This is a genomic window from Paenibacillus sp. FSL H8-0282, assembly GCF_037963825.1.
GTDB lineage: Bacteria > Bacillota > Bacilli > Paenibacillales > Paenibacillaceae > Paenibacillus_AQ > Paenibacillus_AQ odorifer.
In genome coordinates this window covers 3,056,585-3,114,255 of record NZ_CP150146.1, presented here as the reverse complement: position 1 = coordinate 3,114,255, position 57,671 = coordinate 3,056,585, and the positions used below count along the sequence as shown (strand labels likewise).

Here is a 57,671-nt window from a genome sequence, read left to right as displayed (position 1 = left end):
AGTACAGGCCCATTACTGGGATGATGAATCAAATCTGCACTAACTGCGGCGATCTGCCAATTACTCACATCCGTCAAAACTACACTTGAAGGTCTATTATTCTTTGTTTGCGCAGTCCATAAAGTCTGAGAAACTAACACTGCGGCTTGAATCGGATCTGAAGTGTTAATACGAGTAGTATTCTTCGTAGCTATCCATGGTTGCTCCACCGTTGCAGAACTAGCTTGCGAATTAACCTTGGATGGAGAATTATTGCCTGATTGGCAGCTTGTTAACACTGTACTCAAAAGCAAACTAACGGCAACAAATGGTATGATTTTTTTCATCCTAAACCCTCCTGTGTGATGTTCTCGCTTGATTTAGAGTAGTTTGGTCTACAAATGTGTGGAAAGTATGTAGAATTTAAAATAAATAAAATTTGTATATAATGCAAAAAGAGCATCCCGTAAGCCATGAATGACTCAGGATGCTCTTGGTTTAAAGTTTTTTCAACACTTACCAGTGTTTAGCGATAAAAGTATCCCGACCGGATTGCTCCCGATCTTCTTTGTAGTGCTTGGGATTCTTATGATGATAATCCTGATGATACTCTTCTGCACGATAAAAAGTTGGCGCCGGAAGAATTTCCGTAACGACTGGACCGGAGAATCTGCCACTGACCGCAACCTGTTCCTTCGAGGCAAGAGCTGCTAAACGCTGTTCTTCATTATAATAGAAGATCGCTGTCCGGTACTGAGTTCCTCGATCCTGGAATTGCCCACCATCATCGGTAGGGTCAATCTGAGGCCAATATAATTCAAGCAGCTTCTCGTATGAAAAAAGCGCTGGATCAAACGTAATCTGCACAACCTCGTAATGCCCCGTTGTTCCGGTTTTGACTTCTTCGTAGGTTGGATTCTCAGTTAACCCTCCCGCATATCCCGATACAATTCCATGAATGCCTGGTAATTCCTCAAACGGTGTCACCATGCACCAAAAACATCCGCCTGCAAACATCGCTTGTTCCATATGATCCAATCTCTCCCTATCTATCTTCATCTAATAAATAATATATGCTATGACGATAAAGCCAAAAGATCATAAAGTCAATGGAAGTCCGAAGCACCATTAGAATTCAATTCTCCAAAACGTTATAATATAACAACAACAGAAGTAGAAAGGAATGCGCTATGAGAAAAAATCGTTTAGGACAATCCGATTTGTATGTAAGTGAAATAGGACTTGGCTGTATGTCTTTGGGTACGGATGAGGCGAAAGCCATTTCCATTGTTCATGAAGCACTCGATCAAGGAATCAATTTTGTTGATACAGCAGATCTTTATGATGAGGGCCGTAATGAAGAGATTATTGGCCAAGCCATTCGTCAACATCGACAGGATGTAATCCTGACCACAAAAGTTGGCAACCGCAGAATTCCCGGCCAAGATGGCTGGAGCTGGGATCCTTCAAAAGCCTATATTAAAAATGCAGTCAAAGATAGTCTCAAACGGCTGCAAACCGATTACATCGATCTATACCAGCTGCATGGCGGCACTATTGAAGATCCAATTGAAGAAACGATTGAAGCTTTTGAAGAACTTAAGCAAGAGGGTCTTATCCGCTATTATGGGATCTCTTCTATTCGTCCTAATGTAATTAGAGAATATGTGAAAAAATCAAATATCGTAAGTGTTATGAGCCAATATAGCATTTTAGATCGACGTCCTGAGGAAGAAATCCTTCCTCTGCTAGCTAAGCATGGAATTAGCATGATCGCACGCGGGCCTTTAGCAGGGGGCATACTGTCAGAGCGTGGTCGCAGCAAAGCCGAGAAGAATTACTTAGATTACAGTAGTGAGGAACTTCTGAATTTGCATGATCAGCTTTCGCAGGAAACTAGTGACTCTCGCAATCTTGCACAAACAGCGCTTCATTATCCACTAGCTAATCCATCTGTAGCCGTTATTATTCCTGGGGCAAGCAGTCTGGAGCAATTAAAAAGCAATGTAATGGCTGCTGATGTAGCTCCACTCACTTCGGAGGAACTTGCAGACATTCAGCGGATAAGCAAAGCAAATCGTTACAAGCTTCATGTATAGATTAGTCACTTTCGTTAAAAACAATGGGGTGTCCATAGCCATACAATGGCTGTTGGGCACCCCCTACTTTTTGGAGCTACCTGATCGCTGAACTAATCCTTAAACTTGGTTTAATTAAGTACTAATCACACTTATGAATCGCACTATAGGACATAGTTGACCTTATACGCTACTTTTTCCTATATTAAGGGTGCTCGCGGACTCCATAGCCGCTATGAGCATGATAATCACCATATATCACCCTCTATTTAAGAAATAGCAGCACTGGAGTCCGAAATCATGCTCCAACGCCTAAATATATACAAATAACGTCATCTGGGTCCGGGTCCGAAAGTATTCAAGTCACTCCGCGTGACACATCCAGCCTGCCATAATTCCAGTAGAATAAAATCGAGTGATTCTCGTGAAGCCTGATTCTTTCAATAACTCTTCAATTTGTTTTTCAGGAAGGAAAGAGATTTTCGTAATATTGCTACTTACATTATCAAACGCTTCGGGAGATTCATACCCTGCAACCCAAAAGCTTTTCCATACGTTTATTCTGTCGTGGAGTTCAGGATCATCCAAATCTCCATATGCACTTACGAGAACAAATGGAGCACCCGGTTTCAGATTATCCTTTATGGAGCGAAGCAATTTCAATTTTTCTTGAACATCATGGATGAAATGAAGGACCAAAATACAACTTGCCACATCGAACTTTGAGTCCTGCTGAGGAAGATCATCGATTGTCCCAGGAATCAGACTGACACGGCTCTCTAAGCCCAGTTCATCTATCTTTAATTTCGCGATCTTAAGCATATCTTCCGAAGGATCCACTCCAGTAAATGTCCAGTTTGGGTTAGATGGCCCCCATGCCGAAAATTCATTTCCTCCCCCCGCACCGACCACGAGCATAGATACAGGGATGTCACCTAACTCGAAGCGAAAATAAGATTGGATCATCGAAAATAATGAATCATAAGAGGGAATCGAAATATGAGTGGTTTTTTCATAGGTCGCCCTCTTGGCATTTAATTTTTGCTCTTCAGTCATTGTAATCATCCTCCATTGTTTTAAACTTCACATTTCAATATCAAAACCCACATTAAAGTCATTACGGATTTATATTGTCTCTAATAACCCCGAAAAAAGAACGGATCTTTACTCCGTCTTCATCGTTTTTGCCAAATCTGCAATTTTCGTGTTCTCTAAGTACTGCTCCATCTGTCGCTCAGCGTCAATCACAACCTGTTGAATCAGACATTCACTTCCGTGATCTAGACTGCATTCAAAAAAGGAAGCCGTTCCTTCGATTGCATGGATAATATCCAAAAAAGATATTTCTTCCGACTTGCGTCTGAGACGATAACCGCCATTAGCACCAGGTGCAGATTGAATCAATCCAGCCTTCACTAGCTTAGTCATCATTTTGGACAGATAGGTTTGGGAAACACCTAACTTCTCAGCAAGCAATTGAACACCCACCGGCTTATCAGACGCCACCGTCACCATATAGAGCATTGCATGAAGTGCATAATCTGTCGCTTGGGAATATTTCATTCAGCACCTCCATTAACGACTTTAGAAATCTATGATAACTCTAACATTGCTAAAAGGCAAGTATGTTTGCTTTTTAAAAGAGAAGAAGCTCAAGAATCTTTGTCCCAAGCTGCTCATTTTTTGCTTCAAAAGTAACGATAAAAACCGGAGTTTTATATAGATGTTTTTGCTGTTGCAGCGTATTTTTTTTCCAGAGCTTGTTCTGAAAACAATTCAAAATTAGGGTTAGACATTAATAAATACTCAGCCATAATATTCTTAACTGTGATCATCCGAATGAACTCCCCTCAACTAATTGGAGTATACTCACCATTAAACTCAAATTCATAGTCATTAGCGATACGGATATAGCCATATACGCAATGCCAGCGATCTCTGTAGAAAACACTGGAATAATTCTGATTATCCCTATTTCCTTCAGCAACTAAGATCTCCTTGTCATCGCATGCTAAAACAATACCTGTATGATCGTGAGGGTCATTAGTTAGCAATTTTTCATAAATCACAATATCACCACGTTGAGGAGTAAACCCCTCTTGCCCGTCAAAATAAAAAAATGCGGTCTCAGGTAGTTGCGCCCACTCTAACCATGCCCCTACGCCAGCTAATCGAAAATCAGCATTCGGATATCGAATCGGCAGCAGAAATCCAGCTTGCATACAGCAGTAATATACAAATGCTGCGCACCAATTGTTTTGTAATACTTTATAAATCGCTTGGTCAGGCCAATATTTACAGATTTCTCGATATCGTTCGTTTCCTGGTATTCCAACAATGTTTTCTTTTCCAAATGCTTCAGCAATATTAGCTAACTTGCCTCGTTTATCCGTAGGCTGGAGAACTTCAGCCCCGCTACTGTAATCTATCTCTTCCAAAAAATCCTCTGGAATCGTCATTTCACGAAGTACATTCCGAAGTCTAGTATTGTCCTGAGGCATTAAGATACAATTCCTATTCTGAAAATATGATTGTAGAACTTGAGCATCCTTTAGAATCTCTTCATAGGGACCCTGAACTTTATTCCTGTCCCCTTGATGGAAGATTGCCTTTAGAATTTGAGTCAGCTCTTCTTTGGTAAACATATTCAAGTCTCTTAATAAAGGCCTTACGGTATCAGCACTGTTGGGACCTGGAAATTCCTTGACTCCGGTTTTGAAGAAATAATAATTATGAAGCAGTCCTATAATGGCTGCCAATTCCTGATTTTGTTCTCTTTTCATGGCAAGCAATGAAGCGAAACTAGACACTCCGTACAGGTGAACACACGCTTCCTGTTTCCATTGTTCGCTACCTATAGACATGATCATTTCTTGAACCAGCACACGCACACTATCGAGGCGCTGGTTCACTTTTGTTATCAGTCGTTGAGTCACTGGAAACCTTCCCTTCCGTTACTACTCAGCTGTAATAATATCAAAACTAATACTGACATGAATCTTTTTATTAATTCAGTCCCTAATGACTTCCTTTTTATGTCCATCCTTGACGAACTCCACACCAAAATAATCGGTATTACCGTTCGCCCCGAATTCAGCAATCCGAGCGTCAGACTTACTCTCAAAGTGAATGTTATGTTTAATATTAGATCTTGGTAACAAGGTAATCTCTTGCGGCTGAACCTCTGCGAATGACCAGATCCCTTGAGGATTACCGTACTCTCGAAAGATTGGACGGATCATAACGGTTTCATTTTGCCCGCCATAGTTGATTAGCCTGATTGTACATTGAACCTGCACAATATCCTCTTGAGTACCGTACATACAGTGCGAATCTTTTTCCAGAAAATCCACAACTTCAATTCCATCATTGTTCATATTCACAAGATAATACAATCGTTCTGTTAGAAATGGATATAATATAATGAAAATGATGATAGCAAGCAAAACGGTTCTGCCTACATATTTTTTATAACACTGTCTAAAGTGCTTTATAGTTAAACTCCCACTGAAAATTAACAAAATGATCCCGAATATTGCTGAATAATGTAAACCATGGTTTGTCGCAGGTTCGCTCCAAGGCGGAATTCCAATGGTTCTGAAGAGGTAATCCCCAAACATAGTACCCTGATGTGTGATTCCCACAAAAACTAAAGAAAAAAGCAAAAATAAAACAGCTATCCAACCTTTACCCTTGGTCATTTCATCCCTCCCAACCAATAACAGTTATGTCTTCTCTATCCTCTAAGGAAAGATTCCTATGCATATGCAGTTCAATTTTTTTACCGCTAAAACTCAAAGTGTAATCAACTACGTAAGGGGTTTCAATGTAATTTACCGTGAGGATTAATTTGGAATCATCATATTGCCAGCTTGCAGATGTACAAACTTCCTGCTCACTAAGGGATAAGTCTTTAATAAATAAACTTTTTGCATGGGTAGGCCTTAAAAAATCGAACGGAAATTCATCTAAATGATCGTCGTAAAGTAAAGAAAAACTAAGGTGCTCATCTTCAAACTTCAGTGTTAATTCTTTGATTTTATGCTTATTATCTTCAAAGATATAAATTCCACTGTACGATCTATAATCTACTTTAACTATCCTGTTTACTAAGGAGGTAAATGTAGGAGGTTTTATAATGTTAGATGCAACCGTTGGCCAATCAAAGTTCAGTAATTTTGCATATATGATATCTAAAAAATCCTGTAACTTCTTCATCTCGGTAAAACTTGAAGTTGCAGCAATCACAATCTCTTGACTCGGATCAATGAAACACAATTGACCAAAAGCTCCATTCCCCATCTTACATCCATTCCTGCACATAAAGAACTGATAACCATATCCGTTTGACCAGTCAGCCTTATTTTGTCCCCAACGATTATCGCTTTGTTCATTTAGCGCCAGCTTTAAATAATCTTTCGAAACAATTCTACGACTATTGTAAACCCCTTGATTGAGGAGCATCTGGCCAAATTTCGCGATTCCATCTGTTGGTATGCTTAGTCCCATTCCACCAGCAACAATTCCTAACGGGCAAGTCTCCCATTCTGGTCTTTCTATGTCCAATGGCGTAAATAATCTTGGCATTAAAAAATCAACAAGATTTTCTCCAGTCGTCTTTTCGATAATAGCCGAAACCATATAAGTGGCGTGTGTATTGTAATTGTAATAACTTCCCGGTTCATCTTCTACGTCCAAAGCTAAAAAGGCACGAACCCAATCATTTTGCTTGGCTATCGCACCATAGATACTATTGTTATGTCCTGTATTCATGGAAAGAAGATGATGTATCGTCATCTTCTCTAAATTAGGTGAAATTGAGCTAGGAAGCTGATCCGGGAAAAAAGAAACCACTTTATCCGTTAATTCAAAATAACCGTTATCCCATGCTATGCCTGCTGCAATAGATGTAAAGCTCTTACTTAGAGAAAATAAAACCTGGGGAACGTTTTTGCGGTACGGTTGACGATAAAACTCGGTAATAACTTCTCCCTTACGTAATAGCATAAAAGTATTAACCGGTAAATCAGATCGTTCAAGTTCTTCATAAAACTTAGACAGCGCTTGGGTCAAATTCTCTGGATTATCCATTTAAACCTCGCTTGTCGTTATATTTTGAGTTTTTAATAATTCTCAGGTAGAGCACTAAGTCTCGTGTCAGGTCTCCTCCATTTGTTCATTTAGACGGCAACCTTGTCATACTTAACCTAAAGACTTGTTATACCAAAAATAATCTTCAACGTTTTACGACTCTTCTTACATATTTTCAAGCCTTGTTTTAAGTCTAGAATGATTACAGTTTTGCCAATCCAAATCCTGAAATATAACGAGCGGAACTTTACCGGTTTCATTATGCCTTTTTCTTCATATTCCGTTCCATCCTCTAACTCCGTTTCAGTTCTAATTAGCCATGTATTGCCGATACCAAATTCGATATACTTCAGAATCTATCTCCCCCCGTACAAGAGCTGCTTTTATTGCTCAATAGTTTTTATTAGATAAAGGCAGAGATCATCGTCCACACAAACATGTGCCCCAGGCTCAACAGGCTTATTATCGTACATGATTCCCCGCCCATCAGGGATAAAACCACGCTTTATATACATCCGTTGTGCGGTTCCATAGTCAGCGTATAATCCAAATCCAATACCAATAGTATTAGATATAGTAAAAGCATCTTTTTCAAGAGCTTCAATTAATACACTTCCTACCCCACGTTTCCTAAATGGCGGGATGACGTCAAAGTTTTGAATTTCAGGTATATTATTCTCTGCAAAATAAGGATATTCCGACCTGTATACCACATGTCCCCATCCAACAAACTCATTTTCACAAAAAGCTAAAAGTGTAACTCGCTTTTCATTTTGATTTTCTTGCCAACAACGTTGGACATAATCAAGAGGTTGGCTTACGTCATGCTCAGATAACCCCGTATGTATAATATCAATATCGTTTTGTGTCATTCGACGGATTTGTAAAGGTAAGGCCATAATATAATTTCCTCCTAACTTATTAAATGAGTCCATTCCTATATTAACATACTAATTAGGATTAATCTGGTAAAAAACAATTATTGTTAAACTACCCTGTCAGATAAAAGAACAGGCTGCCGAATATACCGGCAGCCTGTTCTGATTTTGTTATTTTTTTATTTCTTTAAGGTAAAAGTCATATAATTGATCAATAGATGAACTTGAAAAGATAGACGTGGCTTGTTCAATTTTCTCACGTTTCCAATCGAACCAGCACATTTCCTTTAACTTTTCGATTTCTTGATCTGTAAACCGTTGCTTGATCACTTTAGCAGGATTGCCGCCCACTATCGTATACGGTGGGACATCCTTTACAACAACTGATCCTGCCGCAACAATAGCACCTTCGCCTATTTTCACGCCGGGCATAATCATTGCATTCATCCCAATCCAGGCATCACTAGCAATGTTTGTATCCCCTTTGGATTCGTAAGAGTTTGCAATCTGGTCTACAAAAGGATACACGGTAATCCATTCAGGATGATGATTGTGATTCCCACCCATGAGAATAATTACACCACTAGCAATACAAACATAATTTCCTATAATCAATTTATCTAAATGCCAACCATAATCTTCACTGGGATTAAACAACTTTCTTGATTGTTCATCACCCCAAAGGTATCTGACACACCCATCTTCAAAATCAAGATTATCGTAATAACCAGAGTAGTAAGAGTACTCTCCTACCTCTATCATTGGGTTGGTGACAATATCCTTTAAATACTTAGTTTCAGACCAGTGGCTGAACTGATGTTGTTTCATTTTCTTTCCCTCGCTTCTAAGTAATGTAATTCATTTATACTTAGAAGCTTGATGCAGTAGCGACATTCTTAAACCTTTTCAAACGACGAACCATCGTCCTCATCCTTTTCCTAATTGATGCCGTCATTGTAACAAACGAATGATTTATTCGTCAAATCAACCGTATTGTCCGAACTCAGCTCAATTATGAATTTATCGGATTACGGCTAGCCTTAACATGTTTAAGCTGGGCAACTATAATGACGCTAATGATCACTAGAAGGAACCACGAACTGATCTTACTGAAACTAACCAGTTGCCACGTTTGATATTGATCAGGATATTTCCATGCATTAAAAAATGTAGCGATATTTTCAGCTAACCAGATAAAAAATCCTACAATAAAAAAGGCCAGTGTCAAGGGCATTCGATAGGTAACCGTCCGTACCCTATAAGTGATCCATGTTTTCCAGAAGACAACAACCACAAGCGCTGTCAGCCACCAACGAAAATCAGGAATGAAATGATGTGTGAAAAAATTTAAATAGATGGCTCCTCCCAACAATCCCGCTGAAGCAAGCCCCGGCCAACCGGTCATATCCATTTTCAATCTTCGCCATATCTGGCACATAAAGCTTGCGACACTTGCATACATAAATCCACTATAGAGGGGTACACCAAACACCTTCGTAAACCCTGGCTCAGGGTATGCCCATGAACCCATCTTTACCTTATAGATTTCCAGCAATAAACCAATAACGTGGAACACACAGATTACTTTTATTTCATCCAGTGTCTCTAATCCAGTACGGTACATGAGGTACTGCACTGTAAGCAGTATTAGAAGAATGGCATCATAACGGTAAAGAAAAGGCATTTCTATTATGTTAGAAAGAGCTAAAGTCCCAAAAATCGCAACAGGAAATATACAACTCATCGCCTGATGATATCCGAAATGCAGTAATTGTGTTATTGACTTCATTCTTATGTTTCCTCATCATTTTTGTATTCTAATAGATCTCCAGGCTGACATTCCAAAGCCTTACAAATTGCCTCTAACGTTGATAATCGCACCGCTTTTGCTTTTCCATTTTTCAATATAGAAAGATTAGCCATTGTTATTCCAACTCTCTCCGAAAGCTCAGTAACACTCATTTTTCTTTTAGCCAGCATCACGTCGATATTAATTATAATCGCCATTGTTTTCACCTCAGACAGTTAAGTCATTTTCTGATTTTATATCAATAGCTTCTTTTAAAAGCTTTTGTAGAACTGCAGCAAAAACGGCAATCACCATGGAGGCAAAAATGATAATCAAGCCGATGACTATAATCCCTGGGGCATCATCTTTCTCCGCCATGAGGTAAAAGAGTGGCATACCAACTACATACAAGCAACTGATGATGATTGCACAATATTTTATTTTCTTTAAAACCTGTACAGACATTTCCGAGAAAGCATTGTTCTTGTCAATATAGCCTAACAGTTTAAAAGCTTGATACAGTGCAAAGTAAAAAGGTATCGCCGAGGCATACAAATCAATGGCAATGAGATATTTCAATAAACTATAATCCGGATACAGTTCTGCTGCGAAACTCGCTATTTCCGGCACCACAAATATGCACAAGGCAAGCACCGGGATACCAATAAGAATAACCGCTGCCCTTAAAAAAAGTGTTGATCCTCTTTCCATAATAAACACACCTCACAGATTTATTGTGAATTGAATTTATCATATTATTTATCGTTTTACAATATATTTTAATCGATATACAGTTATTATTGGTTGTTTTATAACTTTCGACTAAAAAGCCGAGCTAATTGACTTTTGAAGTCACTAGCTCGGCTTATTTCACCTTTTCATATCTCTTTATCTCTATTTTTCTATTCTACAAGTAATTCTAATACTGACCGAGATCGATAAAATTCAAATCCATGTTAGCTTCATCTTCAGCCTGATTTGCAGCTTCTGTTGATACTGCTTTTCCTTCGTATTCAAGGTTACCGCTTGTCAAATTGAATACATATAGACGATTACCTTTGAAGTACTTATTATCCATATTCTTATAACCCACAATATAGAGATAGTCTTGTTTAAAATCATAGGTAATGTTTTCACTTAAATCTATATTGGTATTCTTCAGAGTAGTCTCATATTCTTTACTCACGAGATCGTAAGAAATAACAGTAAATCCTATATTCTCCTTACCCGATACAGCTTTTTGCAGGAAATAAATTTTCTGTCCATACGCATTCATAATATTATTCAATAACATTTCATGCCCTTGGAACGCGAGCGGCGAGATTTGTCCTGTTGCAACATCTACTTGATATGCCTTTTTATGATTATCTTTACTAACCGTTAAAATCCATTGATCCGAGTGATCCAGATTTTGATTGGCTAACCTAACGAATTGATTATCCCCATTTGCTGCTTCAGATTTAGCTCCTGGTAATACGAGCGGCTCATTCGTAATCTCCTTTGTTGTTAGATTAACACGGATAATCTGCGGTTCAGTTACATAACCTTTGGCGCCGTGATTCAAAAACACCATTGCAACAAGCTCTTGATCAACAAGCTGTACATTTTGTACATAGATATCTGAAATATCATGATCCACATTGATATCGGATCTGATTTCCTGCGTATTATCCTTTTGCTTATTAAGCACAGAAATACTGAGTCTAGCATTTTTCTTCGCTGATGGATCATTTGATTGCTGCTTATCTACGGTCCAATTCACGTAAGCAAGCATATCCTGATTTTCATAGAACCCAGCTAAGTTCTTCTTCCCACGCATGAACTGACGATGCTGATCCCTCCATTTATCCAATTGTGTGTTCACTGGTCTTCGGTTTAAGCTTTGGCTGATCGTTAACTTTTCATCTGGATAATCTGTACCATTTGTAGTGATATTAGCTCGTTTGATGCCAAAAACACTATCCTTAGTCAGATAATTTCCGTATAAGGCTATACCTTCAACGAGGGAAGCATCCCCTTGAACCATCGTCAGCTTATAATTAGGTAGTGTCTCTTGTGAGGCCTGTACATAATACGTCCCGATTGTAACAACCGAGAACACTACAAGAACGGCGGTAACCATATATTTTCTCATTCCTTAACCTCCATACCCCTTCAATTATACCGATATTTTCTTACGCAATAGATATAAGCTGTACCAAAGCGAACCTCCAGCAATAATCACTATTAATCCGAGACAAGCACCTATGATCTCTCCGGGATAGAAGTAGCTATCATATCTGCTATAACCCATAAGATAGGGTATTGAGGCTAATCCAGCCAGAACCGCTAAGTATAATATGATAAAGCCGATCCCTTTCAGTCTGTAGCTCCGCTCCATTAGAATCGCTGTGAACAAGACGATCAAGACCGTAATGCCCAGTCCATAATATAGAACAAACTCAGAAAAGTAGGGCGGAACCAGAACTTTAAGCACAGTAGGATACTTCAAATAATCAAATACCGAGATGTTCCGATATAGTTCAGCAGGAAGAATCGACTGTGCTATCAAACGCTCCAGTGGCACAAGGACAATTTGCAGGGCAACAAGTCCAAATGCGAATAGCAAGATCGTAACCAGCTTGGCAAAATACAAATTCGCCCGATTGGATGGCAAGGTGAGCAGGCGATATACTATCGTATTTTTACCTCTCCAGTCACGGTACCAGATGAAGCAGCTATATATTAGCAACACTGTTATGCTCAAAAATATGGGTCCGAAATATAGAAGTCCATTATAGCGAGCATACATCATACTGTTTAGCTGAATATATCCAGTCACATTGTGATATTGCTCAAGCGTCCATTGATTCACTCTCATTGCCTCATTCGCAGAATCCAGCCAATGATTAGCACCGATGGTGACTGCTGCAAGCTGCAAGGCAACTGTCAGCACCATGAGTCCAATATATATTTTGGCAAATCGGTTCATTTCAAAATTCAATAGCTTCACAAAAGCTCTCATTTCAAGTACACCTCTCTCATTACGTCCGTAATGGACTTACCTTCCTGCTCGCGAACTACTTCACAGTAGAATTCACGTTCTACCTTCCCGTGCTGTAGCAAGACCGCTTTATCAATTAAATGCTCAATATCGTTAATTTCATGAGTTGTAATAATCACACCACGATCCTCGATCAATTCACTCGTGAACACATCAGTAATTTGCTCGCGGCTGAACATATCAATTCCCGAGAACGGCTCGTCCATTAGGATGTAATCACAATCCAAGGCAAGTCCCAGCAACAAATTCACCTTCGCAGCCATCCCTTTCGACAATGAGGATACGCGATCTGAAGAGCTCAGTCGGAAGAACTTAAGCATTTCCTTTGCACGTTCAGCGTTCCAATTCCGATAAAAGTCAGCCATAAAGCTCAAGCAATCAGCAATTCGCATATTAGAGGGCATCGTTAACGAATCTGGAATGAAAGTGATTTTCTCATACATCGCAGGTGTTAGTGATACATTATCGATTAAGACTTCCCCTTTGAATGGTGTCAGTCCCATGATGGACTTCAGCACTGTTGACTTCCCGGCACCATTGATTCCGATCAGGCAGGTAATCTCTCCCTTGGCAGCAGTGAAGCTAACACCATTTAGTACCTTCTTGAATCCATAATTCTTTACCATCTGATTCACTTGGATCATCTTGTGTCACCACCCTCTGGAGATAACTTGCGCTCGGATGTATATTTTGTCTTTATGATCTCTACCAGTTCTTCAACTGGAATTTGAATATTCTGAATGGAGCTGATGAATATATCCACTGCACTTTCGATTAATTCAGCTCGAATCGAGTTTAGTATTTGCTGATCCTGTGTAATTCGGCTCGGGGAATTCCCTTCTGTTACGATCAAACCCTGTTCCTCCATTTCCTTATATGCCTTCTGCGCCGTGTTCGCATTAATCTTCATTACTGATGCCAGTTCACGCCGTGAAGGAATTTTGTCTCCCGCTCCGATTTGCCCTGTGGCGATCTGTTCCTTGAAATGACGCACAACTTGAATATATACCGGCTCACGAATATTAAAGCTGACGCCTGATTTCTGTTCTTCTGTCATACAACCAACTCCATATACTAAGTGTGTGTACTAAGTGGTTCATACATCTCATTTATGTACTATACGTGTAATACACTTTTGTGTCAATAGTTCAGATTTGAGCAAAAAAAAAAACTGCCTCTCGGCAGCTCCTTTATTACTAAAACACCTTTTGATTAAAAACATGTTCTTTTCCACCTAAACCCAGTGTATCTGCTGTTGTAGTGTGAATTTTCTGCAGAAGCACGGGATTATCCATTAGTGACAAGCCATAAGAAGGAATCATTTCTTTTATTTTGGGTTCCCATTCTTTTATATATTGAGGGAAACATTTGTTAAGCACTTCAAGCATCACGTGAACAGCCGTAGAAGCTCCAGGGGAAGCCCCTAACAATGCTGCGACCGAACCATCAGCGGCACTAATAACCTCCGTACCAAATTGAAGTGTGCCTTTGCCAGCTTCTGTATCTTTGATAACTTGCACACGCTGACCAGCTACAACAAGATCCCAATCTTCAATTTTGGCATTGGGGATAAACTCTTTCAGTTCTTCCAGACGTTTTTCTTTCGATAACAGCACTTGTTCGATCAGGTATTTTGTTAATGACATATTTTTAGCACCTGCCGACAGCATTGTTATGAGGTTATCCGGTTTCACAGAAGTTATTAAATCAAACATTGAGCCCGTTTTTAAGAATTTAGGTGAGAATCCGGCAAATGGTCCAAATAGCAGTGATTTTTTATTGTCGATAAATCTTGTGTCTAAGTGCGGTACGGACATTGGAGGGGCTCCAACTTTAGCTTTGCCGTATACTTTGGCATGATGCTGCGCAATAACTTCCGGATTATTACACACCATAAAAATACCGCTTACTGGGAATCCACCGATATGTTTTCCTTCAGGAATACCGGATTTCTGCAGTAAGTGCAGGCTTCCTCCCCCGCCACCAATGAACACAAATTTCGCTGTATGTTGTTCAATGTTACCGCTGGCATTTCTGATTTTTAGATCCCATAAGCCAGCACTGTTGCGCTTCATACTATTGACACTATGTTTGTAGTGAAGATCGACGTTTTTACTCTTTAAATGCTCAAATAAGATACGCGTTAAAGCACCAAAGTTAACATCCGTTCCAGAGTCAATTTTTGTAGCCGCAATGGATTCATTCGCAGGACGATTTTGTATAATAAGTGGAATCCATTCCATCAGTTTTTTAGAGTCAGCGGAAAATTCCATCCCTTGGAATAATGGATTTTTTGAGAGCGCTTCAAATCTTTTCTTTAAAAAAGCTATATCCTTCTCCCCTTGCACCAAACTCATATGAGGTAACGGCATAATAAAGTCCTGGGGAGTATGTATCAGCTTGCGATTTACAAGATAAGACCAAAACTGCATCGAAAGCTGAAACTGTTCATTAATCTGAATAGCTTTGCTAATATCTATAGATCCGTCTGGCTTTTCAACAGTATAATTAAGCTCACAGAGCGCCGCATGCCCGGTTCCTGCATTATTCCATTCATTAGAGCTTTCTTCCCCTGCTTTTTCAAGCTTTTCAAATACTTTAATTTTCCATTCCGGTACTAATTCCTTCAAAAGTGTTCCTAAAGTCGCACTCATGATTCCGGCACCAATTAAAATGACGTCTGTATCAGTTGCACTTTTGCCCATTATTACCATCCTTATCCCCTGAATTTTGCAGAAAGGATGTGGGCGCTCCTTCTTAGGCGTCACACCTTTTCTGTATCAATTATAACCTTATCATGGTGTATTACAATTATTTATAAATTTAATATCTACTATTATATGAAAAAAATAAAATATTTAAAAGCTTGTAAAAAAGATAGAAATAAGTCCTCAAGATTTATGGAACAAAAAAAGGCTGCATCATGCCCTGTTCTCATTGTAGACAATTCCGTTTTGATAGCCCAACCCCACTATTGTTTTTTGAATTTCCTGATCTACTTTTCTTTTAAAAGTTGCAAACTCTATTGTGGTTAAGCCGATTGGAAGCTCTTGTTCTATAAATGAATCAAAATCGATCGCCGTTTTGAAAATACGAAGCTTGTGCAGAAAAGGTAATTGCTCCATTCCCGTCAAATGAGCCAATGTTTTGCAATTCATAATCGTTAGCTCTTCCAGTGCCTTCATCTGCTGATCAAAGTTAATCTCACGTAGCTGGATTTGATCTTCAATCACAAGCTTTTTTAACGCACGAAAAACCGAAATATTACTCAGGTCATGAAAGCCACGGACTCTACAAATTTCCAGGCTCTCGATTTCATTTTCTTCGATGTCCTGAATATGTTCTCTGCCTCCAAGTAAAATACGTAGGTCTTTCAATTTCTTTAGCCGATTAATAAAATGTAAGGGTTTGTTGCTGATGGAGTGCAGCGCGAGATAGGTAAGATCCTCCAGATCTCCAATAGCATCAAGGTTTTTAACCTTACCTATAACATGCAACTGTTCTAAACGGGAGAATTCTTTTAGGTATTCCAGATTAAGCATCTTTTTCTCCGAGCTAATATTTAAAATACTTAGAGACCGTAACGTATCTATACTCAGAATTTCCGGATTTTCAAGCTCATATATCCCCACGCTCAGACTATACAGGTTATTCAGCTTAGCCAATACGTTCGTGTTATGTGCCTGGTGAAGACAATTCAGCAGCAGCATTTTAACATTTGGAATCTGCAGGAGTGTCTCACAATCAAAGGATACAGAATAGTGGCCATAAAAACGCACTCCAAAATTTTCATCAAAACGCGCGCAAAGCTCATTTACTTCATCCAGAATCGAACCATAGGTCGATGGATCAGAGAACTGGACAATAACTTGGTTGCCGCTGTACAAGTCTTGCTGAATCTGAACTGGATCTAGTGAAATGGGATCATTGATCAGAATCCTTCTTTTCCATGTAACACTCATTTCTAATCCCTCCTACTTGCCGTTAATCATCAGTGTATATTTATTTTAAATCTACGAATTACTTACCCAAGAACATAATTACATAAATCAACCCCATGGACAAGCTACCAAGGAAGGTTACAGGTTATTTAGAGTTTCGTTGATTTAGGAGGATTGAGTACAAGTGTTTTACATTAAAATACAATAAGCTGTATCATTCGTAGATTACTCTACTTTTGATACAGCTTATTTATCATTTATTCAGCCTTCTGCGATGAACTATAAATCCCCGCCACCAACTCCAGCGCTTTTATCCCTTCAGCACCATCCAACCAAAACTTTTGGCCCCTGGCGACATGCTCATAGAAGTCCTCAATCAGTCTCTTATGCCCGGTGCCCCAATAGGATTTACCTTCCGTGGCACTGAAACTAGGCTCGCACAGCAAGGTTTCCTTTCCATCCTTCCAAAGATACAAATGATCTCTGCGGAGGTTGATAGTACCCTTTTCAAAAACTAGCTCCAGCTCCACTGGAGAATTCTCCAGATAGGTATTTGTACCATAAAAAAGCCCTCTGACATTACTAGTGAAATCGATGCAGGCATGGGCGGTATCTTCTACCTCTATGACCCCATTTAGCACATCCGTGGTAATACTCCCTTTCACCGATGCCACCTCTCCACCAAACCACTGAAGTAAATCCAGTGTATGAATGGTTTGGTTAATTAGCAGACCTCCACCTTCCGTAGACCAGCGTCCTCTCCAGTTACTATCGCTATAATAACTTTCGCTACGGTGCCAGGTCACGATTCCTTTCATACAGAGCAACTTCCCATATATTCCTGAGTCAATCACCTGCTTAATATACATCGAGGCATCATTATAACGATTCTGAAACACCACACCAAGCTGACCTGTGCTATGCTGTGCGGCTTCAAGTATTCGTCTGGCTGAAGGAAGATCTGCCGCCATAGGCTTTTCGGTAAGGACATGTTTTCCTGCTTGTAACAACTCCGTAGCCATCTCTACATGTAAATAATGAGGCGTACAGAGATGTACAACATGAATACGGTCATCCTTCAAAATTTCTCTATAATTTTTAGTGGCTTGGCAGTCATATTCATTAGATGTCTGCAATGCTTTGTCAGCATCAATATCTGCAACCGCAAGTAGTCTCACACCATCGATGCCTGTTAATGTTTTTGCATGAAGAGGGAAAATGGCTCCGCATCCAATAATGGCTGCTCCAAGTTCTTTCATCTATATTACCCTCCGTTCATCATTCCATCGTTATCTGAGTATTGCTGGGGTTAGATTGATCGCTTGCTCTTGAGCCTTCAGACATAGCTCGGCAGCTTTGAACACATGGGTCTGTGTCATCGCCAGCTCTGTCCGATTCAGACAGTCAAGGATTAGCTCACCAAAGAAAGGAAAACCAACCTTCCCTGCTACATGCTCATAATGTTCCCCTTCCCCATTGACCCAGTACACATGATCCGGTGTATTTGAACGACTTATATCAGTATATTTACGCAGTTCAATGTATCCTTCAGTCCCCATAATCATCGTGCGCCCGTCTCCCCAAGTGCCCAGCCCATCAGGGGTAAACCAATCCACGCGAAAATATTGTGTTGCCCCATTGTCCCCTACAAGAGTAGCATCACCAAAATCCTCTAATTCGGGATAAGTCGGATGATTGTAATTGGCCACTTTACTATGAATAACCGAAGCATCCTGACAATCTGCATAATATAAAAATTGTTCTATTTGATGACTGCCTATGTCACATAGAATCCCACCATATTTCTCCCTTTGGAAAAACCATTCCGGCCGGTTAGGAGCATTTAGACGATGTGGCCCTAATCCAATGACTTGCAGGACACGGCCAATAGCACCTTGTTGAATCAGCTGCCCCGCATAGATAGCGCTTTCAACGTGAAGACGTTCACTATAGTAGACCATATATTTCTTATTGGTTGCAGCTGCCATTGCTCTAGCGGATTCAAGCTGTTCCAGGGTCGTAAAGGGGGCTTTATCCGTAAAATAGTCCTTACCGTGAGCCATTACTCTATTGCCTAAAGGTCCTCGTTCAGATGGAATTGCGGCCGCTGCAATTAATTGTACTTCGGGATCTTCCAGAACTTCTTCCATTGATCCGGCAGCTTTGACACCGGGATATTTACTAATAAAATTTCTGACCTTTTCCTCGTCCGGATCATATACCCATTTCAGCTCTGCCCCTGCCTCAACCAGTCCGTTACACATCCCGTAAATATGACCGTGATCTAGGGCAATAGCGGCAATGATGAATTCCCCCGCCTTCACTACGGGTTTGGATTCATACGTTGGTGCATAGGTCATCCCATTTTTTCGATTCATAGAAACCCTCCTTCTATTAGTATTACTCCATTCTATAAGGTATTAAGAAGATACCGCAGACTGATCTCCAAGCTTTCAAAAGGATCACGACGGCAAACATCCTGCTCCACTACGAACCATTCAACACCCGTTTCGCGACAGACATTGATAATTTCTTTATAGTCCATATTCCCTTCACCGATTTCAGCAAAGATCTGTTTTCTATTAACAATCGCCATATCTTTTAAATGCACTACCTGCATTCGACCTGCAACTTTGCGTATCCATTCGGCTGGACTCCCTCCGCCCGCTTGAACCCAATATAAATCCAGCTCAAAACCAACGGCAGGATCAGACTCAGTGAGCAGAATTCCCATGCCAGTCAATCCATCAAACCGTTCAAATTCAAAATCGTGATTATGATAAACAAATTGCAGATCATGTTGTTCTTTTAGTGTAACTGCAATGCCCGACATCAGCTTGGCGAATTCACGGTAACCTTCTTGCCCCGTACGGAATTTTTCCGGTAAACTTCCTAGTCCAATATTTTTGCAGTTCCACAGCTTATGTTCAGCGGCTAAAGCATCTAAATCGTTCACTAGCCGATCCCAAGACACATGGGTTGCACATATTGCCAGTCCTGCTTCATCTGCATACTCTTTTACGAGCTTCGGATCGATTGGCCCGATGCCTGAAATCTGAATAGCTTCATAACCCATAGCAGAGACCTTTTGAAAAGTGGATCTTAAATCCTCCGCAGTTTTAGTAAAATCACGTAATGTGTACATTTGAGCAGCAATGGTTGAACGATTCATAGGATCTTTCCTCTCTGATTAAAATTTAATGAGTTCCCTTAACATCAAAGGTTTGGGCGGCTGTGGTTTCTTTGTTGAAGTTAGAATTCTCCACCTTTTCCATGAGCTTCTCATAAAATAAATCTTCATCAATCGGTAACTCCACCCAATCGTCGGTCCAAGCCGATAAATACATCCCATTAGATAGCGTTAGACCGTGAATGCCTTCCTCACCCGGAGCTAACAATTTCTCATCGTGTAGAATGGCATTCGTAAAGTTCCGCAAAATTCCTTTATGCTGTTCCCCGCCACCCTCTTCTACAGGAATCTCACATTTCCAACATTCTGGACTGCCGAATCCTCCCGTAAACTCTGCATTGAATTGCGGCTCCGGCGTGCGTAGACGCCAAAAGGTTAATTTCCCGTCTTCCACTACGATTTTTCCATGATCACCAGTAATTTCGAAACGGTTAGTTCCCGGTGCTTCACCTGTTGTGGTGATAAAAAGCCCTGTCGCACCATTTTCATATTCCACATAAGCGGTTACATCGTCTTCAACCTCAATATTGCGGTATTTACCAAAATGACAAAATGCTCTGATCCGCTTAGGCATCATACCTGTTGTCCACTGCCATAAATCTAGTTGATGAGGATCTTGATTCAGCAACACCCCACCACCTTCGCCTGCCCATGTAGCCCGCCAACCACCGGAGTTATAGTAACTTTGTGATCTGTACCAGTTGGTGATAATCCAATTTGTGCGGCGGATTTCGCCTAGTTCACCAGACTGAATGAGATCCCTAAGCTTTTGATACAAAGGATTCGTCCGCTGGTTATACATGATTCCGAATTTGCGATCAGACTTTGCTGCAGCTTCGTTCATCTGCTTAACAGCTTTGGTATAGACCCCAGCCGGTTTCTCAACCAATACATGATAGCCATATTGAAAAGCCTCGATAGCTAAAGTTGGATGATCATAATGTGGAGTACAGATTAATACTGCATCTATGAGATGAGACTCATATAACTCTTGGGGTGTTGCAAATTTCTGTACACTTTCCGGTAAATGCTCTTCTGCCCATTTCAAACGTTCTTCCCTTACATCACATACAGCTGCAAGCTCAGCATCTTTAATATGATTCAACAGACTTTGTGCATGTGCACTCCCCATATTCCCAATTCCAATAATGCCATACCGTACTTTATTCAATCAGATCACTTCCCTATTTGAGGTTATGTTATGAGAATATACTTAATTAATAGACATGAACATGAGCGAAACTAAGCATTATTTGCACAATAATAAGATGATTTAGTTAAATTAATTCGTTATAATAAGGATAATCAAGTCATAGAGGAGCTAGATGATGAATAATCCAGGTAACCTTACCGGCAGATTCCTCCAGAATCTTACCGTAAAAGTGACCCATGCCCAACTTAGAAGCGGATATAGCGGGTGGAATCGTACGTTGGAAACTCCAACCTTTAATCGGCTGTATTTTATTGACCGCGGTGAGGGAAAAGTTATCATTAACGGTGTTACTTATTATCCGAGAGCAGGTCAGCTAATGATCATGCCCGCAGGAAGCACTCAAACTACAGAGACGTCAATGAATGATCCCTATACACGCTATTTCTGCCATTTTGATGCTGATATTGGGGAGTGGCCCTTATTCCATTCGGCAAACAAACTGTTTATCTGTGATGCGCCCAACCCAGATTCCGTACGGGTAATTTTCACAGAAATGATCGAACAGTTTCAAAAAGATGATGTATTGTCCATTCTGCGTACTCAGGCGAACGTCCTCAATCTAATTGCTACTTGTCTTGAATCGAACGAGAATATCAAAACAGACTTTATGCAAGAATTTATACATACGGGGGATCAAGGAAAGCTCGCCTATGTGCTTCAATATATTGATGAGCGGCTGGATAAACCCATAGAAATAGAAGAGTTAGCAGAAATTGTCCACTTACATCCGAACTATTTCATCCCCTACTTCAAGAAATTTATAGGGGTTCCCCCCATGCATTATGTACAATTGAAAAGAATGGAGCATGCTAAAAGACAGCTTTCTTATAGCAATTTCAGCATTTCAGATATCGCGGAGCAAGTCAGTATGGAATTAGCCCATTTCTCTAAATATTTCAAAAAGACAATAGGAATCTCCCCTTCTGCCTATCGTAACAGCACTAAGTAAATTTATTAGGGAATGTCCTAATCTATGTGTTGAACTATAATAAAAAGGCTCTAACCTACAATTTTGAGGTGGTGAACGATATTCTTATCAGAACAGCATCTATAAGCGACATTCAAGAGATAGCAAGACTCTCAAGCCAGCTTGGATATCCTTTGAATATCGATCAATTAGGAGAAAGACTACAAGAAATCGGAACACACAAAGATCATACTGTATATGTAGCTGAATCAGATCACCAATTGGTAGGATGGATACATGCGACCGTTCGAATCTTACTTGAATCTCCTTCATTTATTGAAATAGGAGGTCTTGTTGTTGATCAGACTTGCCGCGGAGAAGGAATTGGCAGACAGCTTGTAGAAACCTGTGAACGATGGGCAATCCAAACAGGGTTTAGCAAAATTAGAGTACGTACCAATCAAACCAGAGAAGATGCTGTACGGTTCTATAATCATATAGGATTTTCGCCAAAAAAATCACAGCATGTACTTGATAAGGAACTTTAATCACACTCAGGACTTTTAGGGAGGTTCAATGGTTATGATAGAATTAACTTTGCATCCAGCATTAGAAGGAAAAATCGCTGTGATTACCGGAGGAGCCGGTGTATTATGCCGGGTTATGGCGCTAGAGTTAGGTCGGCAAGGAGCTAAAGTCGCGATTCTAAATCGCACCGCAGCTAAGGGAGATTTGGTTGCCGCTGAAATTACAGCCGCAGGCGGTCAAGCGATTTCACTCTCCTGTGATGTTACAGATCAACAGAGTGTTATGAAAGCCGCAGAAGCTATTAAGAATCACTGGGGTCCTTGCGATCTTTTAATTAACGGTGCTGGCGGAAATGATTCCTCAGCAAATACGACCCAAGAGATTTTCAAAAATGATGATCTGGAGAACCCGGACATATTTACTTTTTTTGACCTTAGTGTAGATGGATTTCGCAATGTGATGGACCTTAATCTGATTGGAACATTGATCCCAACCCAAGTTTTTGCCAAGCAGATGCTCGGCAGAACGGGCACATCTGTTATTAATATTTCATCCATGAGTGCACCTTCTCCAATGACCAAAGTACCTGCCTACAGCGCTGCCAAAGCAGGAATTAATAATCTCACCCAGTGGCTCTCCGTTCATTTCGCTGAGTCTGGTATACGTGTGAATGCCATTGCCCCTGGCTTTTTCCTTACTAAACAAAATGAGAAGCTGTTGGTTCGTGAAGATGGCGAGCTTACAGACCGTTCCCAAAAAATCATCTCTCATACTCCAATGCGCCGCTTTGGACAGCCGGAGGATCTGCTTGGCACACTACTCTGGTTAGCAGATGAAGCAATGTCAAGCTTTGTGACCGGAGTTACCGTCCCCGTTGACGGTGGATTCTTGGCTTATTCGGGAGTATAGACTAATCTAATGAGGGATTACAATGATTGTAGATCCATTACGCGTATTCGTTACTGTAGCTGAACTGAGTCATTTTTCCAAAGCAGGAGAAGCGCTGAATTTATCTCAACCCGGTGTCAGTCTGCATATCCGGAATCTTGAGAATGAGCTCGGTGCTAAACTCCTGCATCGTTCTTCTAAACAGGTTAGATTAACAGAAGCCGGCAGTATTCTTTATAAACACGCCAAACAAATATTGGCTCATTTCGATGAAGCAAGTCAGGAAATCCATATGCTTCAGGACGAAGTCACTGGGAGTATACATATCGGCGCTAGTTTTACTATAGGTGAATATATTTTGCCGGCAAGACTTGCTGATTTTGCCAATCAATATCCGCAGGTCAAGCTGCAAGTGACGATAGGCAATACTGAGGAGATTATTGGAGGCGTTAAATCCAACGAACTGGACATAGGGTTTATTGAAGGTGAGGTCCATGAGAATGATCTGAATGTCACTCCTTATATGAAAGACGAGATGATTATGGTCGCTCCTGCTACCCACCCTCTGTCAAAAGCGATTTCTGTGGAGCAGAGCATGTTGCAGGATCAGGTTTGGGTGCTTCGGGAGCACGGCTCGGGTACACGAGCTTTCAGTGATCATTTCCTACAGGAGGAAGATATATCTGTTAAAAGATCCTATGTCTTCAACAGCTCTCAAGGTGTTAAAGAAGCTGTAGCCTCTGGCCTCGGAATCGCCATGCTCTCCAGATGGATTGTACGGAAGGAACTAGAAAGCGGTGAGATCAAAGAGCTGCCAATCAGACAACATCATCTGGAAAGGCAATTCTCAATCATCCGACATCAAGAATGTTCTTCTTCCTTAGCTACCGATGTCTTTATAAAAAAGCTACTTGTCTTTAGAAAAGACAAGTAGCTTTTTTTCTTCCACACTATGAAATTATACTTGATGTTCAACCAAATGCCCGTCTTCCAGATGCAGAACGCGGTCACACCATTCGAGCATCCGTTCATCATGAGTGACCATTACCGCTGCTTTACCTTCACTCTTCACCTCATCAGCGATCATTCGTACAACTTCTCTTCCGCGTTTGAAGTCCAGACTGGCTGTCGGCTCGTCTGCAAAGAGAATCGCTGGTTTATTCATCCACGCTCTAGCGATAGCTACACGCTGCTTCTCCCCACCGGAGAGCTGTTCCGGATAATGATTACGCCGTTTCCAGATATCCAGCCGCTTCATCAAATCAGCAGCCCGTTCCTTCGCTTCCTTAGCACTCATTTTCGCCTGCTTGGCTACAAAAAGGAGTTGCTCCTCCACCTTCAAATAAGGCAACAACTGAGCGCTTTGGAACATAAAACCTATCTTCTCTAAACGGAGCTCCGTCAGCTCACTTTTACTTTTATCTGTAAGTGATTCCCCATCTATAAAAATTTCACCACTAGTAGGTGTTAGAAGTGCACCAGCCGCTGAAAGGAATGTACTTTTCCCTGTTCCCGAAGGTCCAAGGACAGCAACGAATTCCCCTTCATTAACGATCAGATTCAAATTGTTCAGCACAGACACCGTTGTGTCGCCATCACCGTAGTTTTTGGTTACTTGCTTCATGATTAGTTTCGCACTCATGCTCCAGCCCTCCCAATAGCTTCTAATGCATCTACTTTTGCCACTTTAGCGACAGAAATTAGTGATCCTAAAAGAGACATCCCAACGAATAAACAGCTGGTTAAAAGAATGGTGGAAGGCTCCAGTTGGAATGGCATCGAATCAGGCAGAACCTTATTCATCCCAAAGGTAAGCAGTAAGCTAATGCAAAGACTTGAAATAGCTAAAATCATAACCTGCCCTACCACACTCCAAGCCAAGTAAGACATTTTGGTACCCATCGCCTTCAGAATACCAAACTGACTAGTTTTCTGAATCGTAATGACATAGAAGAATACTGCCAGAACAAACGCTGCGATCACAAACAGGAAAACAATCATCATTAGCAGTGAACCCTGCTCTGCCGAGTAGCCCGGAATATTGGAAATAGCTACTTTTTGCGTAATGACCTCTACATCTTTTACATTCGTTGAAATCTTATTTACTTGATCAGCATTCGCATTAAGGGCAATCACATTAAACGGTACCGACGAAGAGGTTTCTTCTCCTTGGTTAACCCCCTGCTTCATAGCTTGCCAATCCTGATTGTTGATATAAACTACTGGGGTATGGCTGTAAGAGCTATCCTCAACAAAACCTGCGACAGTAAATTCCATCCCGGTTGCCTGATCACGAATGATACTGCCAAGTTTGATTCCTGACTGTTCCAGGTCACGATCAACAAGGACTTTACCGTTTGTCTCGTTTGTAATCTTGTCACCTTCAACTACTTTAGGAGCTAATAACCCATTCATATCTACTGCAAAAAAAGTAATATCTGCTTTTACGTCTGCCTCGTTAGCAGTGACAGTGCTCATCTGCATTGCAAGTGAAGATGCATTATTGTCTCCAACTACTGCACGTACATTCTGGAGCTCCGCATCTGTTAACTGAGAACGTCTAAAGGTCTGATCCGCATCCCCTTGCACTACAAAATAATTCGCCGGCATGTTCTCTACTGCAGAGATATTTGCATAAGCTAATCCTCTGGCTAGTCCCGTGACGAAAAGTACAAGAAAGGAAACCAATAACATGATAACCATAATTAATAGGTATCTGGCTTTAGAATGTCGCATTTCCCTTAAGGCTAAAAACATATTACCACTCCTTCTAATCTGTATAGTCACAGTTTAGAAGATGAAAATGAACGGAGTATGAATAATGAATTACAAAAGCGGAAGTGTAACTGTAAAGGTAGTCCCTTCACCCAAAGTACTGGTTACTTCAATGGTTCCGTTATGCGCTTCTACGATTTTTTGAGAAATCGCAAGTCCAAGTCCGCTGCTATGGGTTTCATGCGTTCGTGCTCGATCTACTTTATAGAAACGATCAAAGATTAACGGCAACTCCTCGGCTGAAATGCCTTCACCCGTATCAGACACAGAAACAATACAGTTCTGTTCCATAAGCTTCGCGGAAATCATAATGGAACCTTCAGCAGGTGTGTATTTTATGGCGTTGGAGAGCAGGTTCATCCATACCTGGAACAATAGATTTGGATCACCTAGAACGCTGATGTCTGCAAGATTCAAACGCACGGCCAGTTGTTTCTCTGTTAATCTCCATTCCATGATTTGTACGACCTGTCTTAGTTGTGCACGTAAGTCTGTCGACTTTTTCTGTATGGAATTAGGATCATAATCAAGCGAAGACAAGGTAAGCAGCTGTTTGCTTAGCAATGAAAGACGATGGCTTTCTTGGTCAATGATATTGAGATACTGTAACCGTTCATCCTCAGGTAAGGTTGAATCTTGTAACGCTTGGGCAAATCCCTGAATTGATGTTAATGGCGACTCAATTTCATGTGATACATTAGCGACAAATTCCTGACGTGCCCGATTTGTTCGTTCCAGCTCCCGGCTCATAATCATAAAATGGGAAGCTAACTGACCAATCTCATCACGCCGCCACGTATTCAATTTGATATCGTATCTGCCTTTTGAGATCCGTTTAGTGGCCGTCGTCAAACGTGTAATAGGTCTAACTACATGCAGTACGCTAATCATTACAAAGCCTAAGCTAAACAACACGGTGAACCCAATGATCACAGCAAAAAAGACGCGTAGCTCACCGAATTGTACTTCAGCATCCGGACGCATAAACAAAGCATACGTCTCATTGTTTACTTTTACAGGAACACCAATTGAATTACGCAGTTGATTATCAAAAAATCCGGTAATAAATGCACTGTCCGGGAAATCCGCAACCCCATGATAAATTTGCCCATTCAGAACCTTCTCTAGTTGCTGCTCATCCAAATCTTCTTTTCTAAAGGGCTTACCGTAGAATCTTGATTCCCCTTCAGCATCTGTTAAATAGATTTTATAACCCAGCTTGGCTATACTCCGCAAATAATCCTCCATTGTCTCCGGATGTGATTCTGCGAATTGTTGAACCTCGATAGCCATTCCGGTAAGTTTGGCATCGTTCTGAGATTTAATCTGGGCTTGATAGTAAATATTAGACACCAAAAATCCAAGAAGGCTACTCACCACAATTACTGAACAGAAGACAATACACATCCGGACATACAAGGATCTCATACGTTAACCATCTCCAATTTATAGCCAATGCCTCGAACGGTTCGGATCACAAAATCTTCCTGATAATCTACGAAGCGCTGACGCAAACGTTTGATATGTACATCGACTGTTCGCTCATCCCCTTCATAATCCATGCCCCATACCAGTTCAATTAACTCACTACGTGTATATAACCTGCCTGGATATTGTGCCAATTGAGCCAGAAGCTCAAACTCTTTTACCGGTAGCAGCAAAACCTCATCACCATCGGTTATTTCATAATTTTTGCGGTCAATAACTAGAGAATTTAATCGAATCCGATCATCTGAAGCAATGGAATAGCGGCGAAATAACGCTTTGATCCGAAATAGCAACTCTTCAGGCTCAAAAGGTTTCGTTAGATAATCATCCGTCCCCCGCAAATAACCTTGCTCTTTATCACTCAGCTGCTGACGTGCTGTCAATAAAATGATCGGAATATCATACGTTTCTCTAATATGCTGACATAGCTCTAACCCATCTACATGTGGCATCATTACATCTACGACCGCTAAATCCGCAATACTGTCCTGCAATTTATGTATCGCATCTCGGCCATCACTGGCCTCCATCACCTGATATCCTTCCCTTGTTAGTACATGTTTTAATAATGTTCGAATATTCACATCGTCATCTGCTACTAAAATCTTCTTCATCATTTACACTCCCTGAATAATGGATGAACTCATAGTAACAACTTTATAACGATAGAACAACTAAAGTCAGATCAAACAAAAGGCTTGATACTCTCTCTTAGTGTGGTAACCGGCCGCTCCATCAGTCTCTCCAGATCTTTTGATGTAGAAGCAGTATCTATCTTCGCTAAAAACGAATAAATCCAATGCTGAATACTTGAATCCTGGCGAAACGTAATTTTTTTCCCTGATAACTCTGATAATACATCAACTAATTCGTTGAAGTCCCAAACGTTGGGTGCAGCTAGTTCGTAGACTTGTTTCATATGTCCATTCGTTGTAAGAACCTTTGCCGTAGCTAAAGCGAGGTCCTCACGAGTGACTGAATTAAACTGCCAGTTCCCTGGATAAGTGGGTAGCTCACCGCTTTCCATCGCTTCCTTCAACCCAAGCACACCCACAAAATCTATATACAAAGCGTTACGTAGAAACGTATAATCTATCCCTGATTCAAGAATCATCTGCTCAGTTAGTAAATGGACATGATAAGAAGGAGTCGGACCTTTGGGTGGAAAGGCAAATCCAGTATAAAGCAGATGCTTCACATTGGCCTTTTTTGCTGCATGAATGACCTGAGCATGCTGATGTAATCTGATCTTATCATCGGTATGAGAGCTGGAGATTAAAAGTAACGTTGTGACCCCAGTAAAAGCTTCAATCAGCGTATCTAACTGGTCATAATCGCCAAAACGGACTTCGAACCCTTTTTCTAAATAATTAACAGCTTTCTCTGGCTGACGAACACAAGCAATAACTTGACTAGCCGGAACGTACTTCTCAAGCTTCTCCATAATTAAGCTGCCTAATTGACCTGTGGCTCCTGTAACCATAATCGACATACATAACACCCTTTCTGTTATTCCAATGTACTCAGTTTTTGTAATAAAAAGATAAGTTGATGAAGCTCCTGATCATTCAGATTCTTCATTCTCTCTGCGACAGCCTTACGATTCTCTGGAAGATGCTCCAGAAGTAATTGCTGGCCTTCAGTCGTAATCGAAATGACGCTTTTTCTGCCATCCTTGGTATCATTCGAACGGGTTATTAATCCGTCTCGCTCCAATGGTGTTAACAGCATGCTTATATTAGCTTTGGTAACTCCAATAATGTGAGCCAATGTAGAAGGCAGAATCGCACCTCCCTGTTTAGAGATCTCCACCAAGATACGAATTCTTGCTCCGTTCAATCCTTTCGACTGCCAATATTTCTCAGAAACAGAAACTAAATTTGCAGTAGCTTCAACTAATGTAAAAAATGCTTTGGTATGCAATGGCTGATTCAGCACAAACTGTTGTAAATGATCCATATTCTATAATTCAGCTCCAATATAGTTAAGTCCTTAACTAATTTTAAACATACTACACTCCCCATGAGTTGTCAAAAAAAGAAGCTGCCTCACCTGGCAGAATAAATCTGCTGATGAAACAGCCTCTACAAATAAACTCACCCTAGATTAACACTGTTTTTGTGGAAACAGGCTCTTCACTGTATTTTTTAGAACCCTCCAGCATAACCTCCAGCTTAATGATCTCCGACCGGCTTGCTAAACGAATTGGGGGTCCCCATGTTCCATAACCTGACGACACGACTACATGCAAATTGTCCTTACGAAGATATCCCCAGTCCAGCTCGAACAGACGTTTAGTGATCCAGTGATTAGGAGCAATCTGTCCTCGGTGTGTATGACCCGAGAGTAGAACGTCTACCCCAGCTTGAGCGGCTACGTCGAAGCCGGTAGGCTGATGATCCATCATAATCACAGGACGTGTAAGATCAAGTCCTTCGAGCAAGGAGCTTACACTTTGTCTGCCACCGGCTTCCATCGCCTCGGCTGTCTTATCTTTTCGGCCTACAATATACGTTCCTGCGACTTCTTCAACCTCATCTTGCAGGACCTTGATCCCAATACTACTCATCAAATCGGTATATTCCTTAATTGATCCACCATAATATTCGTGATTGCCCAGTACTGCGTAGACACCATAACGAGCTTTTAACTGTTTAATCTGTTCACTCATACTATTGCGGATAAAAGGTTCAATGCTGTCATCCAAGACATCTCCAGCCAGCAAAATCACATCGGGTTGCATCGCGTTCATTTGTGCCACCATTTTTTTGAGATGACGATTGCCCACGATATTCCCTAAGTGCAGGTCTGAAGCAACCGCGATCGTTAATGGCGTGCTGGTGCCAATAGATTTATCAATAGGAATGGAATGTGTGCGGATCACGGTACTCCAGGCGTTGATTGAACCCCAGACCAGAAAGACTGCCAGTAATATCAGAATTGTCCCGCCCGCTTCTGCGATGTAATAGGTACGATCGATTCCCGACCATCCCAGTATCACATATAATAGGTCTGCCAAAGGTAACGTAATGATAGCAAATTCCATACACGCTAAATAATACGATCCAATCACTTTAAAGAATCTGGCGATCGGTTTAACCGATTTTGGCCATGGAATCATTCCAATGACATACGCAAAAGCGATGAGCATAAATAATGTCCAGAATACTGCTGACGAAACACCAGAAAACCATTCATGAATAAGTAACCAGCCGTGATAGCCAATGTAGAAATTAACAAGACCCAGAATGAGCAGCATAGCAAATCCTGAAGCTAACATTCGTAATGTTTTCATCGTTTCTCTCCCCTTTACCTAACTACTTCTCTACTTCTTATCTCAAATCATAACACAAACCGTTAACCCAGTATAAACTGCAATGCGGTGTTCGGAAAACATCGGAACTAAAAAAAGAAAATGCCCATAGGCATCTTCTTTGGAGGTTTATCTTATATCGCTTTATCACGTGTGGCCATACATTGACCAATCAGCTTATCGCATTTATTGATGTGATTTATCAGCCAGTCTGTTAACGTTCGATTAAGCTTGATGGTTGAGAGTACGGATACTCCCTTTGTTTTGACCGTTTCTTCCAATTCGAGAACTGCCTTCACGAAATCAGCATGCGTCTGACGATGTTCAGCTAGTTCAGGGAAGTTGATCTCCTCCATCAGCTGCTCTTCATTACTGAAATGTTCAATCGTGTATTCTTTTAAGAATTTCAGTGTTTCCTCAATCTTTTCTTTCCCTTGCTGATTACTGCATGCTTCAAAGAATTCGTTCAATTTCGCTAACAACTGTCTGTGCTGGCAGTCAATTTTTTCTACACCGATATCATATGAATCTTTCCAAGCGATCATGAAATCACCATTCCGTTTCTTGAAAATTACATTTTAATTTTATTTTCCACCTTTCTCCACAAAAGAACTATTAACAACATCACAGGTGCTTATATTCAACCATTAGCTGTACATATGGCACCTACTGATAAATCTCTACTTCATCACGGGTTCGATATGTACAAGTACATTGGAAACTTGGTGCCGGTCTTTTAACTGTTCTTCAATTTCTTCCGTAATATCATGACTCTGCACTACACTTAGCTGAGAATCCACTAGCACAGTTGTGTCTACTAATACGTTATTCCCATGGATACGGGCTTTGATATCTTTTATGGATTGTACACCATCAATTTCTGCCACAGTTTCTTTCATATGTTCAAGCTCTTCCGCATCAAATCCGTCCGTCAGATCATGCGTAGCTTTGCTAAAGATATCCCATGCCGTCTTACAGATGATTAGTCCGACAATGATAGCTGTAAGCGGGTCAAGCCAAGGAACGCCCAAGGAGGAAGCCACAATTCCGATAAAAGCGCCCACGCTAACTATAGCATCTGATCGATTATCCAGTGCTACTGCCCGCATTGCGTTACTGTTAATGGCACGGGCCAGCCTAATATTATACATATAGACAGCCATCATAACTACAGCACAGCCCACTGCCGTCCACGCCGCTATGAGATCAGGACTTTCCAGTGCTGGTTGAATAAATTTGTTCACAGCTTGGTACAAAACTTGAAGCCCTACCGCAATCATAATGAATGAAGCAATTAATGAAGCCACGGTCTCCGCTCTAAAATGCCCGTAGCTGTGGTTCGAATCCGGCGGTCTTCTGGAAATCTTCAGGCCAATTAGTACCGCTATAGAAGCAATAATATCTGTACTGTTATTCAATCCATCTGCAAGCAACGCTTGAGATCCTGAGACCGTACCTATGAACAGCTTGATAGCTGATAAAAAGATATAAGCAACGATGCTTAGCCAAGCTCCTTTTTCGCCTTGTTTAATGTCGTTATAAGTTTCCAAAAAAAGAACCCCCAAAGAATAGTATTGTTCTATACTACACTTTGAGAATCGGGTGGGTCTAGAGAAACAGTGTTGCTACGGGGCGCAATAGTTCCCTCTGTCAAATAGAGTTGCAAGGTCGTAACTGTTTTGCAGGACGCAACATAGTTTGCCCCCGTTCAACTTTGCTTCCATTCTTCTGGAATAGTAACTTTTTGCTATTTTTATTGTCTAATTATAGTAATGACTAATTCAAAGGAGCGTGGAGTGATGATTCAGTCTTTGCCGAAGAAAATTGTTACATGTTTAGCTATAGGGAGTATTTTAATTCCAATAACAAACAGTGGATCAATGTCAGTCATTTCTGCAGAAAAAGCAATTGTAAGCCTAAGTAACACTTATTACAGTGAAGTCACAGCCCCGATCCTAAAACCTGTTTGGTCAGCACAACTCGCCATTTTAAAAAAAGACAGAATCACCGGACAGGACATTACAGCACTCGCGGAAAACGGGAAGATCTTTGCGTTGCAGCGCAATGAAAAATTAACCGCAATGAATGCGGCAACAGGCAAAAAAATATGGGAGTTCGGAAGTGGATTAGCGCCGCTATTCACGTACAGCAATGGATTTATCTACGGTCTAACCCAAAGCGGCTCCCTATATGCCGTTAATGAGGCAGGTAAAAAAGCATGGTCGGCTTCCATAACACTCCCCAAAGCTACAAATATACAGCGTTTAGGATCTACTATTTATGTTACTCAAGAGGAACAATTAGCAGCAGTTGACGCCGTAACCGGAAAGATCAAATGGAAGGCTGTAGAGAAAAGCAATAACTTTACAGGCTTATCAGAGGTCATGGAATCAGATGGGGTCGTTATTCGCAGCTATCTGTCTCAAGGGGCCTTAACAACTGCTGGACTCGCCGCTTATGACAGTCTGACAGGAAAAAAACTATGGGACCAGACCCGGCAGTGGATGCCGTTAGCAGTGAAGGATGGGCTCCTCTACTCTATCACGAATACATTTATGATGGATGATGACCCGGTAAATCGAAAAGTCAAAGTATCCGTGTTCAACATAAAGACAGGTGAATTAAAAGGAGAACGTTTATATAAATGGACAGATACCGAGAATAAAGATGGTGTGTACAGTTATAATGGGATGAATGGAAACGCGTTTTTGGATGGAAAGGACTTTTATATCTTTCAGGGCAGTAAGTTTGTGAAATATGATTTCTGGAATTATTCTGCAGAGGGTAAACCGGTGCAAACCTGGGCCTCGATGGTTAAAGAAAAAGACTCTCCATTGAACCAAGTTTATCAACAAAGAATGTTATTTCAAAATCAAGATAAAGGTACTTTATCCGCACTTAAGCTAGGAACCGGCCAGCTTGTCGAACTCAATATTGGAGAGAATCCAGTGGTACAGACGGATCTGTTCGGAAACGTGGTTTATAGTGGACAATCTGACGGCCTATTTCACGCTTATGACATGTTAACTCTAAAGCCTATTTTCACTGTGAACACAGGCTCTCGTAACTTTGCCCCTTCCCTTAAAACTGGAGGGATGCTGATGATTCGGACGGATAATAAGCTGCTCGCGATTAAACTTCCTACCTCTATAAAATAAAACAGCCTGATTTCTCAGGCTGTTGGGCTTCAATAACTTATTCAGCCGGAGCTGTAAAAGTACGTGCAGCAAACTCGGCATCCAGCATGTAGAAGGCGTTGCTATCTTTTTCAATTCGTTTCAGTTTACTGATGATGTTGCTAAAGAGTGCTTCTTCTTCTACTTGCTCGTCTATAAACCATTTCAAGAAATAAATCGTCGCATGTTCACGCTCATCCAGAGCAAGGTCAGCCAAATGATAGAACCGTTTAGTATTCTGCTGTTCATGCGCGAAGGCATGTTCAAAAGCATCTAACATCGAGTTATATTCGTTCTTCGGCTCTGGCAGTGCTTCTAGCGTAGCACGGTTATCCCGGTCGTTAAGGAATTTATAAATCTTCATGGCATGGAACCGTTCTTCTTCGGCTTGAATTAGAAAAAAGTTTGCAAATCCATCCAGACTTTCGCCGGAACAATAAGCAGCCATCGCTAGATAAACATGAGCGGAATAAAACTCGAAATTCATCTGTTCATTAAGTGCTTGTACTAATCCATCTTTCATTGGACCGTCACCTCATTATTCAAATTTAATATGTAAATATTTAAGTTTATCTTATCACCGTGCTTCTAAGTCAGCAAGGATTCCTCTCCCAATATCTAATTTAGCTAACGAAAGGACGACTATTCAGATGATTAGATTCACCCGTCACAGCCTAAAGCCTAAGATTTCCGGTACACTCTTCATTATTGCAGCTATGGTGTCACTGTTCCTCATTGCTGGCTGTTCTAATAGCAGCAGTAATTCACAGTCCGAAGCTACCGATTCACCGACCTCCCAATCCACACCTGCACCAACCACCAGCTTGGCTCCCACCCCCTCAGCAGTCAGCGATCCAATTGCTCTTCAGGTTGCTGAGATGACTTTGGAAGAAAAAATCGGACAAATGCTCCTAGTTGGAATTGATGGAACTGTCCTTGATGAGCAAGCTAAAAAGATGATTACCGAAGACAAAATAGGTGGAATCATCCTCTATAAGGACAATATTAAAAGCCTGAAAGGGATGATCAGTCTTATCAATTCTATGAAAAAGAGTAACACTGGCAACCCTGCCCCACTATTCATGAGTGTTGATCAGGAGGGTGGAAAAGTCAGCCGGATGCCTAAAGAATATGCTACATTCCCTTCTAACGGAACAGTGGGTGCAAGTAATGACGCTGCTGCTGCCGAGAAAATGGGAAAGCTGCTCGCAAGAGAAGTACGTTCAGCCGGATTTAATATAAACTTTGCTCCCGTTCTCGATATCAATAGCAATCCAGACAATCCAGTCATCGGAGACCGGTCGTTCGGCAATGCTGCTGGCCAAGTCATTCAACTAGGGATTGCCGAAATGAAGGGAATTGAGAGCGAAGGCGTCGTTCCTGTTGTCAAGCATTTCCCAGGACACGGAGATACTTCTGTCGACTCCCATCTGGATCTGCCGATTGTGAACAAAACAGCCGGTCAGCTAGCCGACTTAGAATGGCTCCCCTTCCAAGCAGCCATTAAAGAGGGGACGGACGCCGTAATGGTCGCTCATATTTTGTTTCCAAAATTAGATCCAGACAAACCCGCATCCTTATCGCGTACCATTATTGGTGAACAGCTTCGAGATGAAATGGGCTACCAAGGAATCGTAATTACAGACGATCTAACCATGGGAGCCATTATGAAGAACTACGATCTGACTACAGCAGCAGTAGATACTGTGAATGCAGGTAGTGATATTCTCCTTGTCGCTCACGGCTATGATAATGAAAAACGGGTCATGGACTCCCTCCTGCAAAACGTAAAAAACGGTAAGATTCAAGAAACACGGATTGATGAAAGCGTCTATCGGATCTTAGCCTTAAAAGCCAAATATAACCTTTCCGATGAGCAAATCCCGGTTCCTGATCTTACCGATCTTAATAAAGAGATTAACGTTTGGCGTCAAACGATTGAGAAGTAAATCTAAGCGTTAGTCATTGTTACTGAAGAACAACAACATCTCCAACCTTCAACCCAGAGAGAACCTCTGTTTTGTCCGTAGTTTCCAGACCCACTTCGATGTCTTTTCGTTCATATTGCCCGTCCCCTTTATCCAGCATAACGTAGGAGAGGTCTCCTTCATGCATTACAGCTATGCTGGATACAACGGTGGCATTTTCTTTGCGAACTGTTTCAATTTCTCCGTTTAAGCTTAAGCCACCGATCAAATGCTCGTCAGGCTGCAGCGTGATAACCACTTCGAATTGAGGAACCGAACTGGCAGTAGCATTCTGCCCTGAAGCTGTCTTTGCAAATTTCGCTACCTTCGTAACTTCTCCAGATAACTTCAAATCTTTTATAGCTGTCATTTTTACGTCGACCTTCATGCCTGTCTTTATACGGAAGACGTCTTGTTCACCTACAAGAGCAATGAATTCTAGCTTGTTCATATCTACTATTTTTCCGATATATTGATTATCTGTCACTGTTTGCGGAATTTCGCTTGCACTGTCAAATAAGAAAATGCCGGTTGCCGGAGCATAATAAAGTGCTGTTTTGAGTTTGGCTTTTTTCTCTGTTAATTCGCGTGCTTGTATTTCGGCATTGACCTGATTAAGCTCGTCCCCTAGCCGTGTTGCTTCTTGGGCTGTGAGTGCTTTAATCCGTTCTGCTTCAGTTGCACCAAGGGCTGCATTCTCTTCGTCTTGCTGGCTCACAAATGCATTCAGCTCTGCTTCCAGCTTTGCTTTACGGATGGTCGCCTCTTGTGTAGCAATCTCATTCTTCAAGGCTTCCTGATCGAGAGTAAACAGTAAATCACCTTTTTTGACCTGTCCACCGTTCTCAACCTTCCACTTTGTCACCTTTGAAGCATATGGAGCATAAACAAGCGTTTCTTTCTCATAATTAGAATTACCTTTAACCTGTATGGAATTGGTAATGGTCTCCTGTGTGACCTCAAAAGTTATGGCTTGTGGGGGTTCAACAGGCTCTAACTGCGCTTCAGGCTTATACATCTTACTATATAGAAAATAACCTGCTGCAATTATAATCAGTACCAATACAATCCACTTGATTCTCCTCTTCATCACTTTGGCTTCCTTTCAACTTAAAAATAGCTAATCCCGTTTAATCGCCGTGAGTGCATTCGTTCTGGATGCACTGATCGCCGGATAAATACCCGATAATACCCCTGTCATTACCGCAAATGCGATCCCAACCGGAAGAGTCATCAGAGGAATATAAATCACCAAAGGCTCGCCTCCACCCATTCCTGAAGAGTTACCGATGAGCTTATTAATTCCTAATACAATCAAGTATGAAAAGGCTATGCCGAGCAATCCGCCCAACATCCCGAGCAATGCCGCTTCTGTAATGAACATATTGCGGATCTGGCCCATATTGGCGCCTAACACTTTCATAATACCGATCTGCCGTCGTCGTTGATGAGTGGACATAGTCATCGCAACGATAATGGAGATCGAAGCAATAATCAGAATAAATACACCTATACCGAGAGCTGCTTTCTTGACCATGCTGAAGGTATCAGCGAGTGCCTCTTTTTGATACAAATTCGTGCTTGTTGTTAAGGTAAGTTTCTGAATAAGCTTCTCCAGTTCCACGATATTCTCAGTGCTGTCTACCTTTACAATCGCTGAGTTATAGACACCCTTTTGCCCAGCGGTTCCACTCGATAGCTTCATTTGTTCTACAAGCCGCTCGCCAGTCTCTAGTGACACATAGATCTTCTTGTCGTACATAGCCATATTCTCGTTCGTTCCACTCGGGTTGTCGAGGATTCCCACCACTTGAATCGGTGAGCTAACTAACATCCCTCCGGTTTGAGAGGCGGGATCAAAAGACTGTAATTGAACCTGTTGCTTGTACATATCTGTTGGAAGCATGCTTAAGCTGTTGTACTGTTCCATCAACTTATTGTTATATGGATCTGTACTCAGTTGTTCAAAAAGACGCTGCCGAGTTTCGTTATCAATCAGTCCAACGGTTGCACCATAGTTCAGTACAGCCATTCCTACCAAATCAGAAGCTCCGCCTTGTTTGAATTTCTTATCATATTTCGTTAACAAGCGTAGATCCGTTCCAATAAGCTGTACATCTGTTATTTTATTATCGATAGTCAACATCTGTATGTACCCTAGCTCTTGAAAGGGAGCTGCTGCAGTTACATGCCGCAAGCCTTTAATAATCTCCAGCTTTTGTGCTGTCAGCCTGCCGGGATCAAGCTTTTCATTGGCCGCAGACGATCCGCTGCCACCGTTGCCTCCTCCTTGGGAGGGTATACCTCCGTTGGGAGACACCGTAATTTCATCCATTTTGAAATTGCGGTTGATTTCCCGCTCCGTGTAGCTCTGTGCGGAGTCTCCTATACTTAATGCAACTATGATTGCAGCACATCCAATGGATATGCCAGCCATACAAAGACCTGTGACAACTTTCCGCCGTTTGACCTGTTCCCAAGCCAAGCGGGAAATATCACTAATCCTCAATGAGTATACCCCCTTCGAGTTCAGTATTCGAAGAAGTTTGGTTTTCAGTAATCATATATCCGTCCCGAAGCGTGAATATCCGCTGCATTTGCTCCGCGACTTTTAGCTCGTGAGTTACAACTATGAAGGTAGTCTTCATCTTCTTGTTCAGGTTAAGCAGGATATTGATAATTTCTTCTTCTGTCTTCGAATCTAGGTTTCCGGTTGGTTCATCTGCAAAGATAACAGATGGTTCCGTAATCAAGGAGCGTGCAATACTAACACGCTGCTGCTGTCCGCCAGACAGCTGGGAAGGGAACAAGTCGGCTTTATCAGGAATGCCGACTCCTTCCAACAATTCTAAAGCTTTTTGTTTACGTATAGAGGGTGCAACGGATTGAAAAACCAGCGGCAGCTCTACATTTTCACGGACTGTCATGCTAGTAATCAGCTCATAAGCTTGAAAGATAAACCCGATATTTTTTCTGCGAAATTCCGATAGCTTATTCTCACTCATCTTCACGATATCTTGATCGGCAATATAAATATGGCCTTCCGTAGGTTTCATTAGTCCTGCCATCAGATTGAGCATCGTTGACTTACCGGAACCCGAGCTCCCCAGCAGTGCTACCATCTCCCCCTCTTTCACAGAAAAGTCAATTTGATGAAGCACTGCTGTAGTTTCATTACCGTTTTTATAAGAATGCGTTACATTTTCCACTCGCAACATTGGAGCTGCTCCTCTTCGTACAATAATAGATATGAAATGCTATTTCTCAGTTACAACTGCTCTATCAATCTTGATGTTATAAGCTTGACTAGCCAGCTCGATCCGTTCACCTTGGAATTCATCGTACAGCGTGATCCGGTAGGTTCCTCCTGACAAATTCTTATACATATTATTGCTAAAGCTTGCTGTATACGAGTTGTTGGTCCCTTCAAGAATATCGGTGCCAATGTTCAAGCTTCGTTCCTGAGATAGACCATATGGATCCGTCATTTTGAGGACCAGCTTATGCGTGAAGGTTCCCATATCATAGCTGCTGTCACGAAGAAGATTGTAATTCATAACTATATTTATAGAGTCACTGCCTTGTAGTGAGCGCCCTTCCGAACTTAGAACGGACATGGTATACGGATAAATAGCCACCTTCGTCAAGTTCTTCTCTGGTGGTGTGATGACCGGATTTAATGACAGTGATGCCATATTAATAAATCCAGTGGATTCCTGACCGGGTTCCGTCAGCTTATTCCCAGTAATCCCTGGCCCAAGGAACAGGCTTACATCAGAAGCATTAACAGCCTTCGGAACCTTAGCCCAAAAGGTTATTAATTGCTTACCGCCTGGAGTAGCAGACGTATCCGGCTGATTGGCTGTAGCTTCGAATAGCTGACCATCTCCCGTTTTGTAATAAGCTTGGAGGCGAGCCATTTTGCTTTGTCTTTTCTCTTCACTGCTCAGAAGCAGCTCTGTGTATACGAGATTGGAGTTAAGTCCTTCATAAATAATGGTTTTGTTCTCTTGCACTTTTGCGTTCTTGCCTTTACCAGAGATAACATAACTTCCTCCAGTTTCAATAGAAGCTACAGCGTTCATCATGCTGTTCGTAGTAACTGACAGGAACGAGCTTTTCTCTTCTTTTACCATAGAATAAAGATTTAATTTTAATTTATCGAACTCTTGTGTATAAGGAATTTTGGCAAACACATAGATTTCAGCGTTTTTACCGGGCCCAATCGTTGAAGTTTCCTTATCCATAAACAATTCCGTTGAAGATGACATGTCCTCATTGTCTACCTGAACAGCTCCCTTTAATTCCGGCAGAGACAAGGCAACCGATTGGGTATTCGTAATATTTAATCTGGCAACAACGATATCATCGTCTTTCCATGGAAAACGCTGCAAGGAAACTAAACTATAAGTAAACGTCCCATATTCATTTGTTGCTCTATATTCCATACCTTTCTGTATCTCAGGACGCAAGGTATAGGAGATCGTAAAGTAAGCAACCGGAACCGTTAGTTTAGCTGTGTTGCTCGTAGCGACATTGGTTCCACCAGTGCTTCCAGTTGCTACACCTTCTCCAGTAGTTCCCGTTTCACTATTATCTGGAGCAGAAACAGCCTCAATCATCTGCAATTGCAGTGAATTCTGTTCTACCTCAAGGGGTACCTGTGCGGTAAGCGGGATGATTTTTTCCTCCAGCGGTTTTATGGTTAATCCGCTCAAGCCCTTAGAATTGATCGGAAAGGTTGTCCCCGTTGAGGATTTGACAGCAAGCTCATAAGAAGGTAACGTAACGGCTGTCTTTCCTGTATTCTTCACTCGCAGCTGAAAAGTCCAGAATCCCTTATTGTTCTCTGCGTATACGGTTGCGTTATTTAATTGGGTTTCAACCGTATTGTTATTGATGGTAATTTTCTTGATTACACCTTTGCCAACTACCAGATTTGGTGTAGTAGCCGCAGGCAGCTTGTACGAGGATTTGGCAATCTCCAGCTTCAGCGCCTCATCCTTTTGGGTGAATTGCAGTTTCATATTCTCCGTCTTCATATACGAAGGAATTTCTGTAAGATAATAAATGGTTTTTTTCTCTTGGGGCTGAATTTTATAACTAAGCTGAGAACGGTCAAGGGCTAATTCATACGAGCTTCCCCCTGCCGAGACCAAATATGCTGCGTAACCAGGATCACTTAATACTTTGCTGCCTTTATTGGTCAAGCTTATGCCCACCTTGGCATAAACCTTTCCGCTGTATTTGTAGAGCTCCAAGGATTCACTTTTAGCAATAACCGGAATGTCATTCATTGTAGTGCTTACATTTTTTCCGTTTACAGCGGTTGGCGAATAGTTGGCGGGTATATTAAAAGTTCCTACTTGCTTGAGATACCCCTTGGTTTTGGAATCCCAAACGTACATTGGAATCTTGATACCTTTTAACGAATTTACCTGGCCAACATTAACATAATATGTAACGCGCAAGCTTTCGTTAGAACCCACTTTTTTCTTAGTAGCGTCCGCACTTAGTGGATTCCCTGGAATAACAGAGCCGCCAGAGGTCATAACTCTCGAAAAATAATACAGTAGGCTAGCACTTTTGTTGCTGCCATTCGAATAGTTAATTGTATAAGTTAAAATATTGCCTCCAGGCTGTGACCAAATATTCACATCTTCCAGTGTAGCTTTGATATTAGCTCCTAAAGAAACGGAACCCAGATTACTAGGAGCTGTTACAGTTGCAGCAGCTACCGCCGATTTTGGCTGAACAGAACTAACTGCAGCAGCCGAAGCGGTATGCCCTGTCAACTGGCTTATGACAAAGGTGCTTAAGAGTAAAACAACATATGTACTGCTATGCTTTCTCATTGACTTCCCTCCACGAGTATTTTACTAGAATTATTATAGTGGTTAGCACAGATCCAATTGTATCCATGTTGTAACTCTTACAGGTCTTTTGTAACCTATTTGTTCCAATTTGCATATATTCTGAAAATGATTCTATAATTTCAGTTGATTTTTCAAAGCTGCAATATCAGAAGCGGCAGGCTCGTCTTCTCCGTATCTAACTTTTTCATATATTTCAATCAATTGATCTGCTGCTAAAGAATCATCATCACCCTTACGTTTATGCTTGCTACGATCTCCCCATAGCAAAACATCCCTTTTTGTTTCCTGCGGCGTAAGATAACTTTTCATTTCATAACCGTTATCGCGCTTTATATTAAGCCACCGCCGATAAAGCCAACGGACACGTTCCTGCTCGCCATTCATCTGATCCCAGCGATCCTTACGATGTTTTGAAGGAAGACGAGAGCTCCAGAAATCCTTTAACCCTCGAACGGTTTGTTCCCAAGTAAAGACGCTTTTCTCCTCGTCAAGATATGCTGTATTATTCTTAGGGGTATGTTCCCTACGTAACATCGATAACAATGCATCTATGACTTTCCGCCACTTTTCTCCAGCATTTCTGTACAACCAGCGAAGTGCATAATAGGCTGCAAATCCCAATAATACCGCCGCCAAAATATAAAACCCGTATTCTAGTATAATAGCTAGCCAGCCACGCTTTTGCTCGCCAATTGGTGGTAACATCGGAGTTGCTGGCGGCAATTCTGCTGGCGGAGGCTCTGGTTCTTTTGTGCCAGAAAATAACTGATTAATAAAATTGAAAAATGAGCGTAAGAGTCTCCATACCAATGATCCTATAGCTTTACCGACACCTGCCGCTAGTACAGCTGCAATAACTCCAATCACAATGACATATATACGATTATTCCGTTGTATCCCTTTGGGCAGCGTTTCATTCTCTTCAGTAAGTGCGCTGTATCGTATATAGCTGCTATTAGAAATAAGTAAAGTCAGTATTAAATACAGACTGCCACACCAGGTCAATAACGGCACACTTGGCTCCAATTCAGGAACTCTATGAAACGCTATAGTTGCCACAAAATAGATTATTATACCTATCCAAAACATTCTGAATCTATTATTTCTAGAGTCTACCGTCATCCCTAAGAATGTACATATAATTCCAGCCACACCTAAGGGAAGGCTTTCGATGGATAAACTCCCTGAAGCCACACCTAATAATGCCCCGAGGATTAAGGCGGCAAGTAATTGCTTCCATCTTACATTGCAAAAATTGCGCAAAAGAATGCCTGCTAAAGCTAGTATAGGCAGCGCAATCAACCATATTTGTTCATCTTGTTGGGGCAACAAATAAATCTGAAATAGAACCCAAACCGGTAGAAATAGCAACAATTCAATAATAGACCACAACCAGAGTTTCACTGTTTCCCTTACATAGCCAGACAACGTAAGCTTCATGCGCTCTCTCTCCCTTGTTCCGGAATATCCAGCCATTCCACACCATTGCCTTGCTGCATTAGGAGATCCGTCGCCTTTTGCAATTCTGCTCCCCTATGGCAGCTTATGATTAGAAAGTCTGTGTCACTAATTCCACTCTCAACCTGCAATTCCAATAGTCGACTCATAGGAAGTGTTCTATCCAGCTTCAGCCTTGCCAGGAGCTCTAACATATCTTCGAGCTGAGCCATCGGCTCTGCTTCAATTGGATCTCTTTCGCCAGCATCGTCCAATCTGCCATTACAGATTAATCCGGTCTCAATTCCATGCTGCATTGCGTATTCAGCTATAGTCGCTGCATATCTTATTCCTTGCTCGATTCGTTCCACATCAGTCACCGTTCTCCACATGGAATCACTGTCCTCTATATTCAGACAGATGACGAGCCGGGAATCAGCCGTGTAATCTTTTTTATGAACCTGCATAACACCAGTACGTGCTGTAGCCTTCCAGTTTACCAATCCCATAGAATCTCCTGAGCTATATTCACGAATGCCAGCAGTCAGAAAAGGGTCTTCAACGATCCATCTTTTCACAGGAAGCTCACCCAGCCAGCTATGAATGGGCAATGGAAGCTCGTCTAGATTCAGCAGAACGGGATAGATCAACAACTCTAACTCGAGTGGATATGTTTTGTTTTTTCGAGTCAAACCAAATGGATCTCCCGTTGTCATAGTCACGGATTCTAAACGATATAAACCACGACGCTCACATGTCACTTGATGCCGTCTTTTAATATGACGATAAGATTTTAAATAGAATAAACTAATATGATTCTGAGAGATTTCTCCTGTACTAATCCCAAGATTATCCTGACTTCCAAATTCCAGACCTCTCGCAATACTAGACTCCAATCGGAGCCACGGCAAAGGAAGAAGCTTCGCATTAATGATCTCCTCGATCATCTCAATACGTTCTCCTTCATAAGCAGTCTTACTTGAAAAATAACGAGAATAACTAAGCGCTTTCAGACCATTCCGTTTATAAATGTCAGCAAGAAGTAACACCAACGCCACTGTAATGAAAATGAACCAAGGCAAAGCCATAGGTCATTCCACCTTTCCGCCTCTTAAGGACGTCACGGGTTCAGCAGGCACCTCAACTTCACGAAGCACTTGCAATACAATATCCGCGGCTTGTCCCTCTCTTGAGCCTAATCCCCGATGAAGCAGCAGACGATGTGCAAGCACGGAAACAGCCACGGCTTTGATATCATCCGGTGTTACATAGGATCTGCCTTGAATAAGTGCATATCCCTGAGCTGATCTAAGCAACGCGCCACTGGCACGTGGACTCGCACCCAGTTTTACTGCCGTAGATTTGCGGGTAGCTTCCGTTATCCGTACGATATAACCTAATAAATCATCACTGATACTTACCGATGCGGCTAAACGCTGTGCGGCTTGAATATCTTGTGCCGTTGCTACAGGAAAAGACTCTTCGAGCGGATTATTCTCACGAAAACGCTGCAAAATATGTATCCCTTCATCAAAGGTAGGATAACCCGTAGTAATCCGCATCAAAAATCGATCTAATTGAGCCTCAGGCAGTGGGAAGGTCCCTTGGTTGTCTATCGGATTCTGAGTAGCAATGACAAGAAACGGTGCTTCTAATCCGTGCGTTACCCCATCGATAGTAATTTGCCGTTCCTCCATACACTCCAGTAGGCTGGATTGGGTTCTAGGTGTTGCACGATTAATTTCGTCAGCCAGCAGTATATTAGCAAATACCGGACCCGGTCTGAACTGAAACTCTCCCGTCTTCTGATTGTAATAGTTGATCCCGCTTAAATCGGAAGGCAATAAATCTGGCGTAAATTGTATGCGCTTAAATGAACAATCCAATGATTTGGCAAGAACCTTTGCCAGCAAGGTTTTACCCGTACCAGGTACATCTTCCAGCAAGACATGTCCATTCGCAAGTAATGCGGTCAGCAGCAGGTCTACTCCCTCCTCTTTTCCTACAATGACTTTGGCAAGATTGGCCCTAATAGATTTGATAAGTTCAGTTACTTCTTGAAGATTCATGTGAATACACCATCCAATCTGAGGATAATTATGTAATAAGTGCTTTAATCATAACAGAAAGCGTACCCGATTTATAATTCACAAAAAAAGCACTGTCCATAATTAGACAGTACCCGTCTTCCATTCGATTTTCATTTCGCAGTCTTATGCCGATATCGAAAGAAGGCTACAATTCCATAATAGATGGGTATGCTTTCAACGATTAGCCAAATGATCACAATGGCAAAGCTTTTGTAGTGTTCGTAATATCTGCCGACGTCGCGTGAATATAAGTATGCTATTGTCACTGAAGCCAGTGTTAAAAGGGGAACGTAAAATTTTTTACTATTAGTATTAAACAAACTTGCTACACATTTTGAAGCTACATAGATAAGGAAAGCGCTGTGAATAAACATCGAAGACGACCATATTCCAATCAAAAGCGGGTCAGTATTACCTAATAAATTATCTTCTTTTGAACTACGCACCATCTCAAGAAAAGGATATTGGAGTTGCTGGCCTAAATGTGGACCAAAACTCATCATTGTCAATAACCATCCTATTAAGACCGTAATTGAAACATAGAACTGCGCAAATACTAATCTTTTCATCATTTTCGCTTCAATTTTTAAATCAGGTGCAATGAACAAAAGCACAATCCATTCTCCAAACCATGACATGACCACAATAGAATCTTTCAGGGCGATTCCAGGATCATGATAATGAAAGAAAGCAGGTACCATATTAAAGTCCGCGTTTGGAAGGAATAAATTAAATAATATGATCACGGTAATAAAGAAAATAATAAATAATCCATCGGCCATATATGTAATTGTTGCAAATCCTAGACTTGCCGTGTACATGATTACGAGACCAACGACACACTGGATAAATAGAGGTGGAGTTCCTCTTAAATAATTCGAGCCGAAAAATAGTACGAAATTCTCTATATCGAAAGAAACATAATAAACACACCAGCATAGTAGGAGCAGAATCATAAATTTATGTGGCCATTTGCCAATGATCTCTTTTCCAAAGTGAACCCAAGCTTGATTAGGTCGCAGCTTACCAACATAGATTGTAAACCACAATAATATCAATCCTAATAAGGAGCCAACGATTAATGCAATCCAGCCTTGATAAGAGGAAGTAGCAATAATAGCTGGTATCAAAAAAATGGTGGTTTGTGAGCTAAAAAAAATGGTGATAAACCGGAACAGCTGCCACTTTGTTGTACGCATAACTTCTCCTTCCTCAGTTCTTTATTTTGCTGTCCCAAAATCCACAATCCGAAAGTCCGTCTTCACCTTAATATCTGCCTCATGAGCGTAGTAATTATCCCAACGTTCTCTTAATTGCTTCCAAAGTTTCGGATCATTCCATTCCAGCAACATGCCGAGCTGTAGAACATCCGCACCTGCTTGTTGGGATAAACGTATAGCTTCGGTCAGATTAGCAGTTACTTTATCGCTTAGTTTCTCTGTAATGATATTACTGATCTCCTCTAGATTTCTTTTCTTAGGATCCCTTAAATAAATCACACTAGCTTTTCCCTTTAATTTCACTGTAAAAACTGGACCCTTATCCGTTATTTTTACTTTTTTCGAAGATTTGGTGCTAACAAATACAACACTTGCTGCACTTTCTCCACCATCCCAGGTAACAGAATAAACCGACAGCTTAAGCTTGCCTGCGGCCCATGCCAATGCCCTCCCCTCTTTAAGCTTTAGTATTCCCTTCATTTTCTCATTCTGAAACAACATAGCTCCTTGAATGCCTGCCCAATATTGTGGTTTACCTTCTTTTGTAGTTTCTTCTTTTTTGCCAAATGAAAGATTATTTATAGCAAATCCAACGCCCGAAGCCTCAGCGAATATGCAGTCCTTAATTGTAGTCGAAAACATGTATTTTTCTGTTCCAAAACTCCGTAGTACATCAGAAGGCAATTGTTCATAGATAGGTGTTAATGTATTCATCTCTTTTGCACTGCCGGGACTAGCCATGACATAGGTTCCAAGGGGGAGACTTGGCTCTCTTCTAATCCATAATAGGAGTTCACCAATCCCTTGTTCTGCATAAGCTTTCCCTAAGACAATTATTTTCAATTGGGAAAGACTAAGTTGACGTGTCAGATCTTTCTGAACTAGTAACATGGCGTCTGCGATCGTATCTGCGGTCTTAGAAACTGTAGAATAACTATTCCCATCACCGCCACCACTTGAGGGCTGGCTTCCCGAGTTGAGACGATTGGGCAAAGGAGAGTTAATCGTAATTTCAACGGTGCCTGCTTCTTTGCCTACATCTATAAATAAGCCGTACACAAAGGTTAATTCGTCCAGTTCCACCTTTGAAGACCAACAGCCTGTTAAATTTAGGAGTAGAAGTATAACAACTCCTATCTTTAGAGTTCTCATTTTTGATTCTGTCTCCTTAGATTCCTGTTGCTATAAAGTTTGCTGCGTTTCTTCATATAGTTAGAGGGAAAGCGAGATAATGTGTCCTTCCAATCTTCTAACACCAAAGGGGCAACGGGTTGTAAATATGGTGATCCTAACGGTCTAAGATTAGCTAAATGCCCGTAAATCAAAAAAGCTGTAATATATACCCCGAGCAATCCCATTGTTCCCCCCATAATCAATAAAGGGAAACGAAGTAAGCGAAAAGTCAGACCGAGCTCATAATGGGGAATAATGTAGGTGGCAATTCCGGTAATGGAAACAACAATAACCATTGGAGCGGATACAATTCCCGCTTGTACCGCAGCCTGACCGATGACTATCCCCCCAATAATAGAAACGGTCTGGCCCACAGGCTTTGGTATTCGGGTTCCAGCTTCTCTAAGGGCTTCGAAGGTAAGCTCCATAATCAAAGCCTCAGTCAATGCTGAGAAAGGAATGTTCTCTCTGGCAGATGCTATCGTAATTAACAGGTTTGAGGGAATGATCTGAGGATGAAAGGTTGTAATCGCAACATAAAGCGATGGAAGAATCATCGATAGGATGGAGAACACAAATCGAACCATTCGAATCCAGCTTGCGGCATAGAAGCTTTGATAATAATCCTCAGAGGATTGTAGCATTGTAAAAAAAGAGGTAGGTGCAATCATTGCAGTGGGTGTGCCATCCTGTAATATTCCGATCCGGCCTTCCATTAAAGAAGCTGCCACCGAGTCGGGGCGTTCTGTATATTGAAATACCGGAAATGGTGTCAAGTTCCCCTTCCGTAATTGTTCCGATATATAACTAATGCCCAATATGCCATCAATATCTATTTCATTTAGTTGCTTTTCAATTTCAGCAAGAACTTCTTTTTTATAAAGTCCTTCAATATATACAACATACACATCAGTTTTTGTATATTTACCAATGGTATAATGAATAGTCTTTAGATCCGGATGTTTAATTTTGTGTCGGAGCAGGGACAGATTTGTTTCAATATCTTCAATGAATGCTTCTTGTGGTCCAATCACCACAAGTTCATTTTGTGATTCCGTAACCGATCTTTTCTGATATTGCGTGATCTCAAAATAATAAACATAAGGAAGCTCTTCAAAATAAAGCACTACTTTTCCAGCGACAATCAAATCCACAGCCTTGTTTATGTCAAACTCCTTAAGATACGGGATGGGAAAAACAGCTCCTCGATCCAGTCGTTCTAAAAAATCCGGCCATTTGTGCTCTGAATTTGCTTCATTTTTTAGCGGCAATGCAATATCTTTATGAAGACTCAGGGAATTTACGATGAATGGGATATAGATCAAGTCACAGGAATGCCCATGAAGGCGAATGTTTTGAAAAACTGCATCACTAGATCCTTCCAGTTGTTCTTTTATTGTTTCAATAATTCCAGACATCTGCAGACTACCTCCAAAATTGTGACTTGTTAATCTGGCTTAGTTTGCCAACGTGATGGAAGGTTTATACTTAAAACAAACCAAATAGGCACAAATCCGGTATAGTACCGGACTCATGCCCATCAAAATATCGAATAAAATGACCTATCTAATCCTACAGAGTCAATTAAATAAGGAGCTCAAACCCCTAGCTTTCAAATCAAGGAAAAGTTGCACCAATATTAGTTCCGCTAGGTGTTCCAGTTCCGATTAGATCGCTACCCCCAGTTAATTTGAGGAAACTGCCCAGACTAAAAGAACCATCTGCATTTCGCACCACTGAAGGTGTAAGACTTACAAAATCAGCGGCACTGGCCACCAAACCCTTGGCATTGGTACTTGCATTACTTTTCCACCACACATTAGTACTTAGAATATCGGTTCCACTTGTTTTGTCACTCGATCCTCCAGCAAAAGACAAGTTGTTCGTAAATTGGTGAGTACCGGCATCAAAAGCAAAGTTACTCTGTCCGTTACTCCAAGAAGTATTATTTGTTAACTGAATGGAACCTAGATTACTATTGTAAGTGAATCCGTGTTTTTTATTTTGAAACGCTATGCTATTCAGCACAATGTGGTTTACTGCAATTTTTTCACCACCTAGTTTGAATCCATTCCCATCACTGTTTGCCGTTGAATTTCCATCTGAGGTCTGTCCGTTCTTATAGGAGATACTATTCTTGATCGCCACCACTCCGATGGGGCCTGTTTCTGATTTACTGTAAAGATCCCAGCCGTCATCTGTATTCCATGCAGCTATACATTTATCGAATACGTTACCAGGACCTATGGTCAGCTTAGCAGCAAAACCATCAGCGTCTTCCCCGTTATCCGGATCATAATTATCATGAGAATACACTCCAATGATCTGATTATAGCTCGGCCATTGACTCATGCTGGTCAGTGATGAAGCATAACGGCTGATTTGCAGTCCCGAATCCCGATTATGGTGGGTTTCAACATTCTCAATAATGTTATAGTTCCCGCCAATAAAGATCCCATTGTCTCCTGAGCCTCTTATCTCTAATCCTTTTACCTTCCAGTAGTTACCGTATATCTGCAAACCACGTTGAGCTGGGTCAAATGGCTGAGCGTAAAAATCCAATATAGGCTTCTCAGTCCCATATGCAGTGATGTTCTTTCGTAAGTTAGAGCTTCCGCTATTATCTTGTCCAACAATTATTGTTGAAGAATACGTGTAAACCCCTCCACGCATATAGATGGTTTCCCCGGGGGCTACCTTCGTAATCGCTGAGGCCAGTGTGGTTGGACTACCAATTGTTCCTGCGTTGCTGTCCAAACCATTTGGAGCTACATAAATAGAGCCTGCAACTGGTGTTGCTGTTGGTGTGACGGTTGGAGCTACTGTCGCAGTGGGGGTTGCGCTTGCTGTTGGAGTAGCCGTAGGAGCTACCGTTGGTGCAATTGTTGGAGCTATAGTAGGCGTTGGTGTCGGAGTGCCCGTTGTGATATCGGAGACATTGATATTGTCGAACTTCGCTGCTGTCTTATAAGCTACAAGTCCTATACCTCCTGCTGTCAAAATGTTATCGTGTGCATTTAGCTGTAAAACATCATTCACATACATTTTAAGCGAATCTCCACTAAGCTCTAGCCTAACTGTATAGGCAGTCCCTGTAGTTATAGGAAAATCAGTTTTACTAGCCAGTGTTGAACTTGAACCATTCACTTTTTTTCGTATTTCAAGCGTCCCACCATTACTGTTAGACAGAGATGCAGCATAATAGTTATTTCCGTCAACATAGCGCCCGCACACATAAGTTCGATTAGTCCCATTGAAATCATCAATCTTCACATCAGCTTGAACGCTGTAATCTGTCCACGTGTTGCTACCGGAGAACGAACGTCCTTCGTTTTGACTGGATTGGTAATACACATGATTGCCACCTTCTTCAACTACAGACCAAGTTCCTGTTGTACTCGTCCAATTGTCGGCACTTCCATTCTCAAAATCATTACTGAAGATATTTGCTGCCTGAGCGGTAGGGTTACTCCATGCCAAATTACCTAGAACCAGCGAAGTTGTAAGCGCAACCATAATTCCGAATGAAAATCTTCCTTTTAGTTTCACGTGAACATCTTCCTCCTTGTTTTCTGATGTAAATAAAAAGCGAAGGCATTCCTCCAATCTTGTGTCATCTATAACTCCAGCCTAATCTCAACTATAATTAATATTTCGAAGTTGTACAGCTACTTTATGCCCATATTATTACATTTATTTAAATTAATATAAAAAACACCCTCGATCTTACTCGAGAGTGCCTTTATCTTTACCCTTAGCTTTGAATTAACGGTTTCAAAACCTTCAGTGAAGCCTGCAATTGCTCCGAACATTGTTCATACATTTTTTTAGCTTTTTCGTTATCTGTTGATAAACTGAACATCTCTAAATCAGCTTCACACTTTTTCAGCAAAGCATATAATTGAGGCTTATCCTGCGGCTGTGGGACTTTAAAGTTATCTGCATACAAATCGACAGTCAGCTCACCATAAGAATCAACTTGTCCAAGAAAAACATTCTCAACCGTAAAACCCATTTTCTCAAGGGCTCCATCCAGCCAGCTTCGCGTCAGGTTTAGGGTGTCTAATGGTTTGTCGAGCACTTTACCATCCATAATGACAACTTGCGACTCTTTCTCCGGGGCAACCTTTATACCCAATTGCTTAGGGGTTACCGGCTGATATTCACTCTTGAGTAAAACATTTATGGCTCCATCAGATTCCATAATCGCAAATTCCACTTCCGATATATTGAAAACGTCTTTTTTGCGTAATTCCTCCAGCAGTTCATCTGTGGTTAAACGTTCTTTTTTCATATGATCTTCGAGTATTTTTCCGTCCTTAATTAGTACGGTGGACTTGAAATCAATAAAGTCTCTTGCTTTTTTACTCTTCATCTGAAGGTATTCGATCCCTAAAGAACAAGCCACCCATACAATCAGTGCAATGAGCCCTAAATGCCATAACTTATCCGTATCCAAAGAAATGTAAGCGGCTAAGCTGCCGACGGTTATCCCCGTAATATACTCGAAGAACGAGAGCTGCGATACTTGTCTCTTTCCCAGTAATTTTGTTAAAAAGAAAAGTACAACCACAGCAAAGAGCGTTCGAACTACAACCTCTAACCACTCCGGCATTACAATTACCCTCCTTTTGAATCAAAACTTGTTTACTAACACTCATTATTTGTCAATAAAGGCGCATTCAATCCGGAATTTCACTACTTATTTATGGAAAATCATCTATTACTAGAAGTATGAATTTTTTTCCTGCATAACGCTAGAAGCATTTGAGGACAATAGCATTCGTCATGCTAATAATCCAACACAGAGGAGAGAAACTCAATGACAGTAGCCTCACAAGTTAAAACATGTTTATCTTCTTTAAAAGGTGCTCAAGCCAGTCTTGAACAATTTGCACTAGAAACACAAAACGAGAGTGCAAAAACCTTGTTCACGAACGCAGCCGAGCAAACACAACAAATCGTAACTCAAGTAGAGAACCGGGTAACCGAATTGGAGTCCGAAGAGCCTCAATATAAAGGATTCTAATTAAAATTAAAGGGGTCTTAGGCTAGAAAAACTAGCTTTAAGACCCCTTTTCATCATGTACAACATTCGAACGAATGCCACGCTTGCCCTTATTAGCAGGAATTAGTATCTGAACAGAAGTGCCAATTCCAACACGGCTAAAAATGGTTACGCCGTACTCAGATCCATATTGCAGTTTAATCCGCTGATCCACATTACGGACCCCATAACCTGTATTCGTGTGGCCCTTTGGATCAAAAATTTGATCAATACGTTCCTGTCTCATGCCGATTCCATCATCAATGATGCGGAATAGAATATCATTGCCCTCTTTACGCCCAACAATGCGTAAATGAATGTGATCACCACACCAGGCGTGCTTCAGCACGTTCTCGATAAAGGGTTGTAGAATCAGTTTTATAGTCTCATAAGGCCAGATTTCTGTATCAAAATCAAACATAACTTCCAGACGATCACCGTATTTAATTTTCTGAATTTCTAAATAAGCGTTTGCCTGCTCAATTTCAGTCGGGACCGGAATCATGGTTCGTCCTTCATTAAGCGTCAGGCGATAAAACTTCGCTAATTCCAGCACCATCTGCTGCAGCTTCTCATTTTGACCAAACTTGGCTAATTGAATAATAGATGACAACGTATTATATAGAAAATGAGGATTGATTTGTGATTGCAGAATTTCAAGCTCTGCTTCCTTCTTCTGGAGCTGCGTCAAATATACCTCTTTAATCAACATATCGATATTTTCGCCCATATCATTTAATGCGGTTGCAATCTGAGAGAATTCATCCTTGCCTCGATAGGAAATACGCTTGTGAAGATCACCTTCCCGATAGGCATTCAGCACGTACACGAACTTATTAATCCGAATTGAAAAATATCGGGATATAAATATGCCGACAAAACTAAAAACTACACAACAGATGAGACACATCAAAATAATAAACAGTCGTACCTTCACTGCATCCTGTTCAAGAATCGTAATTGGAACTAGCGCGTTTAATTGCCAAGCTTGGTTAGAAACTGTAACTGTTTCACTAATCGTCAGGTAATCCTTATTAAGTTCGGCTTCGTTGGAATAGTGCTCTGGTAGTTCTCCCGATTGGTACATCGTTCTTCCGAACTCGTTTTTTAAAATTAGAATACTTCCTTTTCCTATCTTCGTATAATTCACACTATTGAACAGATCTGGAATGCCTACATTAATCCGCAGGAAGCCAATCTCCTTAGGTACGAGAGGGTCATATGTATCTATTAATCTACGTAGCAACGAGATACGATTATTTTCTACATCGCGCTCAATCTGCCACCATTTCATAGTCTCCGCATATTTCTCGGTTGGAAAATCATAATACCAGGATTTCCCTTCAATCCGGTTCATATGGTAAAGATGATAGAAGCTACTATTATCCAGATAGCCCTCTAGTGAATTCGAATAGATCTCAGGAATGGATTCATTCTTTAAAAATAGCGACATCCCAATCCTCATACCCGTTGATTGAATAGCTACGTCCAGCTTTGGAAGTACCTTCATAGACATCCGGTCATAATTCTCCCAGCCTTCTTCATAGCTTCGCAGATTCCGATAGAAATCATAATCACTATATAATTGCGTTGATATCCGGGTAACTTCCCCCATTTTATAATCAATATTATCGCGAATTTGCAACAACGTACCTTTAATATTCGAGCTTGTATGCTCGCGTAATGAATCATTGTACATAGAGTGAGAGACAAAACCGATCACAGATACTGGGATAATAATGAAAAAAATATACGTCAGCATTAATTTATACCCTATCGGCACATACTTATGTTTACTTCTTGGTTGTTTCATGCAAAATCATCCCCCATCACTTCTCCCGCTTACGATACTCCATAGGTGTCATACCATAGGCTTCTTTGAATTGTCTGCTGAAGTAAGGAAGATAACGGTAACCTACCTGGCTCGCGATTTCATAGATTTTACACTTCGGATCTTTCAAAAGCTTGCCGGCTTGTTCCATTCGCAGCTGAATGAGTACTTCGCTGAACGTTTTCCCAGTCTCCTCTTTAAATAGATATCCCAAATAGTTGGGTGAGAAAGAGAACTGCTGTGCAATATCCTTTAACGTAAAATTCTCGCTCATCTTATCCTTCATCATCTGCATAATTTCTCTAATCAGTTTATTGTTCACTGACTCTGTTTTGCTGCGTAGGTACTCGGATATTTCAAACGTCTTGAGTACAAGCCAAGAGCGTATATCACTGATCGTATCGAATTGAAGCAAAATATCTAAACTATGTAACTCCATACCTAAGATTTCAAATAAATCCTCACTAACCTCCTTCAACTGCTGATCCAGCTTCCATATAATATACATGGCTAGATTATGAATCGTGAATTTAGATCTTAAACTACTCACGGATCTGAACAGCTTATCGATCTCGTCATAAATAAGGACTAACTCATATTCTTTCATCGCTTTAAAAAGTGTATCCATACGGGCATCCAACGTACGGGCATCAATCATTCCAGGTTCGCTGCTAACCGTTTCATACATAATTAGTTTGCCCTTGCCGAGAAACATCTTTCCGTCAACGGCTTCCATAGCTTGCCGATAGGAGGTGTGGACCTGGTCCATAGCAAATGTAGGCTTCCCTACCCCTACGGTCATAGTGACAGGAAATTTTGTGCGAATTGACTCATAAATTTCTTCAATAAACTTCTCCATCTCCTGTTCGTTAATCAACAACGCGATTCGATAAGACGATACCTTATAGCAATGTGGCATACCGTGCTTCTGAGCAATTGTATTCACTTCATACAGAAAGTCCTTGGACATTAGATGTTTAGTTAGATTATCCTGTTCTTGAAACCAATTGAAATAATCCAGCTCCAAAACCGCCACACGTATAGGCCACTCCAGCTTATCCAGACCGTAAGACTTCATAAGCTTAAACATTCCAGCTTGAGTGTCCCCCTCCCATTCCCCTTCAAATAAGCGGATCAACAAATCATTCTTGGCCATAGGAATCATATGCTGATAAGCTTCTTCAACGTCACGCCGTTTACTTTCATCATCTAAATCCTGCTTTACTTTCTGTAGTGCAGCAATAAGTTCCTTGTCATCCATTGGCTTAAGGACATAGCTATATGCTTTTAGTGAAAGCGCCTGTTTCACATAGCTGAAATCCTGGTAACCGCTTACAAAAATCACACGTATATCGTTTTTTTTCTCTATGGCAATCCGAGCCAGCTCTAGACCCGACATATTCGGCATATTCACATCACTAACAATAATATCAATAACATGCTGTTCTAAAATATCGCATGCCGTAAACGCGTTATTCGCTGCCTCCACGACCTGCATACCCAGTTCATTCCAAGGAATGAATTGTCTCATGCCTTCAAGATCAAGCATCTCATCGTCTACTAATAATACGTTGTACATCAACACAATCCCCCTTTGAAATGTTTTAATCCAACCAGCTGAATTCTACTAACCAATCTTTTTCAGTATACCATTCATTCTCTTCCCTAACAGCTGATAAAACAATGAGTACAAGAAATGGGACGTAAAAACGAAGGCTTGCTAAATAGCAAACCTTCGTATTACAAATTATTATTTACCTAAAGCTTTCTTATTTTCTGTCCATACTTTTGTTACATAATCAAGAAATTTCTCATAGCCAACCTTGATAGAATCTTCATGTGCTTTATCAAGAATTGCTAATGCTTCTGCATCAGTCTTCGCATACATCGATTTTGCTCTTGCTGTTAACCAGATATCTCTGACACTTTGTCTGATAATCCCTTCTTCACTGTCTGGAGCCGGATCCCAATTCAGGAACTCCGTAAAGTCACCTTGCGAAGCCCAAGTTACTTCCATCTGCCAACGGTTACTAAAGTCAATCTTGTCAGCTGGAAGGGTTTGCAACATCATTTTCTTTGTATTATCCAAGAAAACAGTATTACCTACCCATACCAAGTCACCGGCTTTTCCGTTAATTTCGGACAGAGCTTCTGGCTCATTCAGATATTTATCTTTATTAAATTTAGGAGTAAGTCCATCTGCTTCAAATCCATCCCAATACCCTTCTGGTCCTGGAGGACCCCAGTTAAGAACCATAGAACCTTCTGGTCCTGTCATCCAGTCAAGCATAGCGAATACAGCCTCTGGATTTTTAGCGTTTTTAGTGATTGTAGCAACGTTCCAACCTAACTGATTATACGTTCCTGGAGTAATCTTACTTTGATCCAAACCAGCTTTGTAAATCGGTTTAATAAACATATATCCAGCTTCCGGATCCGTCTTCTTCATCTCTTCATCAGCAGTGGCGAGCAATTTCATTGGATCAAAAGTCGCAATAACAGCAAACTTGCCATTCATCGCTTTCTCTCTAATTTGATCTTCTGTTTGAGTATTCGCATCCTGCGTCATTAGCTTCTCACGCATTAATTTAGCAGCAAATACAACTGACTCACGGAATCCTTCATCCTTGTATATCGAACCCATTTTATCGCCATCAGGTACGGCGTATATTCTAGTATACGACAGATTACTCTCTTTAAAAGAGGAGAATAACTGGTCAATTCCGTTACCATCTCTCGCTAAACCCGTCTCG

Annotated in this window: 56 protein-coding genes (2 of these 56 running past the window's edge); 8 read left to right on the top strand and 48 right to left on the bottom strand. The window is 41.1% G+C overall.

Features of this window, described 5'->3' with window-relative positions; translation table 11 throughout:
* Both NST94_RS13730 and msrA read right to left on the bottom strand, forming a co-directional pair.
* Positions 1-326, bottom strand: the 5' portion of a protein-coding gene (locus NST94_RS13730; RefSeq protein ID WP_339282082.1) for a cell wall-binding repeat-containing protein. Its footprint begins 865 nt before the window's first position; the window shows 326 of its 1,191 coding nt (coding positions 1-326); it begins with the start codon at positions 324-326; its stop codon lies beyond the left edge, outside the window.
* A gap of 169 nt (positions 327-495) precedes the next feature.
* Positions 496-1,008: a peptide-methionine (S)-S-oxide reductase MsrA gene (msrA, locus tag NST94_RS13725; protein WP_076185882.1), complete on the bottom strand. Its 513-nt coding sequence runs from the start codon at positions 1,006-1,008 to the stop codon at positions 496-498.
* 161 nt (positions 1,009-1,169) lie between these two features.
* On the opposite strand from msrA, the gene NST94_RS13720 reads away from it, so the two are divergent.
* A complete protein-coding gene (locus NST94_RS13720) occupies positions 1,170-2,078 on the top strand; it encodes an aldo/keto reductase (protein ID WP_339174058.1) in 909 nt (302 codons plus the stop codon).
* 342 nt (positions 2,079-2,420) lie between these two features.
* On the opposite strand, the gene NST94_RS13715 is transcribed toward NST94_RS13720, so the two are convergent.
* From NST94_RS13715 to NST94_RS13615, 21 genes are all read right to left on the bottom strand, one after another.
* Complete coding sequence (locus tag NST94_RS13715) at positions 2,421-3,113, bottom strand: class I SAM-dependent methyltransferase (protein ID WP_076275684.1); 693 nt, start codon at positions 3,111-3,113, stop codon at positions 2,421-2,423.
* A 108-nt stretch (positions 3,114-3,221) separates the two neighbouring features.
* Positions 3,222-3,620, bottom strand: coding sequence for an Rrf2 family transcriptional regulator (locus tag NST94_RS13710; RefSeq protein ID WP_036678138.1), 399 nt, complete (start codon positions 3,618-3,620; stop codon positions 3,222-3,224).
* A gap of 287 nt (positions 3,621-3,907) precedes the next feature.
* Entirely contained in the window at positions 3,908-4,969 is a 1,062-nt protein-coding gene (locus tag NST94_RS13705) for a CHAP domain-containing protein (protein WP_339282081.1), read from the bottom strand.
* Between the two features lie 99 nt (positions 4,970-5,068).
* Positions 5,069-5,758, bottom strand: coding sequence for a hypothetical protein (locus NST94_RS13700; RefSeq protein ID WP_076302003.1), 690 nt, complete (start codon positions 5,756-5,758; stop codon positions 5,069-5,071).
* A 1-nt stretch (position 5,759) separates the two neighbouring features.
* Complete coding sequence (locus NST94_RS13695) at positions 5,760-7,148, bottom strand: serine hydrolase (protein ID WP_076305070.1); 1,389 nt, start codon at positions 7,146-7,148, stop codon at positions 5,760-5,762.
* Positions 7,149-7,264: 116 nt separating this feature from the next.
* The gene (locus NST94_RS13690) at positions 7,265-7,501 is read right to left on the bottom strand and encodes a DUF3977 family protein (RefSeq protein WP_076280541.1); all 237 of its coding nucleotides are present in this window, start codon (positions 7,499-7,501) and stop codon (positions 7,265-7,267) included.
* Positions 7,502-7,531: 30 nt separating this feature from the next.
* Positions 7,532-8,047, bottom strand: coding sequence for a GNAT family N-acetyltransferase (locus NST94_RS13685; protein WP_076185895.1), 516 nt, complete (start codon positions 8,045-8,047; stop codon positions 7,532-7,534).
* A 150-nt stretch (positions 8,048-8,197) separates the two neighbouring features.
* On the bottom strand, positions 8,198-8,854 hold the full coding sequence (locus NST94_RS13680) for a CatB-related O-acetyltransferase (protein WP_339248631.1): 657 nt from the start codon (positions 8,852-8,854) through the stop codon (positions 8,198-8,200).
* Between the two features lie 184 nt (positions 8,855-9,038).
* On the bottom strand, positions 9,039-9,815 hold the full coding sequence (locus NST94_RS13675; RefSeq protein ID WP_076194264.1) for a DUF817 domain-containing protein: 777 nt from the start codon (positions 9,813-9,815) through the stop codon (positions 9,039-9,041).
* Positions 9,816-9,817: 2 nt separating this feature from the next.
* Positions 9,818-10,033: a helix-turn-helix transcriptional regulator gene (locus NST94_RS13670; protein ID WP_076129351.1), complete on the bottom strand. Its 216-nt coding sequence runs from the start codon at positions 10,031-10,033 to the stop codon at positions 9,818-9,820.
* A gap of 10 nt (positions 10,034-10,043) precedes the next feature.
* Positions 10,044-10,526 (bottom strand): DUF2975 domain-containing protein, encoded by a 483-nt coding sequence (locus NST94_RS13665; protein WP_038570783.1) that lies wholly within the window; start codon positions 10,524-10,526, stop codon positions 10,044-10,046.
* 208 nt (positions 10,527-10,734) lie between these two features.
* Positions 10,735-11,949, bottom strand: a complete 1,215-nt coding sequence (locus NST94_RS13660) for a hypothetical protein (RefSeq protein ID WP_076194266.1) — start codon at positions 11,947-11,949, stop codon at positions 10,735-10,737.
* A gap of 24 nt (positions 11,950-11,973) precedes the next feature.
* On the bottom strand, positions 11,974-12,819 hold the full coding sequence (locus NST94_RS13655) for a hypothetical protein (RefSeq protein WP_076194268.1): 846 nt from the start codon (positions 12,817-12,819) through the stop codon (positions 11,974-11,976).
* Positions 12,816-13,502 (bottom strand): ABC transporter ATP-binding protein, encoded by a 687-nt coding sequence (locus NST94_RS13650; RefSeq protein WP_339282080.1) that lies wholly within the window; start codon positions 13,500-13,502, stop codon positions 12,816-12,818. Before NST94_RS13650 ends, NST94_RS13655 begins: the two co-directional genes overlap by 4 nt.
* Positions 13,499-13,915, bottom strand: a complete 417-nt coding sequence (locus tag NST94_RS13645) for a GntR family transcriptional regulator (protein WP_076129346.1) — start codon at positions 13,913-13,915, stop codon at positions 13,499-13,501. The genes NST94_RS13650 and NST94_RS13645 overlap by 4 nt, the downstream gene beginning before the upstream one ends.
* A gap of 139 nt (positions 13,916-14,054) precedes the next feature.
* A complete protein-coding gene (locus tag NST94_RS13640; protein ID WP_076129345.1) occupies positions 14,055-15,563 on the bottom strand; it encodes a malate:quinone oxidoreductase in 1,509 nt (502 codons plus the stop codon).
* A 216-nt stretch (positions 15,564-15,779) separates the two neighbouring features.
* Positions 15,780-16,820, bottom strand: a complete 1,041-nt coding sequence (locus tag NST94_RS13635; protein ID WP_076129344.1) for a hypothetical protein — start codon at positions 16,818-16,820, stop codon at positions 15,780-15,782.
* A 236-nt stretch (positions 16,821-17,056) separates the two neighbouring features.
* Complete coding sequence (locus tag NST94_RS13630; RefSeq protein ID WP_339282079.1) at positions 17,057-18,058, bottom strand: Gfo/Idh/MocA family oxidoreductase; 1,002 nt, start codon at positions 18,056-18,058, stop codon at positions 17,057-17,059.
* 30 nt (positions 18,059-18,088) lie between these two features.
* Positions 18,089-19,177: a Gfo/Idh/MocA family oxidoreductase gene (locus NST94_RS13625; protein ID WP_076278977.1), complete on the bottom strand. Its 1,089-nt coding sequence runs from the start codon at positions 19,175-19,177 to the stop codon at positions 18,089-18,091.
* Between the two features lie 32 nt (positions 19,178-19,209).
* On the bottom strand, positions 19,210-19,971 hold the full coding sequence (locus tag NST94_RS13620) for a sugar phosphate isomerase/epimerase (RefSeq protein WP_339282078.1): 762 nt from the start codon (positions 19,969-19,971) through the stop codon (positions 19,210-19,212).
* A 25-nt stretch (positions 19,972-19,996) separates the two neighbouring features.
* Positions 19,997-21,160, bottom strand: a complete 1,164-nt coding sequence (locus NST94_RS13615) for a Gfo/Idh/MocA family oxidoreductase (RefSeq protein ID WP_076129340.1) — start codon at positions 21,158-21,160, stop codon at positions 19,997-19,999.
* Positions 21,161-21,314: 154 nt separating this feature from the next.
* On the opposite strand from NST94_RS13615, the gene NST94_RS13610 reads away from it, so the two are divergent.
* From NST94_RS13610 to NST94_RS13595, 4 genes are read left to right on the top strand one after another with little or no spacing between them, the layout of a single operon-like run.
* Positions 21,315-22,151, top strand: coding sequence for an AraC family transcriptional regulator (locus NST94_RS13610; protein WP_305953559.1), 837 nt, complete (start codon positions 21,315-21,317; stop codon positions 22,149-22,151).
* Positions 22,152-22,180: 29 nt separating this feature from the next.
* Positions 22,181-22,657, top strand: a complete 477-nt coding sequence (locus NST94_RS13605) for a GNAT family N-acetyltransferase (RefSeq protein ID WP_339282077.1) — start codon at positions 22,181-22,183, stop codon at positions 22,655-22,657.
* A gap of 34 nt (positions 22,658-22,691) precedes the next feature.
* A complete protein-coding gene (locus NST94_RS13600; protein ID WP_339282076.1) occupies positions 22,692-23,546 on the top strand; it encodes an SDR family oxidoreductase in 855 nt (284 codons plus the stop codon).
* A gap of 22 nt (positions 23,547-23,568) precedes the next feature.
* Complete coding sequence (locus NST94_RS13595; protein ID WP_036678189.1) at positions 23,569-24,459, top strand: LysR family transcriptional regulator; 891 nt, start codon at positions 23,569-23,571, stop codon at positions 24,457-24,459.
* A 24-nt stretch (positions 24,460-24,483) separates the two neighbouring features.
* On the opposite strand, the gene NST94_RS13590 is transcribed toward NST94_RS13595, so the two are convergent.
* The 9 genes from NST94_RS13590 to NST94_RS13550 all read right to left on the bottom strand — a co-directional run bounded on the left by NST94_RS13590 (position 24,484) and on the right by NST94_RS13550 (position 32,651).
* On the bottom strand, positions 24,484-25,167 hold the full coding sequence (locus NST94_RS13590; RefSeq protein WP_076129337.1) for an ABC transporter ATP-binding protein: 684 nt from the start codon (positions 25,165-25,167) through the stop codon (positions 24,484-24,486).
* Entirely contained in the window at positions 25,164-26,228 is a 1,065-nt protein-coding gene (locus NST94_RS13585) for an ABC transporter permease (RefSeq protein ID WP_339282075.1), read from the bottom strand. Before NST94_RS13585 ends, NST94_RS13590 begins: the two co-directional genes overlap by 4 nt.
* Positions 26,229-26,351: 123 nt before the next feature.
* Positions 26,352-27,728 (bottom strand): HAMP domain-containing sensor histidine kinase, encoded by a 1,377-nt coding sequence (locus tag NST94_RS13580; protein ID WP_076185929.1) that lies wholly within the window; start codon positions 27,726-27,728, stop codon positions 26,352-26,354.
* Positions 27,725-28,402: a response regulator transcription factor gene (locus NST94_RS13575; protein ID WP_076129334.1), complete on the bottom strand. Its 678-nt coding sequence runs from the start codon at positions 28,400-28,402 to the stop codon at positions 27,725-27,727. Before NST94_RS13575 ends, NST94_RS13580 begins: the two co-directional genes overlap by 4 nt.
* A gap of 71 nt (positions 28,403-28,473) precedes the next feature.
* Positions 28,474-29,280 (bottom strand): NmrA family NAD(P)-binding protein, encoded by an 807-nt coding sequence (locus NST94_RS13570; protein WP_339282074.1) that lies wholly within the window; start codon positions 29,278-29,280, stop codon positions 28,474-28,476.
* Positions 29,281-29,297: 17 nt separating this feature from the next.
* Positions 29,298-29,747, bottom strand: coding sequence for a MarR family transcriptional regulator (locus NST94_RS13565; protein ID WP_076280715.1), 450 nt, complete (start codon positions 29,745-29,747; stop codon positions 29,298-29,300).
* 142 nt (positions 29,748-29,889) lie between these two features.
* Complete coding sequence (locus NST94_RS13560) at positions 29,890-31,083, bottom strand: metallophosphoesterase (protein ID WP_076301988.1); 1,194 nt, start codon at positions 31,081-31,083, stop codon at positions 29,890-29,892.
* Positions 31,084-31,235: 152 nt separating this feature from the next.
* Entirely contained in the window at positions 31,236-31,646 is a 411-nt protein-coding gene (locus NST94_RS13555; RefSeq protein ID WP_051491008.1) for a bacteriohemerythrin, read from the bottom strand.
* A 135-nt stretch (positions 31,647-31,781) separates the two neighbouring features.
* On the bottom strand, positions 31,782-32,651 hold the full coding sequence (locus NST94_RS13550) for a cation diffusion facilitator family transporter (protein ID WP_076129330.1): 870 nt from the start codon (positions 32,649-32,651) through the stop codon (positions 31,782-31,784).
* Positions 32,652-32,873: 222 nt separating this feature from the next.
* Here NST94_RS13550 and NST94_RS13545 point away from each other — a divergent pair, with 222 nt between their 5' ends.
* Entirely contained in the window at positions 32,874-34,259 is a 1,386-nt protein-coding gene (locus NST94_RS13545) for a PQQ-binding-like beta-propeller repeat protein (RefSeq protein ID WP_254848747.1), read from the top strand.
* A gap of 37 nt (positions 34,260-34,296) precedes the next feature.
* Here the strand turns inward: NST94_RS13545 and NST94_RS13540 are convergent, their stop codons facing one another.
* On the bottom strand, positions 34,297-34,800 hold the full coding sequence (locus tag NST94_RS13540) for a ferritin (RefSeq protein ID WP_076129328.1): 504 nt from the start codon (positions 34,798-34,800) through the stop codon (positions 34,297-34,299).
* A 127-nt stretch (positions 34,801-34,927) separates the two neighbouring features.
* Between NST94_RS13540 and nagZ the strand changes: the two genes are divergently transcribed.
* On the top strand, positions 34,928-36,226 hold the full coding sequence (nagZ, locus tag NST94_RS13535; protein ID WP_339282073.1) for a beta-N-acetylhexosaminidase: 1,299 nt from the start codon (positions 34,928-34,930) through the stop codon (positions 36,224-36,226).
* A 19-nt stretch (positions 36,227-36,245) separates the two neighbouring features.
* Here the strand turns inward: nagZ and NST94_RS13530 are convergent, their stop codons facing one another.
* The 12 genes from NST94_RS13530 to NST94_RS13475 form a co-directional block, all read right to left on the bottom strand.
* Complete coding sequence (locus NST94_RS13530) at positions 36,246-37,334, bottom strand: efflux RND transporter periplasmic adaptor subunit (protein ID WP_076129326.1); 1,089 nt, start codon at positions 37,332-37,334, stop codon at positions 36,246-36,248.
* A gap of 30 nt (positions 37,335-37,364) precedes the next feature.
* On the bottom strand, positions 37,365-38,753 hold the full coding sequence (locus tag NST94_RS13525) for an ABC transporter permease (RefSeq protein WP_175619944.1): 1,389 nt from the start codon (positions 38,751-38,753) through the stop codon (positions 37,365-37,367).
* A complete protein-coding gene (locus tag NST94_RS13520; RefSeq protein ID WP_076129325.1) occupies positions 38,743-39,462 on the bottom strand; it encodes an ABC transporter ATP-binding protein in 720 nt (239 codons plus the stop codon). The genes NST94_RS13525 and NST94_RS13520 overlap by 11 nt, the downstream gene beginning before the upstream one ends.
* A gap of 39 nt (positions 39,463-39,501) precedes the next feature.
* Positions 39,502-42,099 (bottom strand): hypothetical protein, encoded by a 2,598-nt coding sequence (locus NST94_RS13515; protein WP_081387951.1) that lies wholly within the window; start codon positions 42,097-42,099, stop codon positions 39,502-39,504.
* A gap of 132 nt (positions 42,100-42,231) precedes the next feature.
* The gene (locus NST94_RS13510; RefSeq protein WP_339282072.1) at positions 42,232-43,560 is read right to left on the bottom strand and encodes a hypothetical protein; all 1,329 of its coding nucleotides are present in this window, start codon (positions 43,558-43,560) and stop codon (positions 42,232-42,234) included.
* Positions 43,557-44,645, bottom strand: a complete 1,089-nt coding sequence (locus tag NST94_RS13505; protein WP_076129323.1) for a DUF58 domain-containing protein — start codon at positions 44,643-44,645, stop codon at positions 43,557-43,559. The genes NST94_RS13510 and NST94_RS13505 overlap by 4 nt, the downstream gene beginning before the upstream one ends.
* Before the next feature lie 3 nt (positions 44,646-44,648).
* On the bottom strand, positions 44,649-45,626 hold the full coding sequence (locus NST94_RS13500; protein WP_076217909.1) for a MoxR family ATPase: 978 nt from the start codon (positions 45,624-45,626) through the stop codon (positions 44,649-44,651).
* A gap of 131 nt (positions 45,627-45,757) precedes the next feature.
* Positions 45,758-46,846 carry a GerAB/ArcD/ProY family transporter gene (locus NST94_RS13495; protein WP_076185951.1) on the bottom strand — a complete coding sequence of 363 codons (1,089 nt, stop codon included), beginning with the start codon at positions 46,844-46,846 and terminating at the stop codon, positions 45,758-45,760.
* A gap of 21 nt (positions 46,847-46,867) precedes the next feature.
* Positions 46,868-48,019, bottom strand: coding sequence for a Ger(x)C family spore germination protein (locus NST94_RS13490; protein WP_076301985.1), 1,152 nt, complete (start codon positions 48,017-48,019; stop codon positions 46,868-46,870).
* A complete protein-coding gene (locus NST94_RS13485; RefSeq protein ID WP_076185956.1) occupies positions 48,016-49,458 on the bottom strand; it encodes a spore germination protein in 1,443 nt (480 codons plus the stop codon). Before NST94_RS13485 ends, NST94_RS13490 begins: the two co-directional genes overlap by 4 nt.
* Before the next feature lie 199 nt (positions 49,459-49,657).
* Complete coding sequence (locus NST94_RS13480; RefSeq protein ID WP_248548333.1) at positions 49,658-50,935, bottom strand: right-handed parallel beta-helix repeat-containing protein; 1,278 nt, start codon at positions 50,933-50,935, stop codon at positions 49,658-49,660.
* A gap of 859 nt (positions 50,936-51,794) precedes the next feature.
* Positions 51,795-52,655 carry a DUF421 domain-containing protein gene (locus tag NST94_RS13475; RefSeq protein WP_076129318.1) on the bottom strand — a complete coding sequence of 287 codons (861 nt, stop codon included), beginning with the start codon at positions 52,653-52,655 and terminating at the stop codon, positions 51,795-51,797.
* Between the two features lie 207 nt (positions 52,656-52,862).
* Between NST94_RS13475 and NST94_RS13470 the strand changes: the two genes are divergently transcribed.
* Positions 52,863-53,069, top strand: a complete 207-nt coding sequence (locus NST94_RS13470; RefSeq protein WP_036678243.1) for a DUF1657 domain-containing protein — start codon at positions 52,863-52,865, stop codon at positions 53,067-53,069.
* Between the two features lie 37 nt (positions 53,070-53,106).
* On the opposite strand, the gene NST94_RS13465 is transcribed toward NST94_RS13470, so the two are convergent.
* From NST94_RS13465 to NST94_RS13455, 3 genes are all read right to left on the bottom strand, one after another.
* The gene (locus NST94_RS13465) at positions 53,107-54,900 is read right to left on the bottom strand and encodes a sensor histidine kinase (RefSeq protein WP_076185958.1); all 1,794 of its coding nucleotides are present in this window, start codon (positions 54,898-54,900) and stop codon (positions 53,107-53,109) included.
* A 16-nt stretch (positions 54,901-54,916) separates the two neighbouring features.
* A complete protein-coding gene (locus NST94_RS13460; protein ID WP_339282071.1) occupies positions 54,917-56,497 on the bottom strand; it encodes a response regulator in 1,581 nt (526 codons plus the stop codon).
* A 171-nt stretch (positions 56,498-56,668) separates the two neighbouring features.
* Positions 56,669-57,671 carry the 3' portion of an extracellular solute-binding protein gene (locus NST94_RS13455; RefSeq protein ID WP_339282070.1) on the bottom strand. 683 nt of this gene lie beyond the right edge of the window, so 1,003 of the gene's 1,686 nt are visible here — the last part of the coding sequence; the start codon falls outside the window, past its right edge — the gene reads right to left on this strand; the stop codon is at positions 56,669-56,671.

Excerpts from the sequence above, each read along its gene's own strand:
- msrA (WP_076185882.1), bottom strand. The coding sequence starts at position 1,008 with ATGGAACAAGCGATGTTTGCAGGCGGATGTTTTTGGTGCATGGTGACA.
- NST94_RS13720 (WP_339174058.1), top strand. The coding sequence starts at position 1,170 with ATGAGAAAAAATCGTTTAGGACAATCCGATTTGTATGTAAGTGAAATA.
- NST94_RS13715 (WP_076275684.1), bottom strand. The coding sequence starts at position 3,113 with ATGACTGAAGAGCAAAAATTAAATGCCAAGAGGGCGACCTATGAAAAA.
- NST94_RS13710 (WP_036678138.1), bottom strand. The coding sequence starts at position 3,620 with ATGAAATATTCCCAAGCGACAGATTATGCACTTCATGCAATGCTCTAT.
- NST94_RS13700 (WP_076302003.1), bottom strand. The coding sequence starts at position 5,758 with ATGACCAAGGGTAAAGGTTGGATAGCTGTTTTATTTTTGCTTTTTTCT.
- NST94_RS13695 (WP_076305070.1), bottom strand. The coding sequence starts at position 7,148 with ATGGATAATCCAGAGAATTTGACCCAAGCGCTGTCTAAGTTTTATGAA.
- NST94_RS13685 (WP_076185895.1), bottom strand. The coding sequence starts at position 8,047 with ATGGCCTTACCTTTACAAATCCGTCGAATGACACAAAACGATATTGAT.
- NST94_RS13680 (WP_339248631.1), bottom strand. The coding sequence starts at position 8,854 with ATGAAACAACATCAGTTCAGCCACTGGTCTGAAACTAAGTATTTAAAG.
- NST94_RS13675 (WP_076194264.1), bottom strand. The coding sequence starts at position 9,815 with ATGAAGTCAATAACACAATTACTGCATTTCGGATATCATCAGGCGATG.
- NST94_RS13670 (WP_076129351.1), bottom strand. The coding sequence starts at position 10,033 with ATGGCGATTATAATTAATATCGACGTGATGCTGGCTAAAAGAAAAATG.
- NST94_RS13665 (WP_038570783.1), bottom strand. The coding sequence starts at position 10,526 with ATGGAAAGAGGATCAACACTTTTTTTAAGGGCAGCGGTTATTCTTATT.
- NST94_RS13660 (WP_076194266.1), bottom strand. The coding sequence starts at position 11,949 with ATGAGAAAATATATGGTTACCGCCGTTCTTGTAGTGTTCTCGGTTGTT.
- NST94_RS13655 (WP_076194268.1), bottom strand. The coding sequence starts at position 12,819 with ATGAGAGCTTTTGTGAAGCTATTGAATTTTGAAATGAACCGATTTGCC.
- NST94_RS13650 (WP_339282080.1), bottom strand. The coding sequence starts at position 13,502 with ATGATCCAAGTGAATCAGATGGTAAAGAATTATGGATTCAAGAAGGTA.
- NST94_RS13645 (WP_076129346.1), bottom strand. The coding sequence starts at position 13,915 with ATGACAGAAGAACAGAAATCAGGCGTCAGCTTTAATATTCGTGAGCCG.
- NST94_RS13640 (WP_076129345.1), bottom strand. The coding sequence starts at position 15,563 with ATGGGCAAAAGTGCAACTGATACAGACGTCATTTTAATTGGTGCCGGA.
- NST94_RS13635 (WP_076129344.1), bottom strand. The coding sequence starts at position 16,820 with ATGAGTGTTACATGGAAAAGAAGGATTCTGATCAATGATCCCATTTCA.
- NST94_RS13630 (WP_339282079.1), bottom strand. The coding sequence starts at position 18,058 with ATGAAAGAACTTGGAGCAGCCATTATTGGATGCGGAGCCATTTTCCCT.
- NST94_RS13625 (WP_076278977.1), bottom strand. The coding sequence starts at position 19,177 with ATGAATCGAAAAAATGGGATGACCTATGCACCAACGTATGAATCCAAA.
- NST94_RS13620 (WP_339282078.1), bottom strand. The coding sequence starts at position 19,971 with ATGAATCGTTCAACCATTGCTGCTCAAATGTACACATTACGTGATTTT.
- NST94_RS13610 (WP_305953559.1), top strand. The coding sequence starts at position 21,315 with ATGATGAATAATCCAGGTAACCTTACCGGCAGATTCCTCCAGAATCTT.
- NST94_RS13600 (WP_339282076.1), top strand. The coding sequence starts at position 22,692 with ATGATAGAATTAACTTTGCATCCAGCATTAGAAGGAAAAATCGCTGTG.
- NST94_RS13595 (WP_036678189.1), top strand. The coding sequence starts at position 23,569 with ATGATTGTAGATCCATTACGCGTATTCGTTACTGTAGCTGAACTGAGT.
- NST94_RS13590 (WP_076129337.1), bottom strand. The coding sequence starts at position 25,167 with ATGAGTGCGAAACTAATCATGAAGCAAGTAACCAAAAACTACGGTGAT.
- NST94_RS13585 (WP_339282075.1), bottom strand. The coding sequence starts at position 26,228 with ATGGTTATCATGTTATTGGTTTCCTTTCTTGTACTTTTCGTCACGGGA.
- NST94_RS13580 (WP_076185929.1), bottom strand. The coding sequence starts at position 27,728 with ATGAGATCCTTGTATGTCCGGATGTGTATTGTCTTCTGTTCAGTAATT.
- NST94_RS13575 (WP_076129334.1), bottom strand. The coding sequence starts at position 28,402 with ATGAAGAAGATTTTAGTAGCAGATGACGATGTGAATATTCGAACATTA.
- NST94_RS13570 (WP_339282074.1), bottom strand. The coding sequence starts at position 29,280 with ATGTCGATTATGGTTACAGGAGCCACAGGTCAATTAGGCAGCTTAATT.
- NST94_RS13565 (WP_076280715.1), bottom strand. The coding sequence starts at position 29,747 with ATGGATCATTTACAACAGTTTGTGCTGAATCAGCCATTGCATACCAAA.
- NST94_RS13560 (WP_076301988.1), bottom strand. The coding sequence starts at position 31,083 with ATGAAAACATTACGAATGTTAGCTTCAGGATTTGCTATGCTGCTCATT.
- NST94_RS13555 (WP_051491008.1), bottom strand. The coding sequence starts at position 31,646 with ATGATCGCTTGGAAAGATTCATATGATATCGGTGTAGAAAAAATTGAC.
- NST94_RS13545 (WP_254848747.1), top strand. The coding sequence starts at position 32,874 with ATGACTAATTCAAAGGAGCGTGGAGTGATGATTCAGTCTTTGCCGAAG.
- NST94_RS13540 (WP_076129328.1), bottom strand. The coding sequence starts at position 34,800 with ATGAAAGATGGATTAGTACAAGCACTTAATGAACAGATGAATTTCGAG.
- nagZ (WP_339282073.1), top strand. The coding sequence starts at position 34,928 with ATGATTAGATTCACCCGTCACAGCCTAAAGCCTAAGATTTCCGGTACA.
- NST94_RS13530 (WP_076129326.1), bottom strand. The coding sequence starts at position 37,334 with ATGAAGAGGAGAATCAAGTGGATTGTATTGGTACTGATTATAATTGCA.
- NST94_RS13520 (WP_076129325.1), bottom strand. The coding sequence starts at position 39,462 with ATGTTGCGAGTGGAAAATGTAACGCATTCTTATAAAAACGGTAATGAA.
- NST94_RS13515 (WP_081387951.1), bottom strand. The coding sequence starts at position 42,099 with ATGAGAAAGCATAGCAGTACATATGTTGTTTTACTCTTAAGCACCTTT.
- NST94_RS13510 (WP_339282072.1), bottom strand. The coding sequence starts at position 43,560 with ATGAAGCTTACGTTGTCTGGCTATGTAAGGGAAACAGTGAAACTCTGG.
- NST94_RS13505 (WP_076129323.1), bottom strand. The coding sequence starts at position 44,645 with ATGGCTTTGCCTTGGTTCATTTTCATTACAGTGGCGTTGGTGTTACTT.
- NST94_RS13500 (WP_076217909.1), bottom strand. The coding sequence starts at position 45,626 with ATGAATCTTCAAGAAGTAACTGAACTTATCAAATCTATTAGGGCCAAT.
- NST94_RS13495 (WP_076185951.1), bottom strand. The coding sequence starts at position 46,846 with ATGCGTACAACAAAGTGGCAGCTGTTCCGGTTTATCACCATTTTTTTT.
- NST94_RS13490 (WP_076301985.1), bottom strand. The coding sequence starts at position 48,019 with ATGAGAACTCTAAAGATAGGAGTTGTTATACTTCTACTCCTAAATTTA.
- NST94_RS13485 (WP_076185956.1), bottom strand. The coding sequence starts at position 49,458 with ATGTCTGGAATTATTGAAACAATAAAAGAACAACTGGAAGGATCTAGT.
- NST94_RS13475 (WP_076129318.1), bottom strand. The coding sequence starts at position 52,655 with ATGCCGGAGTGGTTAGAGGTTGTAGTTCGAACGCTCTTTGCTGTGGTT.
- NST94_RS13470 (WP_036678243.1), top strand. The coding sequence starts at position 52,863 with ATGACAGTAGCCTCACAAGTTAAAACATGTTTATCTTCTTTAAAAGGT.
- NST94_RS13465 (WP_076185958.1), bottom strand. The coding sequence starts at position 54,900 with ATGAAACAACCAAGAAGTAAACATAAGTATGTGCCGATAGGGTATAAA.
- NST94_RS13460 (WP_339282071.1), bottom strand. The coding sequence starts at position 56,497 with ATGTACAACGTATTATTAGTAGACGATGAGATGCTTGATCTTGAAGGC.